Here is a 48,909-nt window from a genome sequence, read left to right as displayed (position 1 = left end):
CACGCTGTTGAGTTCTCAAGGATCGGATGCTCCCACGACCCAGCCTCACGACCAGGCCCGAAGGGCAACTTCTCTATCTTACCCACCGTCTCGAGCTTGTCAAATCGACACGCCCAACCGGATCCGAGATCCGGATGCAAGCCGTGAAGCCTGCCGAATGGGTAGATCTCCTATCTTAGTCACAAGTGACTGAGACTCTCAAGTTGAGATTTGGAGCTGTTCTGCCGCTTGAGGGGGGCAGACCCAGAGGCCTTTCCGCTTCCCTGTGGGGCGAACGAGTAATAAGTTACGCGGGTTCCGGGGTTCGGGCAAATCGAGCCGTTCACTTGGGCGTGTCGCGCATGAAACCGAGGAACGATCCGCCGGCGAACGACGAAGGGCCCCCACCTTACGGTGGGGGCCCTTCGAGCAATCAGCCTCAGATGGCGTTGACATCCAGCGGGATGCCGGGGCCGAACGTCGTCGAGACCGCACCCTTCTGGATGTAACGGCCCTTCGCGCTCGACGGCTTCAGACGCACGATCTCCTCGAGAGCCGCGCCGATGTTCTCATCGAGCTGCTCAGCAGAGAACGAGGCCTTGCCGACGATGAAGTGCACGTTGGAGTGCTTGTCGACGCGGAACTCGATCTTTCCGCCCTTGATCTCCTCGACGGCCTTGGCCGGGTTCGGGGTGACCGTACCGGTCTTCGGGTTCGGCATGAGGCCGCGGGGTCCGAGGACCTTACCCAGACGACCGACCTGACCCATGAGCTCCGGGGTCGAGACGGCGGAGTCGAAGTCGGTCCAACCGCCGGCGACCTTCTCGATGAGCTCGGCGCCGCCGACCTCATCAGCACCGGCTGCGATGGCAGCCTCTGCCGCGGGGCCCGTCGCGAAGACGATGACGCGAGCGGTCTTACCGGTGCCGTGCGGGAGGATGACGGTGCCGCGCACCATCTGGTCCGCCTTGCGCGGGTCGACAGCGAGCTTCAGCGCGACCTCGACGGTCGAGTCGAACTTCGCCGATCCGGTCTCCTTGGCCAGGGCGACAGCCTCGGTCGGAGTGTAGAAACGGTCTGCGTCGATCTTCTCGACTGCAGCCTTGTAAGCCTTGGACTTTGCCATGATTATTCTCCTCAGCCCTCGACCGTGATGCCCATGGAACGAGCGGTTCCGGCGATGATCTTCGCCGCAGCCTCGATGTCGTTCGCGTTCAGGTCGGCCTGCTTGGTCTCGGCGATCTGACGGACCTGGTCCTTCGAGATCTTGCCGACCTTGACGGTGTGCGGCGTGGCCGAAGCCTTCTGCACGCCCGCAGCCTTCTTGATGAGCTCAGCAGCCGGCGGGGTCTTCAGGACGAACGTGAAGCTGCGGTCCTCGTAGACGGTGATCTCGACGGGGACGACGTTGCCGCGCTGCGACTCGGTCGCGGCGTTGTACGCCTTGCAGAACTCCATGATGTTCACGCCGTGCTGACCGAGCGCGGGGCCGATCGGCGGAGCCGGGTTAGCGGCGCCGGCGTTGATCTGAAGCTTGATCAGGCCGGTCACCTTCTTCTTCGGTGCCATTTCCTCTTCCTTTCCTCGAGCGGATGCTCAGCACCCGCTCTCCCGCGAATCCGGCGGATCCGGGTCGCGGTGCGTTCCTGAGCGCTGAAAGCGCACACAAACCAGGCAAGTCTACCTGATCTGGAGGGAGATCCGGAAACGCAGAACGGCCGCCCCTCGGGGCGGCCGTTCTGCGTTGAGAAGAATCTCAGAGCATCTTGGTGACCTGGTCGAACGAGAGCTCGACAGGCGTCTCGCGCTCGAAGAGGGAGACGAGGACCGTGAGCTTGCCGCTCTCAGGCTTGATCTCGCTGATCGAACCGGGAAGACCCGCGAACGATCCCTCCTTGATCGTGATGGTCTCGCCGATCTCGAAGTCGACCTCGGCCGCAACGGGGCGCGCGACGGCGACGCCGCCCTTGGACTGGACGTTCTTGGCGGTCGGCGCATCCTTGACCTCGACGAGGGCCTTCAGCATGTTGAAGGCCTCCTCGAAGCGCAGGGGCGTCGGGTTGTGGGCGTTGCCCACGAAGCCGGTGACGCCGGGAGTGTGGCGGACGACCGACCACGTGTCTTCGTTGAGCTCCATGCGCACGAGGACATAGCCCGGGATGCGCACGCGGGTGACCATCTTGCGCTGGCCGTTCTTGATCTCGACGACGTCCTCCATCGGGACCTCGACCTGGTAGATGTCGTCCTCGACCTCGAGCGTCGACTTGCGCTGCTCGATGTTGGCCTTCACCTTGCGCTCGAACCCGGCGTAGGAGTGGATGACATACCACTTGCCCGGCAGCATGCGCAGGTCTGCGCGGAACTCCGCGTAGGCGTCGACATCGTCGTCGCCGTTCACATCCGGACCGTCGTAGGGCGTGACTTCTTCTGCAGCCGCAGCCTCGAGGTCGGCGACCTCTTCTGCGACAGATTCGTTGAGGACTTCAGCAGCAGCTTCTGATTCTGCCGCTTCGTCCAGGTTCAGAGCGTCGTTCACGATCGCGTCCGCCTCCGGGTCTTCGATATCGATGTCTTCTGCGCCTTCTACATCCGCATCCGCGGCGTCGTCCTCGATGTGGACGGCGACTTCTTCGGCAGCGGAGCTGGCGAATTCCTCCTCGGAGAGGATGTTCCCCTCCTGAGCCTCGTCGTCCTCGCTGGACTGCTCCGCAGAGGGCGCCCAATCGGCGTCGTCGGGATATCGTTCAGACACGTTGTTTCTTTCTGATCATGCGGTCATGACCGCGAGGAGAACCGCTTACTGCGGGACTCCGAAGACCTGGCTCGTCAGCCACGAGAAGCCGGCGTCGAGGCCATAGACGAATGCCATGACGATCACGACGAAAACCAGCACGACGGCGGTGAACTTGAACAGTTCCTTGCGCGTCGGCGTGACGACCTTTCGCAGCTCACCGATCACCTGACGGAAGAACAGCGCGATACGCCCGAAGAATCCGAGCCGCTTCACGCTGGCGGCGCCGCCAGCCGCGACGATATCGCCGCGCGGTTCGTCCTGATCCACCATGAATGTACCTTTCGTGTGTCAGCGTGCGCTGACGCGCAGGGCGGACAGGAATCGAACCTGCAACCTGCGGTTTTGGAGACCGCTGCTCTGCCAATTGAGCTACCGCCCTAGAGATCCGGGGATCCCTGGGTCTGCACTCCATCTTGCACCCAGAGGCACAGAAAAAGAATGCAGACAACTGCCCCTCCAGTGTAGGGCATAGCGGCGCCCACGCCGAACCGAGCCCCGCACCCCGGGCGCGTCTCGCGCGAAAACGCATCAGAAAAGCTGGCGCCAGTTCGCCCGCGCGAGGTCGATCAGCTCGTCTCCCCGCCCCGACATCACGGTCCGGATGGCGTAAAGAGCGAACCCCTTCACCTGCTGCGCGGTGATCGAGGGCGGCATCGACAGCTCCTGCCGTTCGGTCACGACGTCCAACAGCGCAGGCCCATCGTGGGCGAGGACCTCCCGCACGGCATCCGGCAGGTCTTCGCTGCGCTCCACCCGACGGGCGAAGATCCCCAGCGACTCCGCGACCGCCGCGAAGTTCGGATTCTCCAAATCGGTGCCGTACGTGACGAAGCCCGCCGCCTTCATCTCGAGCTCCACGAAGTTCAAGGACGAGTTGTTGATCACGATGACCTTCACGGGAAGCCGGTTCTGCGTGAGGGTGATGAGCTCGCCCAGCATCATCGCCAGTCCCCCGTCGCCGGCCAACGCCACCACCTGCTGCTGCGGGCGCGCCACCTGGGCGCCGATTCCGTGCATGAGGGCGTTCGCCATCGATCCGTGCGTGAACGAGCCGATCAGACGGCGCTCGGCGGTCATCGTCAGATAGCGCGCGGCCCACACCACGGGTGAACCGACATCCGCCGTGAAGATCGCATCGTCCGCGGCCTGCGCATCGATCAGCCGCGCGACGTATTGCGGATGGATCGGAGAACCGCCCTTCGCCGGCACCGCCAACTCGTCGAGCTTCGCCCGGGTCTTCCGATAATGGGATACCGCATCCTCCAGGTGCGAGCGGTCCTCCTGATGCGCGAGACGCGGAAGCAGCGCGTCGATCGTCGCTGCGACATCGCCCACGAGGCCCAGATCCAGCGGATGCCGCTTACCGAGCTGCGCGCCGCGGATATCGACCTGGATCGTCGACGCCGAATCCGGATAGAACTGCGTGTACGGGAAATCACTGCCCAGCACGAGCACCGTGTCGGCGGCATCCATCGCACGGAACCCCGAGGCGAAGCCGAGCAGCCCCGTCATGCCCACGTCATAGGGATTGTCGTGCTCGATATGCTCCTTGCCGCGCAGCGCATGCACCACCGGTGCACCGAGACGCTCCGCGAGGGCGATGACCTCGTCATGAGCGCCCTCGACGCCCGCGCCGGCGAGGATCGTCACCCGTTTCGCCGCATTCAGCATCGTCGCCGCCTGCTCGAGCTCATCCGGCGACGGTGTCACGACCGGACGTGTGCGCGGGACCACCGTGGCGCGGTCATCCGCGATCTCCGCCAGCGCTACGTCACCGGGGATCACGAGCACCGCGACGCCCCGCTCCTCGATCGCCGCACGCATCGCGATCTCCAGCAGTCTCGGCATCTGCTTCGCGTCCGCCACGTACTCCGCATAGACGCTGCACTCGCGGAACAGCTCCTGCGGGTGCGTCTCCTGGAAGTACCCGGTGCCGATCTCCTCCGTGGGGATATGGGCCGCGATCGCCAGCACCGGGACTCGCGAACGCTGCGCATCGAACAGCCCATTGATCAGGTGCAGGTTCCCCGGCCCGCAGGAGCCCGCCACGACCGCCAGATCGCCGGTGAGCGCAGCATCCGCCGCCGCGGCGAAAGCCGCCGACTCCTCATGCCGCACGTGCACCCAACGGATCGTCCCGTCTTTGCGCAGGGCATCCGTGAAGCCGTTGAGCGAGTCGCCGGGGATGCCGTACACGCGGTCGATCCCGTTGGCGGTGAGCGTGTGGACGATGTTCTCCGCAACCGTGGTCATGCCCGCGAGGCTACCCGGCACGCGGGCAAAGAGTAAGGCCCCGGCTTCCGCGCATGCGGAAACCGGGGCCTGACAGCAGAACAGGTCGTCAGCTCATCGGAATGACCGCGTACAGCAGCCAGGTGATGAGGAACCCGGCGACACCGAGGACCGTGGTCAGCGGCGTCCAGGTGCGCAGGCCGTCCTTGACCGACAGGCCCAGGTAGCGCGTGACGATCCAGAAGCCCGAGTCGTTCACGTGGCTGAGGCCGAGGGCGCCATAACCGATAGCCACGGCGACGAGCGCGATGTGGATCGTGTCGAGACCGAGGACCGCGACGGTCGGCAGAAGCAGACCTGCCGTCGTCGTGATCGCGACCGTCGCGGAGCCCTGCGCGGCGCGCATGATCAGCGAGATGAGGAAGGCGGCCAGCAGGAGGGGCATGCCCGAACCGCTCAGCAGCTCGGCGACAGCGCCGCCGATGCCCGTCTCGGTGAGGATCTTGCCGAAGGCGCCACCGGCACCGGTGACGAGGATGATGACGGCGGCTGCGGGCAGCGCCGACTCCATGACCTCGCCGAGCTTGCCGGCGGACCAGCCGCGGCGCACACCGAGGACGAACATCGCCGCGGCGATCGCGACCATGAGTGCGAAGATCGGCTGGCCGATCATCGAGAGGAAGCCGTTCCAGAACGTGCCCGCCTCGAACGTCGGCGCGACGGTCGTGCCGACCATGATGAGCACCAGCGGCAGGAGGATCAGGCCCAGCACGGTGAACGCGCTCGGCGCCTTCTCGCCATCGCGCAGACCCGCGTTGACCGAGGTCTGCTCGGTGCCGAAGCTGTCGAACATCTCCTTCGTCGCCTCGATCATCGCGAATTCCTTGCGGTTGATGACCTTGGCCGTCCAGAAGGAGAGCACCGCGAGCGGAATCGAGATGATGAGCGAGAAGATCAGCACCCAGCCCATGTCGGCGCCCAGCAGCGTCGCGCCGCCCACGATGCCGGGGTGCGGCGGGACCGCGACGTGCACCGCGAGCATGATTCCGGCGACCGGAAGCCCGAACTTGATCGGGTTCAGGCCCGCGATCTTCGAGAACGCGAAGATGATCGGGATGAGGATGATGAACCCGGCGTCGAAGAACACCGGAATCGCCAGGATCGCTGCGGCGATGACGAGAGCGACGCCGACGCGCTTCGGTCCGAGCCACTTGGTGAACTTGCCGGCGAGGGCCTCGGCGCCTCCCGACAACTCGATGATCTTGCCGAGCATCGAGCCGAGCGCGACCAGGACGGCGACGGAACCGAGGGTTCCACCGACGCCCGAGATGATCGCCTGGATGATGCCCAGGCGTTCCGGAGTGTCATCCGTGGCTGCGATGGTCGTCATCGGCAGGCCGGCCGCGAGACCGACCACGATGGAGACGAGGATGAGGGCGTAGAACGCCTGCATCTTGAATCGAATGATCAGCAGGAGGAGCAGGAGGATGCCTGCGACTCCGATCGCGATCAACGCGGGAAGAGGGAGCGTCACTGGATCTCTTCTTTCACTTTTTCTGGGGCGCGGGTGCGCCGGGTACGGGTCGGATCAGGAAAGTCGTTCGGGGGCGATCACACGGATCACGGCGGAGTCGTCGTTCGCTCCGAGGCCCTGTGCCTCGCCGAGCAGGAACAGCTGCTCGGCGGCGTTCGCGACCGGGGTCGACAGGTGAGCGGCACGAGCGGCCGTGCCGACGATGCCCATGTCCTTGACGAAGATGTCGAGGCGGCTGAGGACCTCGGCGCCCTCCTCGTCGTAGGCCTGCAGCGAGCGGGGGCCGCGGTTGCCGAGCATGAAGGAGTTGGCGGCACCGGCGGTGAGCGCCTCGAGGGTCTTCTTGCGGTCGAGGCCCAGCGCGTCGGCGAGGGCGAGCGCTTCGGCGGCGGCGGCGATGTGCACGCCGCAGAGCAGCTGGTTGACGGTCTTCAGGGCCTGGCCATCGCCCGGCTTGTCGCCGACGATCGAGAGCGTCGAGGCGAGCTGATCGAGAACCGGCTTCGCAACCTCGAGTGCTGCCGGGGTGGCGCCCACGACGATGAGCAGGTCGCCCTCGCCGGCGCGGACCGGACCGCCGGAGAGCGGGGCGTCGACGAGAGATGCGCCGTGCTCGGCGAGGCGGTCGGCGATCACGGCGATGCCGTCGGTGCCGACCGTGCTGGTGAGGATGACGACCGCGCCGTCATCCAGGTGCTCGGCGAGGCCGGTCTCTCCGAAGAGCAGGCCCTCGAGCTGCTGGCCGGTTCGCACGGCGACGAGCACGGCCTGTGCACCGGCGACGGCCTCGGCAGCGGATGCGGCGGGCTTGACGCCCTTCTCCGCTGCGAGGGCGATGCGATCGTCGGCGATGTCGAAGCCGCGCACCTCGAAGCGCTCGGCGAGGCGGGTGGACATTGGCAGGCCCATGGCTCCGAGACCGATGACGGCGACGGTGGAGGTCATGATGGTTCCTTTCAGTTCTTCAGTTCCGGTCACTGCGCGTCGGCGAGGGTCGCCACCACACGGGCCAGGGAATCCGCGACGCCGACGTTGCCGGCGAAGACGATGTAGGGGATGCCGACCGCGGGGCCGGTCTGCGGCTGCCACAGCGAGACGATGCCGGGGAGCATCGGTCCGAGCACAGTGGCGCGACGGATCTCGAGCGCCTCGCTGGCGACGTCGCTGGAGGTGATGCCACCCTTCGCGATCACGAAGCGAGGCGGGGCGATCGCGAGCACGCGGCGCACGAGTTCGACGACGCCGCTGGAGATCTTGCGGGCGATCTCGAGGCTCTCGTCGCCGTCGGCACCGGTGATCAGCTCGCGCGTGGTGTGCACGATGACGCTGCCATCGGCGAGGGCTTCCGCGACCGAGCGCGCCTGCGCGTCGAGGTGCGCCTCGCGGCGGTCGTCGACGAGCTGGCGCACGTCGAGCTCAATGGTGACGGTGTCGGGGCGCTGCCGTCGCAGCTCTTCGAGCTGCTGGGTGGTCAGCGGCACGTGGCTGCCGACGACGACGAGCCCTCCGCGGTCGTAGGCGAAGGGGATGTCGGCGGCGCGCACGGGTTCGGCGATGTCCTGGCCGATGTGGGCGCGGACGTAGGGAGGGCCGACGCGCAGCAGCACGGCGCGGTCGGTGAGACCGTGCAGTGCGAGGGCGACGACGCGCATGTCGGTTTCTTCGACGACGTCGACCGCGACGACGGTGCCGGTGGCGAGTCCCGTGAGGAATTCGGTGACGGCTTCGACGCCGGAGCGGATGATGTCGATCGTGAGGGCCGCGACGTCGGCGGCGGCGATGCGGCCGTGAGTCTTCTCCTCGACCCACTCGGTGAGGTTCGAGGAGGCGAAGCCGAAGGTCGCGTCCTTCGCGAAGGGGGTCTCCCCGACGGGGGTGGCCTCGCCGTCCGTGACCCAGTAGTGCACAGAGTCGACGGTGATGCGTCCAGCATCGGGGAAGGCGGGGACCAGAAGGGTGAGTTCGGGAGCGGCGCCGCCGTGGGTGACGATCTCCTCGGAGAGCACGTCGGTCTCGAGGGGGAAGTGCCCGCGCAGCGTCGAGTCGCCGCGCGAGACGAAGGTGACGCGCAGATCGGCGTCGGATGCCGCGTCCAGGGCGACCGCGACGATCTCGCGGTTGCGGCGAGCAGCCTCGTCCTCGTCGAGGGAGCGGGTGTTCGTCAGCACATAGACGGCGGCGGCGCCGGTGGCGAAGGCGCCTGCGAGGTCATCCTTCTCCCAGCGGGTGAGCACCGGGAGGTTCGCGACGGACTGCGTGCCGGTGGGGTCGTCATCGAGGACGACGAGGACGTTCTGGGGATCGAGGGATGCTCGGCCCTGTGCCGCGTCGATCTCGACCGGAGCCGGGAGAGGGGCCAGAAGCGCGTCGACGTGCACGGGAACTCCTTCGTTCAGAGGGGGTTGAGGGCGATCCGGACGGGTTATCCGATATCAGATAACGAGGGTACGCCGATTTTCCTTCCCCGGCAAGCGGAACGGATCCGCTCAGGCTCCGAGCACATAGCGCAGCAGATCGTCGCGCGTCTGCTTCATGTGGCTCGACATCGCCTCGCGCGCGGCCTCCGCCGACCGCGTGCGCATCGCCTCGAGAACCGCGGCGTGCTCGACGAGTGCGTGCTCACGGATCTCCAGCACCGAACTCGTCTCGCTGCGCGAGTCCTGCAGCATCGCGGTGAGCGGGCGGACGGATGCCACGAGGATGCGGTTGTCCGCCGCTGCGAAGATCACATCGTGGAAGGCCAGATCGGCGTCGACGAACCCCGGGACGTCGCCCTGCGCATGCGCCATGCGCATCTTCCCCAGCAGCTCCTCGAGCTCGGCGATGTGCTCATCCGTACACAGGGGGGCGGCCAGCTCCGCAGCCCCCGTTTCGAACATGACCCTCATATCGAGCAGGTCGAGCGAGGACTTGCGTCGGGCGCCGCCGCTGCGGGCGAAGCGCACAACCGCTTCCAGCCCGGTCCACTCGTCGACCGGGGCGACCCGATGCCTGCTTCCCGGGACCGGCACGATGACGCCCTGCGCCTGCAGCAGACGCACGCCCTCGCGGAGCGTGAGTCGGGATACACCGAGGAGGTCGGCGAGATCGGCCTCGGTAGGCAGGGTCTCCCCCGCCACGAGCCTCCCGGCGATGATCTCATCGAGAAGTCCATCGACGACGGACTGCGTGCGGGTGACCTTCTCGGACTTCATGCATCAAAGGTAGCGCTCCTGCGAGTGCACGATCGAGCGCAGGTCCGTGCTTATCGGTCGGTCAACGGCCGAGGGTTCACGGGGCCATCCGGATCAGCTTCCTGTTGACGAACTCGTCGGCGGCGAGCAGGCCGAGCTCGCGGGAGGTGCCGCTGCGCTTGATGCCGCCGAACGGCAGCTCCGGGCTGTCGGCGAGGACAAGGTTGACGTAGACCATGCCGGCCTCGATCCGGTCGGCGACCCTCGCGGCCTGAACATCATCCGTCGTGAACAGATAAGAGCCGAGGCCGAACGGGGTGCCGTTGGCGATCTCCAGCGCCTCGTCCTCATCCGCCGCCCGGTAGACGGTGGCCGCGGGGCCGAAGAGCTCCTCCCGATAGGCATCCATGCCCGGCGTGACGTCGGCGAGCACCGTCGGCTCGAAGAACGCACCCTTCCTCGCGCCCCCGGTCAGCACCGTCGCCCCCTGCGCGACGGCCCGATCGATCTGCTCCTGCAGACGTTCGGCGGCGGCGAGAGAGGCCAGTGGACCGAGAACCGTGTCTTCCTGCGTCGGGTCCTCTGGACGCACCGCGGCGAGCGCCGCCACGAACTTCGATACGAACGCGTCGTAGAGGCCATCGATGATGATGAACCGCTTCGCGCCGTTGCAGGACTGCCCGTTGTTGTCCAGACGCGCATCGACACCGGCCTGGACAACGGCGTCCAGGTCGTGGGCGGAGAGCACGATGAACGGGTCGGACCCGCCGAGCTCCAGCGCGACTTTCTTGAGATGACGCCCCGCGACTTCGGCGACCGCGGCGCCGGCAAGCTCCGAACCGGTCACCGAGACGCCCTGCACCCGCGGGTCGGCGATGATTCGGGCCGCCTGCTCATTGGTCGCGTAGACGTTGATGTAGGCGCCGTCCGGGAGCCCGGCATCCGCGTAGATCCGCTCGAGGAATGCCGAGGATGCGGGGCATTGCCCCGCGTGCTTGAGAATGATCGTGTTGCCGATCGCCAGGTTCGGCGCTGCGAAGCGAGCCACTTGATAGGCGGGGAAGTTCCACGGCATGATCCCCAGCAGCGCGCCCAGCGGCGAGCGGCGGACGACCGCGGTCCCCTCCCCGAGGATGTCGAGAGGTTCGTCTCCCGTGATGCGGAAGATGTTATCCGCGTAGAACTCGATGATGTCGGCGGCGAAGTCGACCTCGCCGATGGCCGCGGCGATGGGCTTGCCCATCTCGCGGACGATGATCGCCGCGAGTTCTTCGCGCCGTTCCCGGTGCAGCTCGGCGATGCGGCGGATCACCGCGGCCCGTTCCTCGGGGGCAACGGTCGCCCAGGCGGATGCTGCGGCATGAGCCCGCGCGATCGACTCGGCGATCTCGGCATCCGTGCTGGTGTCGTAGGTCGCGAGGGTCTGTCCGGTTGCGGGGTTCGTCACGGCGTAGGCGGTCATCGTCGTCCTCCTCGTGGGCGGGTCGTGCTGTCAGGTGGTGGCGGGAAGCAGCGTGTACTTGGTCGAGAGATATTCGTGGATGCCCTCGGCACCGCCCTCTCGCCCGATGCCCGACTGCTTGACGCCGCCGAAGGGGGCCGCGGCATTCGAGACGACGCCGACATTCAGGCCCATCATCCCCGTCTCGAGGGCGTCGATCATGCGATGCCCTCGGTCGAGGTCCTCGGTGAAGACGTACGAGACGAGACCGTACTCGGTGTCGTTCGCCAGGCACACGGCCTCCGCCTCGGTCTCGAACGTCGCGATCGCGAGCACGGGTCCGAAGATCTCCTCGCGGAGGATGTCGCTGCCGGCGGCGACGTCTGCGACGACGGTCGGTTCGAAGAAGGTCCCCTCCCCGTCGACTGCGTCACCTCCGATGAGCACGCGGGCACCGCGCGAGGTGGCGTCCTCGACCAGCGCACGGGCCTTGGCGACGGCATCCGCATCGATGAGCGGGCCGATCGTGACGTCGGCGTCCGTACCGCGTCCGATTTTCATCGCCCGTACGCGCGCGGTGACGCGGTCGGCGAATTCTTCGGCGACGGACGCATGCACGATGAACCGGTTGGCGGCCGTGCAGGCCTGCCCGATGTTTCGGAACTTCGCCGCGATCGCCCCGTCCACAGCCTTGTCGAGGTCGGCGTCATCGAAGACGACGAACGGAGCGTTGCCGCCGAGCTCCATCGATACCCGCAGCACACCGTCGGCCGCCTGCGCGATGAGCGCTCTGCCGACCTCGGTCGACCCGGTGAAGGACAGCTTGCGCAGGCGCGGATCCGCGAGGATCGGCGCCGACAGCTTCGAGGATGACGACGTCTGGACGACGTTGACGACGCCCTTCGGGAGCCCTGCTTCTTCGAGGAGCTTCGTGAAGAAGATCGTCGTGAGCGGCGTCAGTGCCGGAGGCTTGATCACCACCGTGCAGCCCGCGGCGAGCGCGGGGGCGATCTTGCGCGTCGCCATCGCGAACGGGAAGTTCCACGGGGTGATGAAGAACGACGGTCCCACCGGGCGCTGCGAAACGATCATGTGGCCCGTCCCCTCGGGGTTCAGCCCATAGCTGCCCGTGATGCGCACGGCCTCTTCGCTGAACCAGCGCAGGAATTCGCCGCCGTAGACGACCTCGCCGCGCGCCTCGCCGATCGGTTTTCCCATCTCGAGCGTCATGAGCAGAGCAAGATCCTCCTTGTGCTGCTGCACGAGGTCGAAGGCCCGGCGCAGGATGTCGCTGCGGGTACGGGGCGCAGTGGCCGCCCACTCCTCCTGAGCGGCGACGGCCGCGTCGAGCGCGCGGACGCCGTCGTCCGCCGATGCATCGGCGATGCGCCGGATGACGGCGCCTGTCGCCGGGTCGTGCACCGCGAAGGTTCGACCGCCCTCTGCCTCGACCCATTCGCCGTCGATGAAGAGCCCGGTGGGGATGCTGTCGAGCAGGGTCTGCTCATCGGATGCCGTGATGCTCATGTGCGCTCCTTCAGAGGCCGGAGAGGGCTGCGGTGAGGACATCGAGCCCCTCGTGCAGCAGGTCGTCGGGGATGGTCAGGGGCGGGAGGAATCGGATGACGTTGCCGAAGGTGCCGCAGGCGAGCACGATGACGCCCTCGCCGATGCATGCTTTCACGACAGCGGCCGTGAGCGCGGCATCCGGCTCACGGGTCAGCGGGTCGATGAACTCGATCGCCATCATCGCCCCGCGTCCGCGCACCTCGCCGATGCGCGGATCGTTCTGCCTCATGATCTCGAGCCGCGTGCGCAGCAGATCGCCGATCCTCTGCGCGCGCTCCAGCATCCCGTCGTTCTCGAAGACGTCGATCGCGGCGAGCGCAGCGGCGCAGGCGACCGGGTTGCCTCCATACGTTCCGCCGAGCCCTCCGGCATGGGCGGCGTCCATGATCTCTGCACGGCCGGTCACGGCGGCGAGCGGAAGGCCCGCGGCGATGCCCTTCGCGGTCGTGATGAGGTCGGGTTCGATTTCGAGCTGCTCGCTGGCGAACATCGTCCCGGTGCGGGCGAAGCCGCTCTGCACCTCATCCGCGATGAAGACGACGCCGTTCGCCCGGCACCACTCCTGCACCGCCGGCAGGAAGCCGTCCGCCGGCACGATGAACCCGCCCTCGCCGGGGATCGGCTCGATGATCACGGCTGCGAGTTCGGCCGCCCCGACCTGCTTCTCGATGATGGCGATGGCGCGGGCCGCGGCATCCGCCCCGTTCAGGCCGTCACGGAAGGGGTAGGACAGCGGCGCCCGGTAGACCTCGGGGGCGAACGGCCCGAACCCACTCTTGTACGGCATCGCCTTCGCGGTCAGTGCCATCGTCAGGTTCGTGCGCCCGTGATAACCGTGCTCGAAGGCGACGACGGCGGAGCGCCCGGTGTGCTTGCGCGCGATCTTGATCGCGTTCTCGACCGCCTCGGCACCGGAGTTGAACAGCGCGCTGCGCTTGGGGAAGTCGCCGGGCGTCAGCCGGTTCAGGGCCTCCGCGACGGCGATGTACTCCTCGTAGGGCGAGATCATGAAGCACGTGTGCGTGAAGCGCTCGACCTGGGCTGCGACGGCGGCGGCGACCTTCGGATGCGCATTGCCGATCGTGGTGACCGCGATACCGCTGCCGAGGTCGATGAGCGAGTTCCCATCGGCATCCAGGACCACTCCCCCGCCGGCTTCGACGACGGCGACAGGAACGGAGTGCGCGACGCCGGATGCCACGGCATCCGCCTTGCGGGCGAGGATCTCTGCCGAACGCGGGCCGGGCAGGGCTGTTACCAGGCGACGCTGCTGCGTGAGGGTCATGCTGAGAGCGTAGGCCTCCGGTCGGGCCCTGTCCTTCGCCCGATCGGATAAGTTGTGATCAATATTCGCCGATGAGTATAGGAGTGGCATGACCGATCCCACACTTCGCGGCCTGATGAGCGATCCCGACCTCGGGCTGCGCCTGCTCACCGAGCCGTCGGTCGCCCTGGACCGACCGTTGCGCTGGGTGCATTCCTCCGACCTCGCCGACCCGACGCCCTTCCTCACCGACGACCTCGTGCTCCTCACCACCGGCGGACAGTTCGACGGTGCGCTCGCGCCCGCCGAGTACGTCGACCGGCTCGCTGCGCATGGCGTCATCGGCATCGGATTCGGCACCGGTGTCAGACATCCGGCCCTCCCACTCGGCCTCGCCGAGGCGTGCAGCGCCGCCGGAGTGCCACTGTTCGAAGTCCCCTACGACACCCCGTTCATCGCGGTCGCCCGGACACACGCCGAGGCGATCGCCACACGGGCCTACGCGCGCCGCGACTGGGCTCTCGAAACCCAACGAGCTCTCGCGGTCGCTGCACTGCGCCCCCACGGCCTGCTCGCGATCATCGCCGAACTCGGCCACCGCCTCGACACCTGGGTGGGCCTTTTCGATGCGACGGGAGAGCTCACCGGCGATCGAGCCACCGGCCGCCTCCTCGAACCGCACAGGCGACGGGCGATCGTCGATGAAGCCACCACGATGCTCGCCCGCGGCACGGAATCGGCACGCAGCACAGCCGGCCTCCAGCTGTTCACCATCGGTCAGACGCGCCGCCTGCGCGGAGTGCTCGTCGTCGAGGCCGACTCCCTCGACGCGGAGGCACGAGCGGTCATCACCTCCGTCATCGCCATGGCCGGGCTCGCCGAGGAGCAGAATGAGCAGCTCGCCGCTCAACGACGGCGACTGCATGCCCAGGTGCTCGAATCGCTGATGCTCGATGACCCCACGCTCGCACAGCGGGTGCTGCTCTCGTTCCCTGCCGCGCCCCTGATCGTCGCGATCACCGCGAGCGCCCCCGCCGATGCCTTTGAGGAATGGTGGGAGCGCCGACGCACCGAACGCGGGTCGAAGGTCTTCCTGGCCCCGGTGGACGACGGAACCCTGATCTGCCTTCCGGCCTCCGACGCTCCCCTGCTCGATGACGCCGCGGAACGCTTCGGCATCCGCATCGGAGCATCGGATGCCGCGGAGCTCACCGGCTTCTCGCGCGCCGCGGCTCAAGCCCGCAGCGCTCTACGGCGCGGCCGACCGGGCGCCACACGGTTCGCGGATGCGGCGGGACGCAGCATCCTCTCGATCCTCACCGACGACGAGGCAGCACTCATCGCGACCTCGCGCCTCTCAGCCCTTCACGACGCGGACAGCGACCTCGAGAGCACCCTGCGGGTGTGGCTCGAGCACGATGCGCGCTTCGAGCAGGCGGCTCTGGCCCTCGGCATCCATCGGCACACCCTGCGCACGCGCGTGGCGCAGGCCGCGAGACTTCTCGGGCTGGACCTGTCGTCATTCCCCGACCGCGCCGAGCTGTGGGCGCTGCTGCAGGCGAGCCGCGGCTGACACCGTGCTCTCACCCCGGCGCGTGCGCCTCGAGGAATGCGTACACATCCGTCGTGTCGACACCCGGGAACGCCCCCGTCGGCAGCGTCGCCAGCAGGGTGCGCGGGGTCTTCACATTCGGCCAAGACCGGGTGCGCCAGCGCTCCTCCAGATCCGCGGGGGCCCGCCGGCAGCACACCTCCGCCGAATGCTTCGACACGCCGCGATTCGCCGTGTCACGGCCCACGAACCAGCGTGTGTCGTCGAAGCGCACGCCGACGCTCACCGAGTGCAGACCCTCGCTGGAAGACTCGACCCGGGCCGTGCACCAGTAGGTGCCGCCTCCGGTGTCGGTGTACTGGTAGTAGGGGTTGAACCGGTCGTCCTCCTCGAACACGACGCGGCTCGTCCACTTGCGGCAGCACATCTGCCCCTCGATCGCGCCGAGCCGGTCGGTCGGGAAGTTCACATCATCGTTCTCGTACGCCTTGGTGATGGTGCCCGACTCATGCACCTTCAGGAAGTGCACGGGGATGTCGAGATGGCGGGTGGCGAGATTCGTGAACCGGTGCGCGGCCGTCTCATAGGAGACCGAATACGCGTCGCGCAGGTCCTCGATCGAGATCGCGCGGCGCTGCTTCGCGTCGCGCAGGGCCGGCACGACGTCCGCCTCGGGCATCAGCAGCGCGCCCGTGAGGTAGTTCGTCTCGACCCGTTGCCGCAGGAATTCCGCGTAGCTGCGCGGTTCCGCGTGCCCGAGGATGCGGCTGGAGAGAGCCTGCAGCACGGCGGTGCGAGCATCTCCCTTCGCCGGCACGCTGCTGGAGAGGTAGAGCCGGCCGTGCGCGAGGTCGGCGACGCTGCGCGTCGTCTGCGGTAAATCGGGCGCGTAGTGGAGGGTGAATCCGAGATAGGCGGCGATCTCGGATGCTGTGCGCTGGGTCAACGGGCCACCAGGGTGTCCAACCGCCGCGAGGATCTCGGCTGCGCGCTTCTCGAGGTCGGCGAAGTGGTTGTCCTGGCGGCGCATGAGGTGGCGGAGTTCGACGTTGGCGCGCCGCGCCTCCTCCGGAGTCGCGGCGCGCTCATCCTTGAGCCGCTCGATCTCACCGTGGAGGGCGAGCAGCGCCTGCACCGCGGCCATCGGAGTCGTCTTCGTGATGCGGAAGGGTTCGATCCCGAGCGTCTGGAACGTCTGCCCCGTCATCGCGCGCTGCAGCGCTATCTCGGCGACGCTGCGCTCATCGAGCGGCTCGCCCTCCAGGAGCGCGTCGAGCCCGGTTCCCAGCGCACGGGCGATCTGCTGCAGCTGAGTGAGTTTCGGCTCGCGTTTTCCGGTCTCGATCATCGACACCTGACTGGGCGCCCGACCAATCGCCGCGGCGAGCTCCTCCAGGGTCATCCCGCGGGAGGTTCGCATCTGCCGGATGCGGCGCCCGATGGTCAGGGCGTCCGTGTCGTGCACTTCGGGGTACTGCGTCTTCGCTGACGTCATGGCGGCGAGTCTGTCACGAAACCAGAAATAACGAAAAACTTCTGCCCGACTTCTCGTATTGAAGAGGGTTTTCTTCACCCAGAGTAGGTGCCAAGCATCCGGTTCCCGACGGCGATCAGGAACCGTCATCCAATGGAGGAGACACCATGAGCACCCACGCACCCCGCCCCGCCGGCCTCCGTTCCGGCGACCAGACGCAGACAGCGGCCGAGCTGCAGGAGATCTGGGACACCGACCCGCGCTGGGACGGCGTCGAGCGCACGTACTCCGCAGACGACGTCGTCCGCATCCGAGGCTCGGTCCGTGAGGATTCCACGCTCGCTCGCCGAGGCGCTGAGAACCTCTGGAATCTCCTCCACACCGAGGACTACATCCGGGCCCTCGGCGCATACACCGGCGGACAGGCCGTGCAGCAGGTGCGCGCCGGCCTCAAAGCCATCTACCTCTCCGGGTGGCAGGTCGCCGCCGACGGCAACCTCGCGGGCCAGACGTACCCCGACCAGTCGCTGTACCCGGCGAACTCCGTGCCCGCCGTCGTGCGCCGCATCAACAACGCCCTCCTCCGCCAGGACCAGCTCGAGCACGCCGAGGGCGAGATCACGCAGGACTGGCTCGCCCCGATCGTCGCAGACGCCGAGGCCGGCTTCGGCGGCTCCCTCAACGCCTATGAGCTGGCCTCTTCCCTCATCCAGGCCGGAGCCGCCGGCATCCACTGGGAAGACCAGCTCGCCAGTGAGAAGAAGTGCGGGCACCTGGGCGGCAAGGTCCTCGTCCCCACCGCGCAGCACATCCGCACGCTCAACGCCGCTCGTCTCGCGGCGGACGTCGCGGGCGTGCCGACCGTCATCGTCGCGCGGACGGATGCTCTCGCCGCAGACCTCCTCACCAGCGATGTCGACGAGCGCGACCGGGAGTTCACCACCGGCGAGCGCACCGCTGAAGGCTTCTACCGCATCCGCGCCGGACTCGACTCCGTCATCAGCCGCGGACTCGCCTTCGCGCCCTACGCCGACCTGCTCTGGGTCGAGACCGGCGAGCCGGACATCGAGCTCGCCCGGGCGTTCGCCGCGGCCATCCACGAGCGATTCCCCGGCAAGATGCTCGCCTACAACTGCTCGCCGAGCTTCAACTGGAAGCGTCACCTCACGGACGAACAGATCGCGACGTTCCAGCAGGAGCTGGCCGACCTCGGCTACAAGTTCCAGTTCATCACCCTCGCCGGCTTCCACGCCGTGAACCACTCCATGTTCGATCTCGCCCGCGGCTACGCCGAACGCGCCATGAGCGCCTACGTCGAGCTGCAGGAGGCCGAGTTCGCCGCCGAGGCATCCGGATACACCGCCACCAAGCACCAGCGCGAAGCCGGCACCGGGTACTTCGACGTCATCTCGACCGCGCTCAACCCCGACAGCGCCACCCTCGCCCTCGCCGGCTCCACCGAGACCGCGCAGTTCCACTGACTCTCCGAAGGACCACGATCATGACCACTCCCACCGCACCTCCGACCACCGCCCCGACGCAGACGATCCTGCAGGACCCGGCACTCACCGTCACCGGCCCCCTGCACGAACGGTTCGACGAGATCCTCACGCCCGAGTCGCTCGCCTTCCTCACCGAGCTGCACCACCGCTTCAGCCACCGCCGCCACGATCGCCTCGCAGACCGCATGCGCCGGCGCTTCGAGATCGGCACCGGGCACGACCCGCGCTTCCGCGACGACACGCGGCACATCCGCGAGGATGCCGACTGGCAGGTCGCCGGTGCGGGGCCCGGGCTCGAGGACCGCCGCGTCGAGATCACCGGCCCCACAGACCCGAAGATGACGATCAATGCGCTGAACTCCGGTGCCCGCGTCTGGCTCGCCGACCAGGAGGACGCCACGAGCCCGACCTGGCAGAACGTCATCGGCGGCCAGCTGTCGCTGCACGACGCGATCCGCGGTGAGCTCTCCTTCGCTTCCCCGGAGGGCAAGCGCTACGAGGTCACGGCCGAGCTGACCCCCACGATCGTCATGCGCCCGCGCGGATGGCACCTGCTCGAGAAGCACCTGATGTTCATCGACCGCACGGGGCGGCAGCTGTCCGCATCCGCGTCCCTCGTGGACTTCGGCCTGTACTTCTTCCACAACGCGCAGGCGCTCATCGACGCCGGCCGCGGGCCGTACTTCTACATCCCCAAGCTCGAATCGAGCGAGGAGGCGAAGCTCTGGGACGACGTGTTCACCTTCGCCGAGGAGTACATCGGCATCCCGCACGGCACGATCCGCGCAACCGTCCTGATCGAGACGTTGCCGGCCGCCTTCGAGATGGACGAGATCTTGTACGAGCTGCGCGACCACTGCGCGGGCCTGAACGCCGGCCGCTGGGACTACATCTTCTCGATCATCAAGAACTACCGCGGGCGCGGCGCCCGCTTCGTGCTGCCGGATCGCAGCGAGATCACGATGACCGTCCCGTTCATGCGCGCCTACACCGAGCTTCTCGTGAAGACGTGCCACCAGCGCGGCGCATATGCGATCGGCGGTATGAGTGCATTCATCCCGAATCGCCGCGACCCCGAGGTCACCGCTTCCGCGATCGAGAAGGTCTCTGCGGACAAGAAGCGCGAGGCCGGCGACGGGTTCGACGGCACGTGGGTCGCGCACCCCGACCTCATCCCCGCAGCCCAGGCGGAGTTCGACGCGGTACTCGGCGAGGCGCCGAACCAGATCGATCGGCAGCGCGATGACGTCTCGGTGCGCGCGGAGGACCTGCTCGATCTGCGCATCGGCCGACCGATCACCGCACAGGGCGTACGCGACAACGTCTCCGTCGCGATCCGATACATCGAGGCGTGGCTGCGCGGGCTGGGTGCCGTCGCGATCGACAACCTCATGGAGGATGCCGCGACCGCGGAGATCTCACGGTCGCAGGTCTGGCAGTGGATCCAGCAGGACCGCTCCACCGAGGACGGTGCCCGGATCACCGCGGAATACGTCGAGGCTCTGATCCAGGAGACTCTCGCCCAGGCGACGCGCTCCGCCGGCGACCGCTTCGATGACGCCGCGGACGTGTTCCGTGAGGTCGCGCTGGGAACGGACTTCCCCGCGTTCCTCACGACATCCGCCTACTCGCGTCATCTCGTCGACGAGTCCTGAGAACGATGAAGGGCGGGGCGGATGCATCGCATCCTCCCCGCCCTTCATCTGTTTGCTCGAGCGGTCAGCCGATCTCACCCGCGGCGACCGTCTCGGCGAGCGCGTGCACGCGGGGCAGGTGGTGCGCGATGTAGAAGCGCGCATCGGTCTTCCGATCGGCATCATCATCATGGGCCGTGTCGTGGGCGGCCACGGCGATGACAGCGAGCGCGTGCATCCAGCCGCCGGCGAGGGTTCCGAGCAGCATCAGGTACGGCACGGCGACCGAGGAAGAATCGCGCCCCGCCCCGAAGGAGATCAGAGACTCTGTCGCCCGGCGGGCCGCCGCCACCGCCCGGTCGAGCGCGTCGGCGATGACCGCATCCGTTTCTCGAACCGTTGCGGCCGTCTCGGCGATGGCTTCGAGCAGACCGGAGACGGTCGCTCCCCCATCGCGGATAACCTTTCGCCCGATGAGGTCGTTCGCCTGGATGGCGGTCGTGCCCTCATAGATCGGGATGATGCGCGCATCGCGGTAATGCTGCGCAGCGCCGGTCTCATCGATGAAGCCCATTCCGCCATACACCTGGATGCCGTCGCTCGTGACGCGCAGCGTCTCCTCGCTCGCCCAGCCCTTGAGGATCGGCACGAACAGCTCGGCGAGGCGCAGCACGTCCTCGCCAGCGGCGGCGCGATCGAACAGGTCGCCGACGTGCACCGACAGGGCGCGCATTGCGAAGGTCTGGCTCGACATGGAGCGCAGGATCCGTGCCACGTCGGGGTGTCCGGCGATCGGCGTTCCGGCCGGGCGGCCGATGACCGGCCCCTGGAGGCGTCCGGCGGCGTAGGCTGTGGCGCCCTGCAGCGCCCGCTCGGAGATGCCGGTCGCCTGGTGGCCCATGCCGACGCGGGCGGAGTTCATCATGACGAACATGCCGGCCAGACCGCCGTGCAGCTCGCCCACGAGATACCCGGTGGCGTCTTCATAGGCGAGGACGCAGGTCGGGCTCGCGTGGATGCCGAGCTTGTGCTCGAGCGCCACCGTGGTGATCGCATTGCGCTCCCCGAGCGAGCCGTCGGCATTCACGAGACGGCGCGGGGCGACGAACAGCGACAGGCCCTTCGCCCCTTCGGGGGCGCCCGGCGTGCGCGCGAGGACGAGGTGCACGATGTTCTCGGCGATGTCGTGGTCGCCCCAGGTGATGAAGATCTTCTGCCCGGTGATGGCGTAGCTGCCGTCGCCGCGCGGGGTCGCCAGGGTGCGGATCGCGCCGAGATCGGTGCCGGCCTCCGGCTCGGTGAGGTTCATGGTCCCGGTCCACTCGCCGCTGACGAGCTTGGTCAGATACGTTTCGCGCAGATCCTCGGATGCTGCGGCGTCGAGCGCGTGGATGGCGCCGGTGCCGAGCATCCAACACAGGGCGAAGGCCATGTTCGCACTGTTCCAGATCTCGCCGAGTCCGGCGCCGACCGATTCGGGCAGTCCATCGCCGCCGGCGGTATCGGGGGCCGTCGCGCTGACCCAGCCCGATTCGACGAGCGCCCGGTAGGCTTCGGCAAACCCGTTCGGCAGGCGGACTTCGCCATCTTCGAGCCGAGCGCCGATCTGATCGCCGGCCCGATCGAGCGGGGCGAGCATTTCGGCGGCGAACTCCCCCGCTCCGGCGATGATCTCGACCGCGTCATCCGCGGTGATCGCGCCTCCGGAGGCGTCCGAGACGATATCGCGCCCGAAGAGCTCCCCATAGAGGAAGGCGTAGTCGGCGACCGGCGGGATGTAGGGGGTGGCGGCACTCATCGTTCTCTCCTCCATGCAGGAATGTGGGACCGCGAGTCAGCCTAGCTGACACTCAGTATCAACACGAGGACTTCCCGATCTCGATTCCGACCCTCAGCTCCGGATCGCAGGCGTAACCTGGGCTCATGAGTGAGGTATGGACCGGCATCGCCGAGGAGTTCCTGCACCTGTATCCGATATCCGGCCGCCTCCTGGCCGTGGCCGGGGCGGATGCTGCGCGGTCGCGCCTCGTCGCCGATGAGGTCGCGGCCGCCCTCGCCTCCGTCGGCCAGACAGTCGAACAGGCCCATAGCATCGACGGCGACGAGAAGACCCTGCGTGCCGAGGTCATCACCCCGTTCCGCGCGGATGCCGCGCGCGACCGCGTGCTCATCGTCTCCGGACCCGCAGCCCTTCTGAGCCCGAGCGCACGCGGACTGTGGAACTTCACTGTGTGGCAGCTCTCCGACGACGAACCCCCGCAGACCGCGGCATCCGCTCTCGTCGACATCACCGACTCGCAGCGCCCTGCCCGCCGATTCGCCGATTACTGCGCGTTGCCCTCGAGTTACGGTGCGTGAGGCATCCGAGTAGCATCTGAGATGTGACCGAACGCGCTCCTCTCTCCCGCAAGCTGTCCGCCATCGCCGAGTCGGCGACCCTCAAGGTCGATGCCAAGGCCAAGGCTCTGAAGGCCGAGGGCAAGCCCGTCATCTCGTATGCCGCCGGCGAGCCCGACTTCTCGTCGCCGCAGTTCATCGTGGATGCCGCGGCCGAGGCGCTCGCGGATCCGTCGAGCTACCGTTACACGCCCGCCGCAGGTCTGCCTGCGCTGCGCGAGGCGATCGCGGCCAAGACGCTGCGCGACTCCGGTCTCGAGGTCTCGCCGTCGCAGGTCATCGTGACCAACGGCGGCAAGCAGGCCGTCTACCAGGCGTTCCAGGCGGTGGTGAACCCCGGCGACGAGGTGCTGCTGCCCGCGCCGTACTGGACCACCTACCCCGAGGCGATCCAGCTCGCCGACGGCGTGCCGGTCGAGGTCTTCGCCGGGGCCGACCAGGAGTACAAGGTCACCGTCGCCCAGCTCGAGGCCGCCCGCACCGAGCGCACCACCGTGCTCGTCTTCGTCTCACCGTCGAACCCGACCGGATCGGTCTACACGCTCGAGGAGACCCGCGCCATCGGCGAGTGGGCGCTCGAGCACGGCATCTGGGTCATCTCCGACGAGATCTACCAGAACCTCACCTACGAGGGCGTCAAGGCGACGTCGATCGTCGAGGCCGTTCCCGCGCTCGCCGAACAGACGATCCTCGTCAACGGCGTCGCGAAGACCTATGCCATGACCGGATGGCGCGTCGGCTGGATGGTCGGCCCCGCGGATGCCATCAAGGTCGCCGCCAACCTGCAGTCGCACCTGTCGAGCAACGTGAACAACATCGCCCAGAAGGCGGCGATCGCAGCGCTCAACGGCCCGCAGACCGAGGCCGAGCAGTTCCGCGAGGCGTTCGACCGCCGTCGCCGCCTCATCGTTTCGGAGCTGTCGAAGATCGACGGCGTGCACGTTCCGAACCCGCTCGGCGCGTTCTACGTCTACCCCGACGTGCGCGGCCTGCTGAACCGCGAGTGGCACGGCGTCACCCCGACCACGACACTCGAGCTCGCCGACCTCATCCTCGAGAAGGCAGAGGTCGCCGTGGTCCCCGGTGAGGCGTTCGGCCCGTCCGGATACCTGCGCCTGTCGTACGCCCTCGGCGACGACCAGCTGCTCGAGGGCATCCAGCGCCTGCAGAAGCTCTTCGCCATCTGACCTTCACCGCTGGCGAAACGGCGCCGATCCCCGTCCGATCCCTGCGGATCGGACGGGGGATCGATGCATGCAGCGGGTGCCGAGGAACTTCCGCGGTCAGCGACCGTGGCCGATGAGCCAGCGGATGCCGTAACGGTCGAGCACTTGTCCGTCGCCATCGCCCCACGGCCGCTTACCCAGCGGCTCGACGACGCGGCCCTCGCGGGCGAGCTCGTCGAACCATCCACCGAGGACCACGGGGTCCGCTGTGCCGAGGAGTGAGAAGCTCGCGCCGACGATGTGCACCGCGTCCTCGTCGCCCGCGGCATCCGCGGCGAAGAGCAGCACCGGCCCCCGTAGAACACCGTGGGCGATCGCGTCGCCCGGTCCGTCAGCCCGGCCGAACTGCGCGTAGGTGTGCAGCTCCAGCTCGCCGCCGAACACATCCCGGTAGAACCTCAGGGCCTCTTCGGCATTGCCCGGGAAAGAAAGGTACGGGACGAGCGCGCTCATCCGTCTCCTCTCAGAGCTCGACGCCGACGAGAACCGGCTCCGGCTGCAGCAGCAGACCGAACTCCGAGTGCACCCGCGCCTGCACGAACCGGGCGAGCTCCGCGAGCTCTTCACCGCTCGCCCCGCCTCGGTTGGTCAGCGCCAGAGCATGCTTGGTCGACAGCCCCGCGCGCGAACGCGGCAGGCGGAAGCCCTTCTTGATTCCGGCGTTCTCGATCAGCCACGCAGCGCTGACCTTCACCTCGGCACGGGCCACCGACGCCTGCGGGATGTACCCGTCGTAGGCGCCGAGCGGAATCACCGTGACGGCATCCAGATCGGGAGTCACCGGCCACCGCGGGCACTCGGCCGGCAGCTGCGCCGCCGTCTTCTCGGGAATGATGATGTTCTGGAAGAAGCTGCCGGCGCTCGTCGTATCGGGGTCGTCCGGGTTCAGCAACATGCCCTTGGAAGCCCGGATACGGAGGATCTGCTCGCGCAGGGCCGCCAGCGCGATCCGTTCGTCGCCCGTGAGACCGAGCGCACGACGCAGCTGCTCGCCGCGCACCTGGCGTCCTTCGCCGCCGACCTCTGCCAGATCGAGCGTGACCGACAGGATCACCGCGCGACGGATCGGCACGCCGCCGTAGTGGTGCTTGAGCACCGATGTGCGGAACCCGAGGCCGAGCTCCTCGGCCGAGACCGTCGAGACCTCGCCCGTCGCCTCGTCGATCAGCTCGACCTCGACGAGCGTCTCCTGGATCTCCTGACCATAGGCGCCGACGTTCTGAACGGGCGCGGCCCCGACCGTTCCGGGGATCCCGCTCATCGCCTCAATGCCCGCCAGCCCGTTCTCGACCGCGTAGGCGACCAGCGCATCCCAATTGTGACCCGCCTGTACACGCAACCGAGCCCGGCCCTCATGCGGAGAGTCCAGCCGCTCGATCCCCGCCGTGAGCACCCGGATGACCGTCCCCTCGAACGGCTCATCGCCGACGAAGAGGTTCGAGCCGCCGCCCAGCACGAACCAGTCGTCGTGGCGCGCCCACGTCTCGCGCAGCGCGGCGACGAGCTCGTCTGCAGTCGTGGCATCCAGCATCCGCTCGGGTGCCGCGCCCGTACGCAGCGTCGTCAGCTCGGCCAGCGGAATCGGCACGATCTCTGCCATGTCCGTCCTCTCAGCGCGCGACGCGCAACTGGGCCTTGACGAGCACGGTCGTCTCAGCGGCCTTCACCGTGAGATCGATCCGAACCGACTCGTCATCGACCGCACCGACCTTCGCGATCACCGACACATCGGCGCCCGTCTCGGGATCGACGACGACGGGGCGAGTGAAGCGCACGCCGTAGTCCGTGATCTTCGACGCATCGCCCAGGGCGGCCACGACGACGGAGGAAGCGATTCCCATCGTGAGCATGCCGTGCGCGAGCACGCCCGGCAGGCCGACGGCTGCAGCGACGTCATCGCGGTAGTGGATGGGATTGAAGTCGCCGGAAGCCCCGGCGTAACGCACCAGAGACTCGCGGCTCAGGTGCACGGTGCGCTCGGCGATCACATCGCCCACGGAATACGTCATGCGGAATCCTCCTCGGAACCGACCAGCAGCACGCTCGTCGCCGTCACGACATGCTCGCCCGCTGCACCGGTGATCGCCGCCTCGCTCGTGATCATCGCGTTCCCCGCCATCATCCGGATGCCCGTCACCGAGAGCTTCGCGGTGAGCTCATCACCCGCGACGATCGGCCTCGAATACGCGAAACGCTGCTCGGCGTGAATCGTACGGGCCAGCTCGATGCCCGAGTCAGGCTCACCGAGCAGCTGTTGCAGAGTGAGGTCCTGGATGACCATCGCGAACGTCGGCGGCGCCACGACATCGGCGTGGCCCAGCGCACGGGCAGCCTCCACATCGGTGTGCAGCGGAGCGTCGGCGAAGACGGCACGGGCGAACTCGCGCACCTTCTCGCGACCGACCAGGTACGGCGGCGTCGGCGGGAACTCCCGGCCGACCAGATCATTGTTCACAGGCACCCGACGAGTCTATCGAGGGAAGCCCTCCGGCCGCGTCCACGACGTCAGCGACGACGCCCGCGGATCGCCTTCAACGCCATCTGCACCGCGATCACGACGAGATACGCGGCGAACAGGACGTTGCCCAGCAGCGGATCGATCAACGTCGCCAGCCAGGCGCCGAGCGCCGTCGTCGTGCACGCCGACACCCCGATTACCCCGGCGGCGACCAGATCGACGTTCTTGTTGCGCAGGTTGCCGATGGTTCCGGAGATCGCCGTCGGAATCATCATGAGCAGAGACGTGCCCTTCGCCTCGAGATCGCTCGTGCCGAAGGCGAGCATAAGCACGGGGACGACGATCACTCCCCCGCCGACGCCGATGAGCCCCGCCAGAATACCGGTGCCCACACCCACCAGAGCGAGCAGAACGCCGTTGAGGAGACCGAGCTCGAATACCGCCGACCGAGAGGGGATCACGACGAAAAGCGTGACGATCACCACGACGAGGAAGCCGACGAAGCACCAGCGCAACGCGGTCTGCGAGATGCGCGGCAGCAGACGCGTGCCGATCTGAGCGCCGACCACCGCACCCGCGGCGAGGATCGCAGCGGGGATCCACGCGACCGATCCGTGCAGCGCATAGGAGATCACGCCGACGCTCGCGGTCGGCACGATCGCCGCGAGCGACGTACCAGCGGCCAGACGCTGGTCGAATGCCAGCAGCAGGACCAGCATCGGCATGATCACGGTGCCTCCGCCGACGCCGAAGAGCCCGGAGAGAACACCGGCGAGCAGACCGATTCCGACGAACGCGGCGTAGGCGCGCGGAGTGCGTGCAGGGCGGGTCGATTCGGTCATCATGTACGCAGCAGCCTCAGCATCCGTTCAGACTATCCCGTCAGCGCCGCCGACCTGAAAAACGACGAAACCCGCCGCCCCGAGGGGCGGCGGGTTTCGTACGGAGTACGAGAATTACTCGGACTTCTCCTCGGCGGGAGCCTCGACAGCAGCTTCGGCTGCAGCCTCAGCAGCTGCACCCTCTTCCTGCGACTCGGCACCGGCGTCAACGGCGGCGTCCTCGACGGGAGCCTCCTCGACGGCCTTCTCGGCCTTCGGAGCAGCCTTGGCGGCCTTCTTCGCCTTCGGCGTGACGGGCTCGAGGACGAGCTCGATCACGGCCATGGGCGCGTTGTCACCCTTGCGGTTGCCGACCTTCGTGATGCGGGTGTAGCCGCCCTCACGGTCAGCGACCAGCGGAGCGATCTCGGTGAAGAGCGTGTGAACGACTTCCTTGTCACCGATGATCGACAGCACGCGACGGCGTGCGTGCAGGTCGCCGCGCTTGGCGAAGGTGATCAGTCGCTCGGCGAGCGGACGCAGGCGCTTTGCCTTCGTCTCGGTCGTCTTGATCGACTTGTGCGTGTAGAGAGCAGCAGCCAGGTTGGCAAGCAGCAGACGCTCGTGTGCGGGGCCGCCTCCGAGGCGGGGACCCTTGGTGGGCTTAGGCATATTGGTCTAACTCCTGGTCAGAATTTCGGGAAGGTCAGAAGGACTCGTCTTCGCCTGCGCCGTAGAAGTGGGCGCCGTCGAAACCGGGCACCGAATCCTTGAGCGACAGACCGAGCGAGATGAGCTTGTCGCGCACCTCGTCGACCGACTTCTGGCCGAAGTTGCGGATGTTCATCAGCTGCGTCTCCGACAGCGCCACGAGCTCGGACACCGTGTTGATGCCCTCGCGCTTGAGGCAGTTGTAGGAGCGAACCGAGAGATCCAGGTCCTCGATGGGCATGGACAGCTCGCTGGAGAGGACAGGCTCGACCGGCGCGGGGCCGACCTCGATGCCCTCGGCCTCGACGTTCAGGTCGCGGGCCAGACCGAAAAGCTCGATCAGGGTCTTCGCGGCCGAAGCGACGGCATCGCGGGCGGCGATGCTGTTCTTCGTCTCGACGTCGAGGATCAGCTTGTCGAAGTCGGTGCGCTCACCGGCACGCGTCGCCTCGACGCGGTAGCTGACCTTGAGAACCGGCGAGTAGATCGAGTCGACCGGGATCTGGCCGGCCTCTGCGTACTCGTTGCGGTTCTGGGTCGCCGAGACGTAGCCACGGCCACGCTCGATGGTGAGCTCCAGCTCGAACTTCGCGGACTCGTTGAGCGTCGCGATGACCAGGTCGGGGTTGTGGACCTCGACACCGGCCGGAGCCGAGATGTCTGCCGCGGTCACTTCACCGGCACCGGTCTTGCGCAGGTAAGCCGTGATCGGCTCATCGCGCTCGCTCGACACGACGAGCTGCTTGATGTTGAGGATGATCTCAGTGACATCCTCCTTGACCCCGGGGATCGTGCTGAACTCGTGCAGCACACCGTCGAGTCGGATGCTGGTGACAGCAGCGCCGGGGATCGACGAGAGCAGGCTGCGACGCAGCGCGTTACCGATGGTGTAGCCGAAGCCGGGCTCGAGCGGTTCGACGATGAACCGGCTACGGTTCTCGGCGATCTTTTCCTCGGTCAGTGTGGGACGCTGTGCAATGAGCACTTTGTGTTCCTTTCGATCACATGCCCGCTATATGACATGTGGTTGGTGAGGTCTTGCGTTGTGGAAGGGCGCCCGTGAAACGGGCGGAAAGTCGTCCGCCCCGGAGGGCGGACGACTCCAGCAACCGAAATCAGACGCGGCGACGCTTCGGCGGGCGGCAACCGTTGTGCGCCTGCGGCGTGACGTCCTGGATCGAACCCACCTCGAGGCCTGCGGCCGTGAGCGAGCGGATCGCGGTCTCGCGGCCGGAGCCCGGACCCTTCACGAAGACGTCGACCTTCTTGACACCGTGCTCCTGAGCCTGGCGGGCGGCCGACTCGGCAGCCATACCAGCGGCGTACGGGGTCGACTTGCGCGAGCCCTTGAAGCCCACGCCACCCGACGATGCCCAGCTGATGACAGCGCCGGACGGGTCGGTGATCGAAACGATGGTGTTGTTGAACGTCGACTTGATGTGGGCCTGGCCCAGCGCGATGTTCTTCTTTTCCTTGCGGCGCGGCTTGCGCGCGGCGGCCTTGGGTGCAGCCATGAAATTCTTCTCCTAATCCCTTGGCCGCTGCTTAGCGGGCCTTCTTCTTGCCGGCGACGGTGCGCTTCGGGCCCTTGCGGGTGCGCGCGTTGGTCTTGGTGCGCTGACCACGGACGGGCAGGCCACGACGGTGGCGGATGCCCTCGTAGGAGCCGATCTCGACCTTGCGGCGGATGTCTGCGGCGACCTCGCGGCGCAGGTCACCCTCCACCTTGTAGTTGCCTTCGATGTAGTCGCGCAGGGCGACGAGCTGGTCGTCGGTGAGGTCCTTCACGCGGATCGACTCGTCGATCTCGGTGGCCTTGAGGATCTCGACCGAGCGGGTACGGCCAACGCCGTAAATGTAAGTGAGGGCGATCACCACGCGCTTGTCGCGCGGGATGTCAACGCCGGCAAGACGTGCCATGCGGTTCTCCTGGAATGAGTAGAGGTGTGGGGCAGGATATGGACCCGGGCCTCTGTCCCGAGGTGTCGGCTTCGTTGTAGCTTCTTAACCCTGCAGTGTCGTATTCAGTTGTAAGTCGTACCTGAAGAGGTATCAGCCCTGGCGCTGCTTGTGGCGCGGGTTGCTCTTGCAGATCACCATGACGCGGCCGTGACGGCGGATCACCTTGCAGTGATCGCAGATGGGCTTGACGCTGGGGTTGACCTTCATAGTGTTTCCTGTTCGCTGTCTTCACCGGACAGGCGGAATCGCCTGGGGTGTTACTTCTCGACCGATCAGCGGTAACGGTAGACGATACGGCCGCGGGTCAGGTCGTAGGGGCTGAGCTCCACGACCACGCGGTCCTCGGGAATGATGCGGATGTAGTTCTGCCGCATCTTTCCAGAGATCGTCGCCAGGACCTTGTGTCCGTTGGTGAGCTCAACGCGGAACATCGCATTGGGCAACGCCTCCGAAATGACGCCCTCGATCTCGATGACACCGTCTTTCTTAGCCATAGCCTCGCTGACGCTTCTGCAGACCGGTCGATCTGCGGTGGATGGATGATTCGTGACGCCCGCTCCGGATGGACACGCCGAGTCCGGGCACAAGGCACCAACGCTCTATCTTATCCGGCGATGGACCATCCGGCAACTCGACGCAAAAGCGGGCCGCTCCGAAGGGAACGACCCGCTTGCGTCCGCGTCGCGAGACTCAGCCGAGGATCTCGGCGAAACGCGTTCCGATGTCGGCGTTGTCCAGACGCTCGCCATCGATCTCGACGGTCGGCGTTCCCGCGATGTCGTGCGTGCGCGTCTGGGAGGCGATGTAGCGCATGTAGGTGCCGTCCGCGATGCAGCTGGCGGCATCCCCCGCACCAACCTGCTCGGCGAGAGCGGACAGCTCATCGTCCGTTAGACCGGTCGTGTTCTCGGCCGGCTGGTTGTCGAACAGCAGGTTGAAGTAGTCAAGCGTGGAATCCGGCGACTCAGCGGCGACGCAGTAGACCGAGGCCGCAGCGCGCGTCGAGAACTCGGTGTTCTGCGAGAAGCGGTCGAGGATCGAGATCGGGTGCAGGTTCAGCGTGATCTCGTCGTTGGCCGCAGCGCTCTGCAGGGACTCGCCGTAGGTGTCTTCGAACGTGCCGCAGATGGGGCACATGAAATCGACGAACGTGTCGATCTCGGTGTCGCCGGATCCGAAGCTGATCGCGCCGGTCTCTTCGTTGACGAGTGCGCTCTGCGGCGCAACCCCCGGAGCCGTCGCCTGGTTGTTCATGACCACGACGAGCGTCGCGAGTCCGGCGAGGACGACGACGACCGCGATCGAGATTCCGACGGCGAACCAGTTGGTGTTGCTCTTGGCGGCAGCAGCCATGACATTCCGTTCTCTCTGACTCGAGCGGATGCGAGTCCGGGGACAAGACCTCGATGCGAGTGCATCGATTCGGGTAGATCCTGCCTGAAATTCCTATGCGCGCGTTGTGAGCAGCGCAATCGATTCAGGGCCTTCGATGGCGAAGATCAGGCGACCGGGGTGGGTGTGATGCCGTACGGCGCGAGCCCGGCCGCTCCCCCGTCTTCGGCGGTGAGCACCCAGATGCCGCCCGCGTGCAGCGCGACGCTGTGCTCCCAGTGGGAGCCGTCCGAGCCATCGACCGTCGAGACGGTCCAGTCGTCATCCTCGACGAACGTGTCCTCAGAGCCCGCGGTCACCATGGGCTCGATCGCGAGGACGAGGCCCGGCTTGACCTCGGCTCCACGATCGGGGGTGCGGTAGTTGAACAGGCTCGGAGCCTCGTGCATCTTGCGCCCGATGCCGTGCCCGACGTATTCACGCAGGATGCCCCAATCGCGCCCCTCGCCCGGGGCGTTGTCTTCCAGGTACCCCTGGATCGCAGCACCGATATCGCCGAGGTGACGGGCGGAGGCCATGGCCGCGATTCCCGCCCACAGGGAGCCCTCCGTCACGTCGGACAACCGCGTGCGCGCGTCGACGACATCGGCATCCGCCTCGCCCGGGATGATGAAGGTGCGGGCGCTGTCGCCGTTCCAGCCCTGGAACTGCGCGCCACTGTCGACCGAGACGATGTCTCCCGCTGCGAGCACCCTATCCCCGGGGATGCCGTGCACGACCTGGTCATTGACCGAGATGCACGTCGTGTGACGGTAACCGCGCACCATCTGGAAGTTCGACTCCGCTCCTCGAGCGACGATCGCGGCGTTCGCAGCCGCATCAATCTCGGCGGTCGTGACTCCGGGGCGCATGAGCGCCGCCGCGGCATCCAGCGATGCCGCCGTGATGAGGCCTGGCTCAACCATCGAGCGCAGCTGAGCCGGCGTCTTGTAGATCGACTTGCGGAACATGTTCAACAGCTTTCACAAATGAGGGTGGGAAGAAAACGCATCGGACCCGGCACGCGAACGTGCCGGGTCCGAGAGACGTGGAACGTCAGACCGTCGCAACCAGACCGCGAGCACTCAGCGCCGCGGTGATACGGGTGAAGATCTCGTCGAGGGACCCGACACCGTCGATGGTGTCGACAATGCCGCGCTCGCCGTACACCGCGAGGATCGGGGCGGTCTCGTTCTCGTAGATGTCGAGGCGCTTCGCGATCGCCTCCTCGGTGTCATCCGAGCGTCCTTGCTCCTGAGCGCGCACCGAAATACGGGCGATGCTCTCAGCGCGCGGAACGTCGAGGAAGATGACCGCGTCGAGCGCTTCGCCCCGAGCGGCGAGAAACTCATCGAGGTGACCGACCTGGGCCGCGTTGCGCGGGTAGCCGTCGAGGAGGAAACCGTCAGCGGCATCGTCCTGCGACAGGCGGTCGCGCACGATCTCGCCGGTCAATTCGTCGGGCACCAGGTCGCCGCGATCCATGATCTCGGTGACCTGACGGCCGAGGTCGGTGCCGCCCTTGATGTTGGCGCGGAAGATGTCACCGGTCGAGACGACGGGAATGCCGTACGCCTCGGCGACACGCACGCCCTGCGTGCCCTTGCCGGAGCCCTGGGGGCCGACGATCAGAAGTCGAGCGGATGCTGTCAACGGAGGAGCCCTTCGTAATGGCGCTGCTGGAGCTGAGCATCGATCTGCTTGACCGTCTCCAGACCGACGCCGACGATGATGAGGATCGAGGCACCGCCGAACGGGAAGTTCTGGTTCGCGTTGACGGTTGCCAGGGCGATCAGCGGGATGAGCGCGATCAGACCCAGGTAGATGGACCCCGGGAACGTGATGCGGGTCAGCACGAAGTCGAGGTACTCGGCAGTGGGACGCCCGGCGCGGATGCCGGGGATGAATCCGCCGTACTTCTTCATGTTGTCGGCGACCTCTACAGGGTTGAAGGTGATCGCCACGTAGAAGTACGTGAAGCCGATGATGAGCAGGAAGTAGACGGCCATGTACAGCGGGTGGTCGCCCGTCGTGAAGTACTGCGAGACCCAGACGACCCATGCGGCCGGCTCCGTGCCGTCCTGCGGAGTGTTGAACTGAGCGATGAGCATCGGGATGTACAGCAGTGACGACGCGAAGATGATCGGGATCACGCCCGCCATGTTCACCTTGATGGGGATGTACGTGTTCGTACCGCCGTAGGTGCGGCGACCGACCATGCGCTTCGCGTACTGCACAGGAACGCGACGCTGCGACTGCTCGACGAAGACGACGAGGCCGGTCACGATCACGCCGATGGCGAGAACGAGAAGGAATGTCTCGAAGCCGTTGGACTCGAAGATCGCCCACATAGCTGCCGGGAACGTCGCGGCGATCGAGGTGAAGATCAGCAGCGACATGCCGTTGCCGATGCCGCGCTCGGTCACGAGCTCGGCGAACCACATGATCAGACCGGTTCCGGCCGTCATCGCGATGATGATGAGCAGCTGCGCCCACCACACGTCATTGGTCAGCAGCTGCTGACAGGCCGCGATGTCCGTGGCGCCGAAGAGCTGACCGCTGCGGGCCACCGTCACCAGGGTCGTCGACTGCAGCAGCGCAAGCGCGATGGTGAGGTAGCGCGTGTACTGGGTGAGCTTGGCCTGACCGGCCTGGCCCTCCTTGTGCAGCGCTTCGAAGTGAGGGATGACGACGCGCAGGAGCTGCGTGATGATCGTCGCGGTGATGTAGGGCATGACGCCCAGCGCGAAGATCGACAGTTGCAGCAGCGCACCGCCGGAGAAGAGGTTGACCAAGCTCAGAAGGCCCTCCGTACCCGCGTTCATGCGCAGGCACTCCTCGACGTTCGGGAAATGCACGAACGGAGCGGGGACGTGGGAGCCGAGTCGGTAGATGGCGATGATCGCCAGGGTGAAACCGATCTTCCTACGCAGGTCGGGCGTGCGGAAGATCCGCGCGATAGCGCTAAACAAGGGCGTGCCTCCAGGAAAGGTTGCCGTACAACTGAGGACGGCCGGAAAGACCAGAGTAACCCAGAAGAGGGGCCGGATTGCTCCGACCCCTCTCTGAAGTGGTTACTTGACGGATCCGCCCGCCGCCACGATCTTCTGCTCGGCAGAACCCGAGACCTTGTCGACCGAGACGTTGAGCTTCACGGCGATGTCGCCGTTGCCAAGAACCTTGACCTTCTCGTTCTTGCGAACCGCGCCCTTGGCGACCAGGTCGCCGACGGTGACGTCCCCACCCTGGGGGTAGAGCTCGGCGAGCTTCTCCAGGTTTACGACCTGGTACTCGACGCGGAACGGGTTCTTGAACCCGCGCAGCTTCGGGGTGCGCATGTGCAGAGGCATCTGCCCACCCTCGAAGCCGAGACGCACGGTGTTGCGGGCCTTGGTGCCCTTGGTACCGCGGCCGGCGGTCTTACCCTTCGAGCCCTCACCACGACCGACACGGGTCTTCGCCGTGTTGGCACCCGGAACGGGACGCAGGTGGTGGACCTTCAGCACACCGGGACGCGATGCCGGAGCATCCGCCTTCTTCGCAGCCGGCTTCTTGGCTGCGGCCTTCTTCGGGGCCTTCTCGGCCTCGACGGCGTCGTTCTTCTCAGCCATTAGTCGATCTCCTCAACCTTGACGAGGTGTGCGACGGTCTTGACGTAACCGCGCGTCTGCGCGTCGTCGGGGCGGACGGTGCTGTCGCCGATCCGCTTCAGACCGAGGCTGCGCAGCGTGTCACGCTGGTTCTGCTTCTCGCTCACCTTGGACTTGATCTGGGTCACCTTCAGACGGGCAGCCATCAGGCACCTACCTTCGCTGCAGCAGCTGCTGCGGCCTTGGCCTCGTTGCGGATGATGATCTCCGGAACGACGGCGTCGTATTCGAGGCCACGGCGGGCCGCAACGGCGCGGGGCTCCTCGAGGCTCTTGAGAGCCTCGACGGTCGCGTGCACGATGTTGATCGTGTTCGACGAACCCAGCGACTTCGAGAGGACATCGTGGACACCGGCGCACTCGAGGACGGCGCGGACGGGACCACCGGCGATAACACCGGTACCGGCGGCAGCCGGACGAAGCAGGACGACACCAGCAGCGGCCTCACCCTGAACCGGGTGCGGAACCGTGGTGCCGACGCGCGGGACACGGAAGAAGTTCCGCTTGGCCTCTTCGACACCCTTCGAGATGGCGAGAGGAACTTCGCGAGCCTTGCCATAACCGACACCGACCAGACCGTTGCCGTCACCGACGACCACGAGAGCGGTGAAGCTGAAGCGACGACCGCCCTTCACGACCTTCGAGACGCGGTTGATGGTGACGACACGCTCGAGGAACTGGTTGTCGCCGCGGTCGCGCGAGTTGCGGTCACGACCGCCCTGGTTGCGGTCACGGCCGCCGCGGCGGCCTTCGCGCTGCTCGCGGGCGGGCTCTGCTGCCTCGGTGGCAGCGGCCGTCTCGGGAGCGGCAGCAGCCGTTTCGGTCACTTCGTTCTCCTTGTTGTCACTCACAGTGCCAGCCCTCCTTCACGGGCGCCGTCTGCGATGGCCGCCACGCGACCGGCGTAGCGGTTGCCACCGCGGTCGAAGACGACCTCGGAGATGCCGGCAGCCTTCGCACGCTCGGCGACGAGCTCGCCGACCTTGCGGGCCTTGGCGGTCTTGTCACCGTCGAACGAGCGCAGCTCAGTCTCGAGCGTGGATGCCGACGCGACGGTGTGGCCCTTGCTGTCGTCGACCAGCTGGACGAAGACGTGGCGGGCCGAACGGTTGACGACCAGGCGCGGACGCGCCTCGGTGCCCACGATCTTCTTGCGAAGGCGGGCGTGACGACGCGCGCGGGCGTCGGACTTCGACTTCACAGCCATGATTACTTACCAGCCTTTCCGGCCTTGCGACGCACGACCTCGCCCGCGTAGCGGACACCCTTACCCTTGTACGGCTCAGGCTTGCGGATCTTGCGGATGTTCGCAGCCGCCTCGCCGACGGCCTGCTTGTCGATACCGCTGACGGTGAGCTTGTTGGCGCCCTCGACCGTCAGGGTGATGCCGGCGGGTGCGTCGACGACGACCGGGTGCGAGAAGCCGAGAGCGAACTCGACCGAGCTGCCCTTCTGCTGCACGCGGTAACCGGTGCCGACGACCTCAAGGCCCTTGGAGTAGCCCTGGGTGACGCCGATGATGTTGTTGTTGATGAGCGTGCGGGTCAGGCCGTGGAGCGACCGCGACTCGCGCTCGTCGTCGGGACGGGAGACAACCACCTGGTTGTCCTCGACCGCGACCTCGATGGGGCTGGCCACGTTGAGGGTGATCTCACCCTTGGGGCCCTTCACCGCGACCTCACGGCCGTCGACCGTGATGGTCACACCCGCGGGGATCTCGATGGGAAGTCGTCCGATACGCGACATTTCGAATTACCACACGTAGGCGAGAACTTCTCCGCCCACGCCCTTCTGCTCGGCCTGACGGTCAGTGAGGAGACCGGAGGAGGTGGACAGGATGGCCACGCCGAGGCCGCCGAGGACCTTGGGGAGCTCCGTCGAACGTGCGTACACGCGCAGACCGGGCTTCGAGACGCGCTTGATGCCCGCGATCGAACGCTCACGGTTGGGGCCGTACTTCAGCGAGAGGGTGAGGTTCTGGCCGACACGTGCGTCGGTGACCTCGAAGCCGGAGATGTAACCCTCCTGCTTGAGGATCTCAGCGATGTTGGTCTTGAGCTTGCTCGACGGCAGGGTCACGGAGTCGTGGTGTGCCGAGTTCGCGTTGCGCAGACGGGTCAGCATATCTGCGACCGGGTCTGTCATCGTCATATTTGTTTTCCTTTGATCACGAGGTTTCTCCTGCCGTTACGCGACAGGAGACCTGCTATGAGTAGCAATCTTCAATTGTAAGCGCAATCGCGCCTCCGGCCGGACCACACCCCTCGACGAGCGCGAGGTGCGGTCCGGCCGGAGTCAGACGATTACGCCTTTGCGTCAGTCGATGTGAACGGGAAGCCGAGGTGACGGAGCAGTGCCCGACCCTCGTCATCCGTCTTCGCCGAGGTGACGACGGTGATGTCGAAGCCGCGAACGCGGTCGATCTTGTCCTGATCGATCTCGTGGAACACGCTCTGCTCCTGGAGACCGAAGGTGTAGTTGCCGTTGCCGTCGAACTGCTTCGGCGACAGGCCGCGGAAGTCGCGGATACGCGGCAGGGCCAGCGACACGAGACGGTCGATGAACTCCCACGCACGGTCTCCACGGAGGGTGACGTGCGCACCGATGGCCTGGCCCTCACGCAGCTTGAACTGCGCGATGGATTTCTTGGCCTTGGTGACGATCGGCTTCTGACCCGTGATCTTCGTGAGGTCGGAGACCGCCCCCTCGATGACCTTGCTGTCGCGAGCCGCTTCACCGACACCGGTGTTGACGACGACCTTCACGAGACCGGGGATCTGCATGACGTTCGCGTAACCGAACTCCTCCTGCATCGCCTTCTTGATCTCGCTGTTGTACTTCTGCTTCAGGCGCGGCTGGATCTTGCCAGCCGGCGCGGCAGTCTCGGTGCTCATCAGAGGTCCTTACCTGACGTCTTCGCGTAACGCACACGGACGGTGCGCTTGACGCCGTCCTTGGTCTGCTCCTCGACCCGGTGGCCGACACGGGTCGGCTTCTTGGTCTCGGGGTCGACGAGTGCGACGTTCGAGATGTGGATGGGAGCTTCGAGAGTCTCGATGCCACCCGTCTTCGTGCCACGCTGCGTCTGGCCGACGCGCGTGTGCTTGGTGATGTAGTTCACACCTTCGACGATGACGCGGTTCTGCTCGGCGAGGATCTCGAGGACCTTGCCCTGCTTGCCACGGTCGCCGCCCTTGGCCTGGGTGCGCCCGGTGATGACCTGAACCAGGTCACCCTTCTTGATTTTCGCCATGATCAGATAACCTCCGGCGCCAGCGAGACGATCTTCATGAACTTCTTGTCACGAAGCTCGCGACCGACCGGACCGAAGATACGGGTGCCGCGGGGCTCCCCGTCGTTCTTCAGGATGACGGCGGCGTTCTCGTCGAACTTGATGTAGGAGCCGTCCGGACGACGGACTTCCTTCTTGGTGCGGACGATGACGGCCTTGACCACATCGCCCTTCTTGACGTTGCCACCCGGGATCGCGTCCTTGACGGTGGCGACGATGGTGTCACCCAGACCGGCGTAACGGCGGCGCGAACCACCGAGAACACGGATCGTGAGCAGCTCCTTCGCGCCGGTGTTGTCGGCGACCTTGAGGCGGGATTCCTGCTGAATCACTATTACTCCTTGCAGTAAGCCGAGGGCTTACTTGGCCTTCTCGACGATCTCGACCAGACGCCAGCGCTTGGTGGCGCTCAGCGGGCGAGTCTCAGTGATGACGACGAGGTCGCCGATGCCCGCCGAGTTGTTCTCGTCGTGCACCTTGCGCTTCTCCGTACGGCGGATGACCTTGCCGTACAGCGGGTGCTTCACGCGGTCCTCGACCTCGACGACGATGGTCTTGTCCATCTTGTCGCTGACGACGTAGCCGCGCTGCGTCTTGCGGTATCCGCGAGCGTTCTCGTCGCGCACGTCGTGCGAGACGGAAGCTTCCGCTTCATTCTTGGTGGCCATTACTCAGCCTTCCCTTCGGCGTCGGCCGAGGCATCCTCGGTCTTCTTCGCCTTCGACTTGGACGCCTTCTTGGCCGATGCCTCGACCGGAGCGGGCGTCGCACGGATGCCCAGCTCGCGCTCGCGGATGACCGTGTAGAGGCGCGCGATGTCGCGCTTCACAGCGCGGATGCGGCCGTGGCTGTCCAGCTGGCCGGTGGCCGACTGGAAGCGGAGGTTGAACAGCTCCTCCTTGGCCTTGCGCAGCTCCTCGACGAGTCGCTGGTCTTCGAACGTGTCGAGCTCGCTCGGAGCGAGCTCCTTGGTGCCGATCGCCATTACGCGTCGCCCTCCTCGCGCTTGATGATGCGTGCCTTGAGCGGCAGCTTGTGAATGGCTCGGGTCAGTGCTTCGCGAGCGAGTTCCTCGCTCACGCCTGCGACCTCGAAGAGGACGCGACCCGGCTTGACGTTGGCGACCCACCACTCGGGGGAACCCTTACCGGAACCCATGCGGGTTTCGGCCGGCTTCTTCGTGAGCGGACGGTCGGGGTAGATGTTGATCCACACCTTTCCGCCGCGCTTGATGTGACGCGTCATGGCGATACGAGCTGCCTCGATCTGACGGTTGGTCACATAAGCAGGCGTCAGGGCCTGGATTCCGTAGTCACCGAAGGAGACCTTCGTGCCGCCGGTAGCCTGCCCCGAACGACCGGGGTGGTGCTGCTTGCGGAACTTGACCTTGCGGGGGATGAGCATTATGCCGACGCTCCTTCTGCAACAGGTGCCTCGTTGCGGGGCGCACGACGACGGTCGCCGCGGTCACGCGAAGGCTTCTGGTTGGCCTGCTCGCGAGCAAGCTCCTTGGCGGTGAGGTCACCCTTGTAGATCCAGACCTTCACACCGATGCGGCCGAAGGTGGTCTTTGCCTCGTAGAAGCCGTAGTCGATGTTCGCGCGCAGCGTGTGCAGCGGCACACGACCCTCGCGGTAGAACTCCGAACGGCTCATCTCGGCGCCGCCGAGGCGGCCGGAGACCTGGATGCGGATGCCCTTGGCACCAGCGCGCTGCGCGCCCTGGAGGCCCTTGCGCATCGCACGGCGGAACGCCACGCGAGCAGAGAGCTGCTCGGCGATGCCCTGTGCGACGAGCTGAGCGTCAGCCTCGGGGTTCTTGACCTCGAGGATGTTCAGCTGGATCTGCTTGCCGGTGAGCTTCTCGAGGTCGCCGCGGATGCGCTCGGCCTCGGCGCCACGGCGACCGATCACGATGCCCGGACGGGCGGTGTGGATGTCGACGCGGACGCGGTCACGGGTGCGCTCGATCTCAATGTTCGAGACACCGGCACGGTCGAGCTGCGTCTTCAGCAGGTTGCGGATCTTGACGTCCTCGGCCACGTAATCTGCGTAACGCTGGCCCGGCTTCGTCGAGTCCGAGAACCAACGGGACACGTGGTCCGTGGTGATTCCGAGGCGGAAGCCGTACGGGTTAACCTTCTGTCCCATTACTTGCTCGCCTTCTTCTTGCTGTCGCCTTCGGCCGCGGCAGAGACCTCGGGCGTCGAGAGCACGACCGTGATGTGGCTCGTGCGCTTCTTGATCTGGAAAGCGCGACCCTGTGCACGGGGGCGGAAACGCTTGAGCGTCGTGCCCTCGTCGACGTAGGCGTTAGCCACGTACAGGTCGGACGCGTCGAGGTACTCTCCGTCGCGGTCTGCCTTCACCTGCGCGTTGGCCATGGCCGACGCGACAAGCTTGTAGATCGGCTCGCTGGCGGACTGCGCAGCGAACTTCAGGATGGCGAGAGCCTCTTCGGCCTGCTTTCCCTTGATCAGCGCAACGACACGACGAGCCTTCTGCGGGGTCACGCGGATGTGCTTCACGCGTGCGATCGATTCGACCATTAGCGGCGCCGCCCCTTCTTGTCGTCCTTCTCGTGGCCGCGGAAGGTGCGGGTGGGCGCGAACTCGCCCAACTTGTGACCGACCATGGTCTCGGAGACAAACACGGGGATGTGCTTGCGACCGTCGTGGACCGCGATCGTGTGACCCAGCATGGCCGGGATGATCATGGACCGGCGGGACCAGGTCTTGATGACGTTCTTCGTGCCGGCTTCGTTCTGGCCGATCACCTTGCGAAGCAGGTGCTCGTCGACGAAGGGGCCCTTCTTAAGACTGCGAGGCATCTTCTCTTACTCCTACTTGCGCTTCTTGCCGGCGGTACGACGACGCACGATGTACTTGTCGCTTTCCTTGTTGGCGTGACGGGTGCGACCCTCAGCCTGGCCCCACGGGGAGACCGGGTGACGTCCACCGGAAGTCTTGCCTTCACCACCACCGTGCGGGTGATCGACCGGGTTCATGGCGACACCGCGGACGGTCGGGCGGATGCCCTTCCAGCGGCTGCGGCCTGCCTTGCCCCAGTTGATGTTCGACTGCTCGGCGTTGCCGACCTCGCCGATGGTCGCGCGGCAGCGCGCATCGACGTTGCGGATCTCACCCGAGGGCAGACGAAGCTGCGCGTAGGGGCCGTCCTTGGCGACGAGGCGCACGGATGCACCGGCCGAACGAGCCATCTTCGCACCGCCACCGGGACGGAGCTCGATCGCGTGGATCACCGTACCGGTCGGGATGTTCTTCAGCGGGAGGTTGTTGCCCGGCTTGATGTCAGCGCCGGCACCCGACTCGACGATGTCGCCCTGCTTCAGCTTGTTCGGCGCGATGATGTAGCGCTTCTCGCCGTCGAAGTAGTGCAGCAGCGCGATGCGTGCGGTGCGGTTGGGGTCGTACTCGATGTGAGCGACCTTGGCGTTGACGCCGTCCTTGTCATTGCGACGGAAGTCGATGACGCGGTACTGGCGCTTGTGGCCACCACCGATGTGACGGGTCGTGATGCGGCCCTGGTTGTTGCGGCCACCGGTCTTCGACAGCGGGCGCAGCAGCGACTTCTCAGGCGTCGATCGAGTGATCTCGGCGAAGTCAGCCACCGACGAGCCGCGGCGACCGGGGGTCGTGGGCTTGTACTTGCGAATAGCCATTTTTGTCCTTATCCCCCGGATCAGCCGATTGCCGTGAAGATGTCGATGGTGCCCGACTTCAGGCTCACGATGGCGCGCTTGGTGTCCTTGCGCTTACCGGTGCCGAAGCGGGTGCGACGGGCCTTGCCCACGCGGTTGATCGTGTTGACGCCAGCGACCTTGACATCGAAGATCTTCTCGATGGCGAGCTTGATCTCGGTCTTCGAAGCACGCGGGTCGACGAGGAAGGTGTACTTGCCTTCGTCGATCAGCGAGTAGCTCTTCTCAGAGACAACCGGCTTCAGGATGATGTCGCGGGGGTCCTTGTTGAACGCCGACTGGAGGGCGCCGTTCTGCTCGGTCATGCCGAGACCTCCTCGGTTGCGCCGGTCTTCGAGGCGATGAAGCTCTCGAGCGCGGCCTTGGTGAAGACGATGTCGTCGGAGACGACGACGTCGTAGGCGTTGAGCTGGTCGAAGCTGATCACGTGGAGGTTCGCGATGTTGCGAATGCTCTTGTTGGTCAGCTCGTCGTTGCGCTCGGTGACGACGAGGACGTTCTTCGACGGGGCGACGGTCGCGAGGAACTTCGCGGCGGTCTTCGTCGAAGGTGCTCCGTCGATGCCGAACGACTCGATGGCGTGCAGACGCTCGCCGCGGAAGCGGTCGCTGAGCGCGCCACGAAGGGCGGCCGCGATCATCTTCTTGGGAGTGCGCTGCGAGTAGTCACGCGGCTTCGGGCCGTGGACGATGCCACCGCCGGTCATGTGCGGCGCACGGATCGAGCCCTGACGGGCGTTACCCGTACCCTTCTGCTTGAAGGGCTTGCGGCCGGCACCGGAGACCTCACCGCGACGCTTGGTCGAGTGAGTGCCCTGGCGTGCGGCAGCGAGCTGTGCGACGACGACCTGGTGGATCAGCGGGATGTTCGTCTTGACGTCGAAGATCGAGGCGGGCAGCTCGATGGAGCCGGCCTTCTTGCCATCGGCCTTGAGGACGTCGAGCGCGAGAGTCGAGTCAGCCATGATCAGGCACCCTTCACTGCGTTGCGGACGTAGACGACGCGGCCACGAGCACCGGGGACGGCGCCCTTGACGAGCAGCAGACCCTTCTCGGCGTCGATGCCGTGCACCGTCAGGTTGAGGACGGTCACGCGCTCGCCACCCATACGGCCGGCCATGCGCATGCCCTTGAAGACACGGCTCGGGGTCGACGATGCGCCGATCGAACCGGGCTTGCGGTGGTTGCGGTGTGCACCGTGCGAAGCCGAAGCACCACCGAAGTTGTGGCGCTTCATGACACCAGCGGTGCCCTTGCCCTTGCTGGTGCCGACGACGTCGACCAGCTGGCCTGCTTCGAAGAGGCCGTCGACCGTGAGCTCCTGGCCCAGGGCGTAGTCGCCGGCATCCGCGGTGCGGATCTCGGTGACGTGACGGCGCGGCGTGACGCCGGCAGCCTCGAAGTGAGCCGTGAGCGGCTTGTTCACCTTGCGCGGGTCGATCTGACCGGCCGCGATCTGAACGGCGTTGTAGCCGTCCTTCTCGGGGGTGCGGATCTGAGTGACCACGTTCGGTGCCAGTTCGATGACCGTGACGGGGACGAGCTTGCCGTCCGCGTTCCACACCTGGGTCATACCGAGCTTGGTGCCCAGCATGCCCTTGGAAATCTTTGCGTTGATATCAACCATGACGAGACCCCTTACAGCTTGATCTCGATGTTGACGTCAGCCGGAAGGTCGAGACGCATGAGCGAATCGACGGCCTTCGGCGTCGGGTCGACGATGTCGATCAGACGCTTGTGCGTGCGCATCTCGAAGTGCTCACGGCTGTCCTTGTACTTGTGGGGAGACCGGATAACGCACACGACGTTCTTCTCGGTCGGAAGCGGCACGGGGCCGACGACAGTCGCGCCCGCACGGGTCACGGTGTCGACGATTTTACGTGCCGACGTGTCGATGACCTCGTGGTCATACGACTTCAGGCGAATGCGGATCTTCTGTCCCGCCATTGTCTGCTCATCTCTCTAAAGCGTCGTACCGACCTGACCCGGGTGAGTCAGGGGCATTGGACGCACGGTGGCGCTGTTCGCGCCGGGCACCACTATTCTTCTGTCAATCCGCACACGTCTCCGCGCACGGCAGAACCTCACGAGGAGGCTGTTGTTTTGTTCTGCTGCCCGCGGCCTAGAACCCTGTGCTTGCGCACCGTCTATGCACTGCCCTGGCAGTGATCCGGGAAGAACACATAGTGCACCTCCGGAATGTGGAACTTATCTATTCTGCCACGCCTGATTTCGGTTATGCAAACCCGGGCGTGTCGCGCCGTGATCTGCGTCTTTTCCGAGAGAGAAAGCGGGGTGGAAGCATCCCCATGCTCCACCCCGCCACGGGGAACGTGCTCAGCACGAGGGGGTGCGAAGAGCACGAGGATCAACGCATGAAGAAGCGCCGTGATCCTCGTTGGTGCCGCGGCGGCTGAGCCGCTGCGCGGGCAGGTCGAGGCACGGGCACACGAAAGGCGCGCAGTGCTCGAGAGTCCCCAATGTCGTTCCCCAGTTTCATGCGCGAGTCTCCTCGCGCTGCTTGGCCCGCCGAACCCCTTCGGCTGACCTGGTCGCATTACCCAGGCGACCTCGATCAGCGTACTCGATCCCTCAGGTGACACGCTAGTCAACAGCAGAGCCGGACGTCCGTGCACCCCGTCCGGTCCCTCCTGCTGACAGGACTGCAGCCGATCAATCTCTGATGAAAGAAGGTGTTGCCCGATATGCATCAGGCAACACCTCCTCGAGAAGCCGAAGTTACTCGTTACCGACGGCCTTGTCGGCGGCGTCGCGGATGTCGTCGATCTTGTCGGAAGCCCCAGGGGCGATCTTCTTCGCGAAGTCGGCGACACCGTCGAGAACCTTGTCGCTGACTTCTTCGGCCTGATCGCTCTTGACCGCATCCGCGATCTTGTCCTTGTTCTGCTCGAACAGGTCCTTGCCCTTGTTGACGATGTCGTCGATACCCATGGTGGGTCCCCTTCTGAGATGGCGAATTCGGCAGCTGGTACGCGCCAGGTCTAGTCTGCCCGGCTCGAGGGACGATGGGAAGTGTCGAAAAACGACACAGGGGCCGAGCCCGAAGGCCCGACCCCTGTGAAGAGTAAGAAAGACTTACTTGTTGATCTTCGTGACCGTACCGGCGCCGACGGTGCGTCCACCCTCACGGATGGCGAAGCCGAGGCCCTCTTCCATAGCGATCGGCTGGATCAGCTCGACCGACATGTCGGTGGTGTCGCCGGGCATGACCATCTCGGTGCCCTCGGGCAGCGTGATGACGCCGGTGACGTCGGTGGTGCGGAAGTAGAACTGCGGGCGGTAGTTCGTGTAGAACGGGTTGTGGCGGCCACCCTCGTCCTTGGACAGGATGTATGCCGTGCCCTCGAAGTTGGTGTGCGGCGTAACCGAACCCGGCTTCACGATGACCTGGCCGCGCTCGACGTCCTCACGCTTGAGGCCACGGAGCAGCAGACCACAGTTCTCGCCGGCCCATGCCTCGTCGAGCTGCTTGTGGAACATCTCGATACCCGTGACCGTGGTCTTCTGGGTGTCGCGGATGCCGACGATCTCGACCTCGGAGTTGATCGCGAGGGTGCCGCGCTCGGCGCGACCCGTGACGACCGTTCCACGACCGGTGATCGTGAAGACGTCCTCGACGGGCATGAGGAAGGGCTTGTCGCGGTCGCGCTCGGGGTCGGGGATGTTGTCATCCGCGGCCTGCATGAGCTCGACGATGCGCTCGGTCCACTTCTCGTCGCCCTCGAGCGCCTTGAGTGCCGAGACCTGAACGACGGGAGCGTTGTCGCCGTCGAAGCCCTGGCTCGACAGCAGCTCGCGGACCTCGAGCTCGACGAGCTCCAGGATCTCCTCGTCGTCGACCATGTCGGACTTGTTCAGAGCGACCATCAGGTACGGAACGCCGACCTGCTTGGCGAGCAGGACGTGCTCACGCGTCTGAGCCATCGGGCCGTCGGTGGCGGCGACGACGAGGATCGCACCGTCCATCTGAGCAGCACCGGTGATCATGTTCTTGACGTAGTCGGCGTGGCCGGGTGCGTCGACGTGAGCGTAGTGACGCTTGGGCGTCTCGTACTCGATGTGCGAGATGTTGATCGTGATGCCACGCTGGCGCTCTTCAGGAGCGGAGTCGATGGTCGTGAAGTCACGCTGGACGTTCGTGTCCGACGGGTACTTGTCAGCCAGCACCTTGGAGATGGCTGCGGACAGCGTCGTCTTGCCGTGGTCAACGTGACCGATCGTTCCGATGTTGACGTGCGGCTTGGTCCGCTCGAACTTGGCCTTGGCCACTGGGTCCTCCTCAGGACGTTCGTGTAGCGATTGCCGGGCACTGGATTGTGACCGGTTCCCTACGGGGTTTGATTCTCAGTTTAGTAGAGAGAGTGCTTTGTGAAGTTGTGAGTTGTCCGGGCCGCCCCCGTCGACAGGTTCAGGGGGCGGCCCGGGCGAAGGGCTTACTCGCCCTTGGTCTTCTGGACGATCTCGTCCGCGACGGCCTTGGGGACCTCCGCGTAGGAGTCGAACTCCATCGAGTAGACCGCGCGACCCGAGGTCTTCGAACGCAGGTCGCCGATGTAGCCGAACATCTCCGACAGCGGCACAGAGGCCCGGACGACCTTGACGCCCTGGGCGTCTTCCATCGACTGGATCTGGCCACGACGCGAGTTCAGGTCGCCGATGACGTCGCCCATGTACTCCTCGGGCGTACGGACCTCGACGGCCATGAGCGGCTCGAGCAGAACGGGGTTCGCGCGGCGCACGGCCTCCTTGAAGCCCATGGAACCGGCGATCTTGAACGCCATCTCCGAGGAGTCGACGTCGTGAGCAGCACCGTCGACGATGGTCGCCTTGACGCCCACCATCGGGTAGCCGGCGAGCACGCCGACGTTCATCGCGTCCTGGAAACCGGCGTCGATCGAACCGATGTACTCGCGCGGGATGCGGCCACCGGTGACAGCGTTCTCGAACTCGTACGTCGTGTCGCCCGAGACCTCGAGCGGCTCGATGTTGAACTGGATCTTCGCGAACTGACCCGATCCACCCGTCTGCTTCTTGTGGGTGTAGTCGTGCTTTTCGACGGCCTTCTTGATCGTCTCGCGGTAGGCCACCTGGGGCTTTCCGACGTTCGCCTCGACGTTGAACTCGCGCTTCATGCGGTCGACGAGGATGTCGAGGTGCAGCTCGCCCATGCCCTTGATGGTCGTCTGACCGGTCTCGGGGTTGAGCTCCGTACGGAAGGTCGGGTCTTCTTCGGCGAGCTTCTGGATGGCGACACCCAGCTTCTCCTGGTCGGCCTTGGTCTTCGGCTCGATGGCCACCTCGATGACGGGCTCGGGGAACGTCATCGACTCGAGGACGACGGGCGCGGCCGGGTCGGTCAGGGTGTCACCGGTGGTGGTGTCCTTCAGACCGATGACGGCGTAGATGTTGCCCGCGGTGACCGCGTCGACCGGGTTCTCCTTGTTGGCGTGCATCTGGAAGATCTTTCCGATGCGCTCCTTCTTGCCCTTGGTCGAGTTGATGACCTGCGAGCCCGACTCGAGCGAGCCCGAGTACACGCGGACGTAGGTCAGACGACCGAAGAACGGGTGCACGGCCACCTTGAACGCGAGAGCGGCGAACGGGTCGCTGGCGCTCGGGTTGCGCTTGATGATCGTGTCGTAGTCCTTCGGGTCGTGCGCCTCGATGGCGCCGACGTCGAGGGGGTTCGGCAGGTAATCGACGACGGCGTCCAGCATCGGCTGAACACCGCGGTTCTTGAACGCCGATCCGCAGAGCACGGGGTAGATCTCCGAAGCGACGACCATCTTGCGGATGCCGCCCTTGATCTCCGCGACCGTGAGCTCCTCGCCGCCGAAGAACTTCTCGAGGAGTGCGTCGTCGCTCTCGGCGACGGTCTCCAGGAGCGCCTGGCGGTACTCCGCGGCCTTCTCCTTGAGGTCCTCGGGGATCTCCTGAACCTCGTAGGACGCGCCCATGGTGACGTCGCCCTTCGAGTCGCCGGCCCAGATGAGGGCGCGCATCTCGATGAGGTCGACGACTCCGATGAAGTCGCTCTCGGCACCGATCGGCAGCTGGAGGACCAACGGCTTCGCGCCGAGGCGGTTCACGATGGTGTCGACGGTGTAGTAGAAGTCGGCGCCGAGCTTGTCCATCTTGTTGACGAAGCAGATGCGCGGAACGTTGTACTTGTCGGCCTGACGCCACACGGTCTCGGACTGGGGCTCGACGCCCTCCTTGCCGTCGAAGACGGCGACGGCACCGTCGAGGACGCGGAGCGAGCGCTCCACCTCGACCGTGAAGTCCACGTGACCGGGGGTGTCGATGATGTTGATCTGGTTCTTGTTCCAGAAGCAGGTCACGGCGGCAGACGTGATCGTGATGCCGCGCTCCTTCTCCTGCTCCATCCAGTCAGTGGTCGCGCCACCATCGTGCGTCTCGCCCAGCTTGTGGTTGACACCCGTGTAGAACAGGATGCGCTCGGTGGTGGTGGTCTTGCCGGCATCGATGTGCGCCATGATGCCGATGTTGCGGACCTTGTTCAGGTCCGTGAGCACGTCTTGTGCCACGGGAGTGTCCTTTTCTGTCTAGCAGCAGTCAGTCTGCGAAGAATGGGATGCTCGCCCCCGTGGATTTCGGGGGCGAGCAGAGCTGATTACCAGCGGTAGTGAGCGAACGCGCGGTTCGACTCAGCCATCTTGTGCGTGTCCTCACGACGCTTGACGGCGGCACCGAGGCCGTTCGCCGCATCGAGGATCTCGTTGCGCAGACGCTCGGTCATCGTCTTCTCACGACGGCCCTTCGCGTAGCTGACGAGCCAGCGCAGTGCGAGCGTGTTGGCACGGTGAGGCTTGACCTCGACCGGAACCTGGTACGTCGAACCACCGACGCGACGGCTGCGGACCTCAAGCGTGGGGCGCACGTTGTCGAGCGCCTTCTTGAGGGTTGCAACGGCATCCTGGCCGCTCTTCTCCTCGACACCCTTGAGGGCGCCGTAGACGATCGACTCGGCGAGCGACTTCTTGCCGTCGACGAGGATCTTGTTCACCAGCGAGGTGACGATCGGTGCGCCGTATACCGGGTCGTTGACAACGGGGCGCTTCGGGGCGGGACCCTTACGAGGCATCTAACTCAACCCTTCTTCGCGCCGTAGCG

At 66.1% G+C, this 48,909-nt stretch carries 58 protein-coding genes and 1 tRNA gene; 5 read left to right on the top strand and 54 right to left on the bottom strand.

Annotated elements, in window-relative coordinates:
- Nucleotides 1-418: 418 nt before the first annotated feature.
- From rplA to gabT, 13 genes are all read right to left on the bottom strand, one after another.
- Complete coding sequence (gene rplA, locus ACWAUG_RS07950) at nt 419-1,105, bottom strand: 50S ribosomal protein L1 (RefSeq protein ID WP_298040243.1); 687 nt, start codon at nt 1,103-1,105, stop codon at nt 419-421.
- A gap of 11 nt (nt 1,106-1,116) precedes the next feature.
- A complete protein-coding gene (gene rplK, locus ACWAUG_RS07945; RefSeq protein ID WP_298040242.1) occupies nt 1,117-1,548 on the bottom strand; it encodes a 50S ribosomal protein L11 in 432 nt (143 codons plus the stop codon).
- A 187-nt stretch (nt 1,549-1,735) separates the two neighbouring features.
- Nucleotides 1,736-2,731: a transcription termination/antitermination protein NusG gene (nusG, locus tag ACWAUG_RS07940; RefSeq protein WP_460802098.1), complete on the bottom strand. Its 996-nt coding sequence runs from the start codon at nt 2,729-2,731 to the stop codon at nt 1,736-1,738.
- 45 nt (nt 2,732-2,776) lie between these two features.
- Nucleotides 2,777-3,043, bottom strand: coding sequence for a preprotein translocase subunit SecE (gene secE, locus ACWAUG_RS07935; RefSeq protein WP_460802097.1), 267 nt, complete (start codon nt 3,041-3,043; stop codon nt 2,777-2,779).
- 36 nt (nt 3,044-3,079) lie between these two features.
- Nucleotides 3,080-3,152: transfer RNA gene (locus ACWAUG_RS07930), tRNA-Trp, on the bottom strand.
- Between the two features lie 149 nt (nt 3,153-3,301).
- Nucleotides 3,302-5,026, bottom strand: coding sequence for a ubiquinone-dependent pyruvate dehydrogenase (poxB, locus tag ACWAUG_RS07925; protein WP_298040239.1), 1,725 nt, complete (start codon nt 5,024-5,026; stop codon nt 3,302-3,304).
- 88 nt (nt 5,027-5,114) lie between these two features.
- The gene (locus ACWAUG_RS07920) at nt 5,115-6,539 is read right to left on the bottom strand and encodes a GntP family transporter (RefSeq protein ID WP_460802096.1); all 1,425 of its coding nucleotides are present in this window, start codon (nt 6,537-6,539) and stop codon (nt 5,115-5,117) included.
- A 54-nt stretch (nt 6,540-6,593) separates the two neighbouring features.
- Nucleotides 6,594-7,484 (bottom strand): NAD(P)-dependent oxidoreductase, encoded by an 891-nt coding sequence (locus ACWAUG_RS07915; protein ID WP_460802095.1) that lies wholly within the window; start codon nt 7,482-7,484, stop codon nt 6,594-6,596.
- 29 nt (nt 7,485-7,513) lie between these two features.
- Nucleotides 7,514-8,917, bottom strand: coding sequence for a four-carbon acid sugar kinase family protein (locus ACWAUG_RS07910; protein ID WP_460802094.1), 1,404 nt, complete (start codon nt 8,915-8,917; stop codon nt 7,514-7,516).
- Between the two features lie 108 nt (nt 8,918-9,025).
- A complete protein-coding gene (locus tag ACWAUG_RS07905; protein ID WP_460802093.1) occupies nt 9,026-9,733 on the bottom strand; it encodes a FadR/GntR family transcriptional regulator in 708 nt (235 codons plus the stop codon).
- A gap of 76 nt (nt 9,734-9,809) precedes the next feature.
- A complete protein-coding gene (locus tag ACWAUG_RS07900; protein WP_460802092.1) occupies nt 9,810-11,174 on the bottom strand; it encodes an aldehyde dehydrogenase family protein in 1,365 nt (454 codons plus the stop codon).
- A gap of 30 nt (nt 11,175-11,204) precedes the next feature.
- Complete coding sequence (locus ACWAUG_RS07895; RefSeq protein ID WP_460802091.1) at nt 11,205-12,680, bottom strand: NAD-dependent succinate-semialdehyde dehydrogenase; 1,476 nt, start codon at nt 12,678-12,680, stop codon at nt 11,205-11,207.
- Between the two features lie 10 nt (nt 12,681-12,690).
- Nucleotides 12,691-14,007, bottom strand: coding sequence for a 4-aminobutyrate--2-oxoglutarate transaminase (gabT, locus tag ACWAUG_RS07890; protein ID WP_298040227.1), 1,317 nt, complete (start codon nt 14,005-14,007; stop codon nt 12,691-12,693).
- A gap of 88 nt (nt 14,008-14,095) precedes the next feature.
- On the opposite strand from gabT, the gene ACWAUG_RS07885 reads away from it, so the two are divergent.
- Entirely contained in the window at nt 14,096-15,559 is a 1,464-nt protein-coding gene (locus tag ACWAUG_RS07885) for a PucR family transcriptional regulator (RefSeq protein WP_298040225.1), read from the top strand.
- A gap of 10 nt (nt 15,560-15,569) precedes the next feature.
- On the opposite strand, the gene ACWAUG_RS07880 is transcribed toward ACWAUG_RS07885, so the two are convergent.
- Nucleotides 15,570-17,033, bottom strand: coding sequence for a helix-turn-helix domain-containing protein (locus tag ACWAUG_RS07880; RefSeq protein WP_298040224.1), 1,464 nt, complete (start codon nt 17,031-17,033; stop codon nt 15,570-15,572).
- 146 nt (nt 17,034-17,179) lie between these two features.
- On the opposite strand from ACWAUG_RS07880, the gene aceA reads away from it, so the two are divergent.
- Together aceA and aceB are read left to right on the top strand one after the other, a co-directional pair.
- Nucleotides 17,180-18,493: an isocitrate lyase gene (gene aceA / locus ACWAUG_RS07875; protein ID WP_460802090.1), complete on the top strand. Its 1,314-nt coding sequence runs from the start codon at nt 17,180-17,182 to the stop codon at nt 18,491-18,493.
- 20 nt (nt 18,494-18,513) lie between these two features.
- On the top strand, nt 18,514-20,169 hold the full coding sequence (aceB, locus tag ACWAUG_RS07870; protein WP_298040220.1) for a malate synthase A: 1,656 nt from the start codon (nt 18,514-18,516) through the stop codon (nt 20,167-20,169).
- A 64-nt stretch (nt 20,170-20,233) separates the two neighbouring features.
- Here the strand turns inward: aceB and ACWAUG_RS07865 are convergent, their stop codons facing one another.
- Nucleotides 20,234-21,946 (bottom strand): acyl-CoA dehydrogenase, encoded by a 1,713-nt coding sequence (locus ACWAUG_RS07865; RefSeq protein ID WP_298040218.1) that lies wholly within the window; start codon nt 21,944-21,946, stop codon nt 20,234-20,236.
- A 125-nt stretch (nt 21,947-22,071) separates the two neighbouring features.
- Here ACWAUG_RS07865 and ACWAUG_RS07860 point away from each other — a divergent pair, with 125 nt between their 5' ends.
- Both ACWAUG_RS07860 and ACWAUG_RS07855 read left to right on the top strand, forming a co-directional pair.
- Entirely contained in the window at nt 22,072-22,506 is a 435-nt protein-coding gene (locus tag ACWAUG_RS07860; protein WP_460802089.1) for a hypothetical protein, read from the top strand.
- Nucleotides 22,507-22,529: 23 nt separating this feature from the next.
- A complete protein-coding gene (locus ACWAUG_RS07855; RefSeq protein WP_460802088.1) occupies nt 22,530-23,732 on the top strand; it encodes a pyridoxal phosphate-dependent aminotransferase in 1,203 nt (400 codons plus the stop codon).
- Between the two features lie 96 nt (nt 23,733-23,828).
- Here the strand turns inward: ACWAUG_RS07855 and ACWAUG_RS07850 are convergent, their stop codons facing one another.
- The 39 genes from ACWAUG_RS07850 to rpsG all read right to left on the bottom strand — a co-directional run bounded on the left by ACWAUG_RS07850 (nt 23,829) and on the right by rpsG (nt 48,880).
- A complete protein-coding gene (locus ACWAUG_RS07850) occupies nt 23,829-24,224 on the bottom strand; it encodes a VOC family protein (protein ID WP_298040212.1) in 396 nt (131 codons plus the stop codon).
- 10 nt (nt 24,225-24,234) lie between these two features.
- Complete coding sequence (locus ACWAUG_RS07845) at nt 24,235-25,371, bottom strand: UDP-N-acetylmuramate dehydrogenase (protein WP_460802087.1); 1,137 nt, start codon at nt 25,369-25,371, stop codon at nt 24,235-24,237.
- Nucleotides 25,372-25,381: 10 nt separating this feature from the next.
- Entirely contained in the window at nt 25,382-25,780 is a 399-nt protein-coding gene (locus tag ACWAUG_RS07840; RefSeq protein WP_460802086.1) for a MaoC/PaaZ C-terminal domain-containing protein, read from the bottom strand.
- Nucleotides 25,777-26,232: an FAS1-like dehydratase domain-containing protein gene (locus ACWAUG_RS07835; protein WP_460802085.1), complete on the bottom strand. Its 456-nt coding sequence runs from the start codon at nt 26,230-26,232 to the stop codon at nt 25,777-25,779. Before ACWAUG_RS07835 ends, ACWAUG_RS07840 begins: the two co-directional genes overlap by 4 nt.
- Nucleotides 26,233-26,276: 44 nt before the next feature.
- Nucleotides 26,277-27,071 carry a sulfite exporter TauE/SafE family protein gene (locus tag ACWAUG_RS07830; RefSeq protein ID WP_460802084.1) on the bottom strand — a complete coding sequence of 265 codons (795 nt, stop codon included), beginning with the start codon at nt 27,069-27,071 and terminating at the stop codon, nt 26,277-26,279.
- Between the two features lie 114 nt (nt 27,072-27,185).
- Nucleotides 27,186-27,722, bottom strand: coding sequence for a 50S ribosomal protein L17 (rplQ, locus tag ACWAUG_RS07825; protein WP_298040203.1), 537 nt, complete (start codon nt 27,720-27,722; stop codon nt 27,186-27,188).
- A gap of 34 nt (nt 27,723-27,756) precedes the next feature.
- The gene (locus tag ACWAUG_RS07820; RefSeq protein WP_298040201.1) at nt 27,757-28,746 is read right to left on the bottom strand and encodes a DNA-directed RNA polymerase subunit alpha; all 990 of its coding nucleotides are present in this window, start codon (nt 28,744-28,746) and stop codon (nt 27,757-27,759) included.
- A 130-nt stretch (nt 28,747-28,876) separates the two neighbouring features.
- Nucleotides 28,877-29,275, bottom strand: a complete 399-nt coding sequence (rpsK, locus tag ACWAUG_RS07815) for a 30S ribosomal protein S11 (RefSeq protein WP_033106075.1) — start codon at nt 29,273-29,275, stop codon at nt 28,877-28,879.
- A gap of 31 nt (nt 29,276-29,306) precedes the next feature.
- Nucleotides 29,307-29,681 carry a 30S ribosomal protein S13 gene (rpsM, locus tag ACWAUG_RS07810; RefSeq protein ID WP_196384186.1) on the bottom strand — a complete coding sequence of 125 codons (375 nt, stop codon included), beginning with the start codon at nt 29,679-29,681 and terminating at the stop codon, nt 29,307-29,309.
- A gap of 132 nt (nt 29,682-29,813) precedes the next feature.
- A complete protein-coding gene (gene rpmJ / locus ACWAUG_RS07805) occupies nt 29,814-29,930 on the bottom strand; it encodes a 50S ribosomal protein L36 (protein WP_005050492.1) in 117 nt (38 codons plus the stop codon).
- Between the two features lie 65 nt (nt 29,931-29,995).
- Entirely contained in the window at nt 29,996-30,217 is a 222-nt protein-coding gene (infA, locus tag ACWAUG_RS07800) for a translation initiation factor IF-1 (protein WP_028496510.1), read from the bottom strand.
- A gap of 196 nt (nt 30,218-30,413) precedes the next feature.
- Nucleotides 30,414-31,076, bottom strand: a complete 663-nt coding sequence (locus tag ACWAUG_RS07795) for a DsbA family protein (protein WP_460802083.1) — start codon at nt 31,074-31,076, stop codon at nt 30,414-30,416.
- A gap of 146 nt (nt 31,077-31,222) precedes the next feature.
- Nucleotides 31,223-32,065 (bottom strand): type I methionyl aminopeptidase, encoded by an 843-nt coding sequence (gene map / locus ACWAUG_RS07790; RefSeq protein ID WP_460802082.1) that lies wholly within the window; start codon nt 32,063-32,065, stop codon nt 31,223-31,225.
- 85 nt (nt 32,066-32,150) lie between these two features.
- The gene (locus ACWAUG_RS07785) at nt 32,151-32,747 is read right to left on the bottom strand and encodes an adenylate kinase (protein ID WP_460802081.1); all 597 of its coding nucleotides are present in this window, start codon (nt 32,745-32,747) and stop codon (nt 32,151-32,153) included.
- Nucleotides 32,744-34,066 carry a preprotein translocase subunit SecY gene (gene secY / locus ACWAUG_RS07780; protein ID WP_460802080.1) on the bottom strand — a complete coding sequence of 441 codons (1,323 nt, stop codon included), beginning with the start codon at nt 34,064-34,066 and terminating at the stop codon, nt 32,744-32,746. Before secY ends, ACWAUG_RS07785 begins: the two co-directional genes overlap by 4 nt.
- Nucleotides 34,067-34,168: 102 nt before the next feature.
- Nucleotides 34,169-34,705 (bottom strand): 50S ribosomal protein L15, encoded by a 537-nt coding sequence (gene rplO / locus ACWAUG_RS07775; RefSeq protein ID WP_460802079.1) that lies wholly within the window; start codon nt 34,703-34,705, stop codon nt 34,169-34,171.
- On the bottom strand, nt 34,705-34,890 hold the full coding sequence (gene rpmD, locus ACWAUG_RS07770; protein ID WP_067121122.1) for a 50S ribosomal protein L30: 186 nt from the start codon (nt 34,888-34,890) through the stop codon (nt 34,705-34,707). The genes rplO and rpmD overlap by 1 nt, the downstream gene beginning before the upstream one ends.
- A complete protein-coding gene (rpsE, locus tag ACWAUG_RS07765) occupies nt 34,890-35,594 on the bottom strand; it encodes a 30S ribosomal protein S5 (RefSeq protein ID WP_460802078.1) in 705 nt (234 codons plus the stop codon). Before rpsE ends, rpmD begins: the two co-directional genes overlap by 1 nt.
- Nucleotides 35,591-35,950 carry a 50S ribosomal protein L18 gene (gene rplR / locus ACWAUG_RS07760; protein ID WP_460802077.1) on the bottom strand — a complete coding sequence of 120 codons (360 nt, stop codon included), beginning with the start codon at nt 35,948-35,950 and terminating at the stop codon, nt 35,591-35,593. The genes rpsE and rplR overlap by 4 nt, the downstream gene beginning before the upstream one ends.
- Nucleotides 35,951-35,952: 2 nt before the next feature.
- A complete protein-coding gene (rplF, locus tag ACWAUG_RS07755; RefSeq protein ID WP_460802076.1) occupies nt 35,953-36,489 on the bottom strand; it encodes a 50S ribosomal protein L6 in 537 nt (178 codons plus the stop codon).
- A 6-nt stretch (nt 36,490-36,495) separates the two neighbouring features.
- On the bottom strand, nt 36,496-36,894 hold the full coding sequence (rpsH, locus tag ACWAUG_RS07750) for a 30S ribosomal protein S8 (RefSeq protein WP_460802075.1): 399 nt from the start codon (nt 36,892-36,894) through the stop codon (nt 36,496-36,498).
- Nucleotides 36,895-37,046: 152 nt separating this feature from the next.
- Complete coding sequence (gene rplE, locus ACWAUG_RS07745) at nt 37,047-37,637, bottom strand: 50S ribosomal protein L5 (RefSeq protein WP_460802074.1); 591 nt, start codon at nt 37,635-37,637, stop codon at nt 37,047-37,049.
- Nucleotides 37,637-37,996 (bottom strand): 50S ribosomal protein L24, encoded by a 360-nt coding sequence (gene rplX / locus ACWAUG_RS07740; protein ID WP_460802073.1) that lies wholly within the window; start codon nt 37,994-37,996, stop codon nt 37,637-37,639. The genes rplE and rplX overlap by 1 nt, the downstream gene beginning before the upstream one ends.
- Before the next feature lie 2 nt (nt 37,997-37,998).
- The gene (gene rplN, locus ACWAUG_RS07735) at nt 37,999-38,367 is read right to left on the bottom strand and encodes a 50S ribosomal protein L14 (protein ID WP_102191664.1); all 369 of its coding nucleotides are present in this window, start codon (nt 38,365-38,367) and stop codon (nt 37,999-38,001) included.
- Nucleotides 38,368-38,394: 27 nt separating this feature from the next.
- Entirely contained in the window at nt 38,395-38,703 is a 309-nt protein-coding gene (gene rpsQ, locus ACWAUG_RS07730) for a 30S ribosomal protein S17 (RefSeq protein ID WP_460802072.1), read from the bottom strand.
- Nucleotides 38,703-39,020: a 50S ribosomal protein L29 gene (gene rpmC, locus ACWAUG_RS07725; RefSeq protein ID WP_460802071.1), complete on the bottom strand. Its 318-nt coding sequence runs from the start codon at nt 39,018-39,020 to the stop codon at nt 38,703-38,705. The genes rpsQ and rpmC overlap by 1 nt, the downstream gene beginning before the upstream one ends.
- Complete coding sequence (gene rplP / locus ACWAUG_RS07720; protein ID WP_460802070.1) at nt 39,020-39,439, bottom strand: 50S ribosomal protein L16; 420 nt, start codon at nt 39,437-39,439, stop codon at nt 39,020-39,022. The genes rpmC and rplP overlap by 1 nt, the downstream gene beginning before the upstream one ends.
- On the bottom strand, nt 39,439-40,185 hold the full coding sequence (gene rpsC / locus ACWAUG_RS07715) for a 30S ribosomal protein S3 (protein WP_460802069.1): 747 nt from the start codon (nt 40,183-40,185) through the stop codon (nt 39,439-39,441). The genes rplP and rpsC overlap by 1 nt, the downstream gene beginning before the upstream one ends.
- Nucleotides 40,185-40,583 (bottom strand): 50S ribosomal protein L22, encoded by a 399-nt coding sequence (gene rplV, locus ACWAUG_RS07710; RefSeq protein ID WP_460802068.1) that lies wholly within the window; start codon nt 40,581-40,583, stop codon nt 40,185-40,187. Before rplV ends, rpsC begins: the two co-directional genes overlap by 1 nt.
- A complete protein-coding gene (gene rpsS, locus ACWAUG_RS07705) occupies nt 40,583-40,864 on the bottom strand; it encodes a 30S ribosomal protein S19 (protein WP_045249922.1) in 282 nt (93 codons plus the stop codon). Before rpsS ends, rplV begins: the two co-directional genes overlap by 1 nt.
- A 12-nt stretch (nt 40,865-40,876) precedes the next feature.
- Nucleotides 40,877-41,716: a 50S ribosomal protein L2 gene (gene rplB, locus ACWAUG_RS07700; RefSeq protein ID WP_460802067.1), complete on the bottom strand. Its 840-nt coding sequence runs from the start codon at nt 41,714-41,716 to the stop codon at nt 40,877-40,879.
- A gap of 20 nt (nt 41,717-41,736) precedes the next feature.
- The gene (rplW, locus tag ACWAUG_RS07695; RefSeq protein ID WP_460802066.1) at nt 41,737-42,060 is read right to left on the bottom strand and encodes a 50S ribosomal protein L23; all 324 of its coding nucleotides are present in this window, start codon (nt 42,058-42,060) and stop codon (nt 41,737-41,739) included.
- Nucleotides 42,057-42,719, bottom strand: coding sequence for a 50S ribosomal protein L4 (gene rplD / locus ACWAUG_RS07690; RefSeq protein WP_460802065.1), 663 nt, complete (start codon nt 42,717-42,719; stop codon nt 42,057-42,059). Before rplD ends, rplW begins: the two co-directional genes overlap by 4 nt.
- Nucleotides 42,720-42,721: 2 nt before the next feature.
- Nucleotides 42,722-43,381, bottom strand: coding sequence for a 50S ribosomal protein L3 (gene rplC / locus ACWAUG_RS07685; RefSeq protein ID WP_460802064.1), 660 nt, complete (start codon nt 43,379-43,381; stop codon nt 42,722-42,724).
- An 11-nt stretch (nt 43,382-43,392) separates the two neighbouring features.
- On the bottom strand, nt 43,393-43,701 hold the full coding sequence (gene rpsJ / locus ACWAUG_RS07680; protein ID WP_017201594.1) for a 30S ribosomal protein S10: 309 nt from the start codon (nt 43,699-43,701) through the stop codon (nt 43,393-43,395).
- Nucleotides 43,702-44,493: 792 nt separating this feature from the next.
- Entirely contained in the window at nt 44,494-44,706 is a 213-nt protein-coding gene (locus tag ACWAUG_RS07675; RefSeq protein ID WP_460802063.1) for a hypothetical protein, read from the bottom strand.
- A gap of 144 nt (nt 44,707-44,850) precedes the next feature.
- On the bottom strand, nt 44,851-46,044 hold the full coding sequence (tuf, locus tag ACWAUG_RS07670; RefSeq protein WP_460802062.1) for an elongation factor Tu: 1,194 nt from the start codon (nt 46,042-46,044) through the stop codon (nt 44,851-44,853).
- 164 nt (nt 46,045-46,208) lie between these two features.
- Nucleotides 46,209-48,323: an elongation factor G gene (gene fusA, locus ACWAUG_RS07665; RefSeq protein WP_298039652.1), complete on the bottom strand. Its 2,115-nt coding sequence runs from the start codon at nt 48,321-48,323 to the stop codon at nt 46,209-46,211.
- Nucleotides 48,324-48,409: 86 nt separating this feature from the next.
- Complete coding sequence (rpsG, locus tag ACWAUG_RS07660; protein ID WP_298039655.1) at nt 48,410-48,880, bottom strand: 30S ribosomal protein S7; 471 nt, start codon at nt 48,878-48,880, stop codon at nt 48,410-48,412.
- Nucleotides 48,881-48,909 lie beyond the last annotated feature (29 nt).

The organism is Microbacterium sp. GXF6406 (genome assembly GCF_054798215.1).
The sequence above is the reverse complement of the archived record's forward strand: the minus strand, read 5'-3'. Positions and strand labels throughout refer to the sequence as shown.

Coding starts and splice junctions, on each gene's coding strand:
- rplA (WP_298040243.1), bottom strand. CDS start 1,105: ATGGCAAAGTCCAAGGCTTACAAGGCTGCAGTCGAGAAGATCGACGCA.
- rplK (WP_298040242.1), bottom strand. CDS start 1,548: ATGGCACCGAAGAAGAAGGTGACCGGCCTGATCAAGCTTCAGATCAAC.
- secE (WP_460802097.1), bottom strand. CDS start 3,043: ATGGTGGATCAGGACGAACCGCGCGGCGATATCGTCGCGGCTGGCGGC.
- poxB (WP_298040239.1), bottom strand. CDS start 5,026: ATGACCACGGTTGCGGAGAACATCGTCCACACGCTCACCGCCAACGGG.
- ACWAUG_RS07915 (WP_460802095.1), bottom strand. CDS start 7,484: ATGACCTCCACCGTCGCCGTCATCGGTCTCGGAGCCATGGGCCTGCCA.
- ACWAUG_RS07905 (WP_460802093.1), bottom strand. CDS start 9,733: ATGAAGTCCGAGAAGGTCACCCGCACGCAGTCCGTCGTCGATGGACTT.
- ACWAUG_RS07900 (WP_460802092.1), bottom strand. CDS start 11,174: ATGACCGCCTACGCCGTGACGAACCCCGCAACCGGACAGACCCTCGCG.
- ACWAUG_RS07895 (WP_460802091.1), bottom strand. CDS start 12,680: ATGAGCATCACGGCATCCGATGAGCAGACCCTGCTCGACAGCATCCCC.
- gabT (WP_298040227.1), bottom strand. CDS start 14,007: ATGACCCTCACGCAGCAGCGTCGCCTGGTAACAGCCCTGCCCGGCCCG.
- ACWAUG_RS07885 (WP_298040225.1), top strand. CDS start 14,096: ATGACCGATCCCACACTTCGCGGCCTGATGAGCGATCCCGACCTCGGG.
- ACWAUG_RS07880 (WP_298040224.1), bottom strand. CDS start 17,033: ATGACGTCAGCGAAGACGCAGTACCCCGAAGTGCACGACACGGACGCC.
- aceA (WP_460802090.1), top strand. CDS start 17,180: ATGAGCACCCACGCACCCCGCCCCGCCGGCCTCCGTTCCGGCGACCAG.
- aceB (WP_298040220.1), top strand. CDS start 18,514: ATGACCACTCCCACCGCACCTCCGACCACCGCCCCGACGCAGACGATC.
- ACWAUG_RS07865 (WP_298040218.1), bottom strand. CDS start 21,946: ATGAGTGCCGCCACCCCCTACATCCCGCCGGTCGCCGACTACGCCTTC.
- ACWAUG_RS07860 (WP_460802089.1), top strand. CDS start 22,072: ATGAGTGAGGTATGGACCGGCATCGCCGAGGAGTTCCTGCACCTGTAT.
- ACWAUG_RS07850 (WP_298040212.1), bottom strand. CDS start 24,224: ATGAGCGCGCTCGTCCCGTACCTTTCTTTCCCGGGCAATGCCGAAGAG.
- ACWAUG_RS07845 (WP_460802087.1), bottom strand. CDS start 25,371: ATGGCAGAGATCGTGCCGATTCCGCTGGCCGAGCTGACGACGCTGCGT.
- ACWAUG_RS07840 (WP_460802086.1), bottom strand. CDS start 25,780: ATGACGTATTCCGTGGGCGATGTGATCGCCGAGCGCACCGTGCACCTG.
- ACWAUG_RS07830 (WP_460802084.1), bottom strand. CDS start 27,071: ATGACCGAATCGACCCGCCCTGCACGCACTCCGCGCGCCTACGCCGCG.
- rplQ (WP_298040203.1), bottom strand. CDS start 27,722: ATGCCTAAGCCCACCAAGGGTCCCCGCCTCGGAGGCGGCCCCGCACAC.
- rpsK (WP_033106075.1), bottom strand. CDS start 29,275: ATGGCTGCACCCAAGGCCGCCGCGCGCAAGCCGCGCCGCAAGGAAAAG.
- rpsM (WP_196384186.1), bottom strand. CDS start 29,681: ATGGCACGTCTTGCCGGCGTTGACATCCCGCGCGACAAGCGCGTGGTG.
- rpmJ (WP_005050492.1), bottom strand. CDS start 29,930: ATGAAGGTCAACCCCAGCGTCAAGCCCATCTGCGATCACTGCAAGGTG.
- infA (WP_028496510.1), bottom strand. CDS start 30,217: ATGGCTAAGAAAGACGGTGTCATCGAGATCGAGGGCGTCATTTCGGAG.
- ACWAUG_RS07795 (WP_460802083.1), bottom strand. CDS start 31,076: ATGGCTGCTGCCGCCAAGAGCAACACCAACTGGTTCGCCGTCGGAATC.
- map (WP_460802082.1), bottom strand. CDS start 32,065: ATGTTCCGCAAGTCGATCTACAAGACGCCGGCTCAGCTGCGCTCGATG.
- rplO (WP_460802079.1), bottom strand. CDS start 34,705: ATGGCTGAGAAGAACGACGCCGTCGAGGCCGAGAAGGCCCCGAAGAAG.
- rpmD (WP_067121122.1), bottom strand. CDS start 34,890: ATGGCTGCCCGTCTGAAGGTGACCCAGATCAAGTCCAAGGTGAGCGAG.
- rplR (WP_460802077.1), bottom strand. CDS start 35,950: ATGGCTGTGAAGTCGAAGTCCGACGCCCGCGCGCGTCGTCACGCCCGC.
- rplF (WP_460802076.1), bottom strand. CDS start 36,489: ATGTCGCGTATCGGACGACTTCCCATCGAGATCCCCGCGGGTGTGACC.
- rpsH (WP_460802075.1), bottom strand. CDS start 36,894: ATGACGATGACAGACCCGGTCGCAGATATGCTGACCCGTCTGCGCAAC.
- rplE (WP_460802074.1), bottom strand. CDS start 37,637: ATGAGCACCGAGACTGCCGCGCCGGCTGGCAAGATCCAGCCGCGCCTG.
- rplX (WP_460802073.1), bottom strand. CDS start 37,996: ATGGCGAAAATCAAGAAGGGTGACCTGGTTCAGGTCATCACCGGGCGC.
- rpsQ (WP_460802072.1), bottom strand. CDS start 38,703: ATGGCCACCAAGAATGAAGCGGAAGCTTCCGTCTCGCACGACGTGCGC.
- rpmC (WP_460802071.1), bottom strand. CDS start 39,020: ATGGCGATCGGCACCAAGGAGCTCGCTCCGAGCGAGCTCGACACGTTC.
- rplP (WP_460802070.1), bottom strand. CDS start 39,439: ATGCTCATCCCCCGCAAGGTCAAGTTCCGCAAGCAGCACCACCCCGGT.
- rpsC (WP_460802069.1), bottom strand. CDS start 40,185: ATGGGACAGAAGGTTAACCCGTACGGCTTCCGCCTCGGAATCACCACG.
- rplV (WP_460802068.1), bottom strand. CDS start 40,583: ATGGTCGAATCGATCGCACGCGTGAAGCACATCCGCGTGACCCCGCAG.
- rpsS (WP_045249922.1), bottom strand. CDS start 40,864: ATGCCTCGCAGTCTTAAGAAGGGCCCCTTCGTCGACGAGCACCTGCTT.
- rplB (WP_460802067.1), bottom strand. CDS start 41,716: ATGGCTATTCGCAAGTACAAGCCCACGACCCCCGGTCGCCGCGGCTCG.
- rplW (WP_460802066.1), bottom strand. CDS start 42,060: ATGACCGAGCAGAACGGCGCCCTCCAGTCGGCGTTCAACAAGGACCCC.
- rplD (WP_460802065.1), bottom strand. CDS start 42,719: ATGGCTGACTCGACTCTCGCGCTCGACGTCCTCAAGGCCGATGGCAAG.
- rplC (WP_460802064.1), bottom strand. CDS start 43,381: ATGGTTGATATCAACGCAAAGATTTCCAAGGGCATGCTGGGCACCAAG.
- rpsJ (WP_017201594.1), bottom strand. CDS start 43,701: ATGGCGGGACAGAAGATCCGCATTCGCCTGAAGTCGTATGACCACGAG.
- ACWAUG_RS07675 (WP_460802063.1), bottom strand. CDS start 44,706: ATGGGTATCGACGACATCGTCAACAAGGGCAAGGACCTGTTCGAGCAG.
- rpsG (WP_298039655.1), bottom strand. CDS start 48,880: ATGCCTCGTAAGGGTCCCGCCCCGAAGCGCCCCGTTGTCAACGACCCG.